Annotated in this window: 56 protein-coding genes (1 of these 56 only partly in view); 27 read left to right on the top strand and 29 right to left on the bottom strand. The window is 38.5% G+C overall.

All coding sequences use genetic code 11. The annotated features are described in order from the left end of the window. The first annotated feature begins 84 nt into the window (after positions 1 to 84). The 4 genes from lnt to ACTJKC_RS10825 all read left to right on the top strand — a co-directional run bounded on the left by lnt (position 85) and on the right by ACTJKC_RS10825 (position 3,747). A complete protein-coding gene (gene lnt, locus ACTJKC_RS10840; protein WP_440791808.1) occupies positions 85 to 1,701 on the top strand; it encodes an apolipoprotein N-acyltransferase in 1,617 nt (538 codons plus the stop codon). 34 nt (positions 1,702 to 1,735) lie between these two features. Then, positions 1,736 to 2,269: a signal peptidase II gene (lspA, locus tag ACTJKC_RS10835; RefSeq protein ID WP_440791806.1), complete on the top strand. Its 534-nt coding sequence runs from the start codon at positions 1,736 to 1,738 to the stop codon at positions 2,267 to 2,269. A 108-nt stretch (positions 2,270 to 2,377) separates the two neighbouring features. Continuing rightward, entirely contained in the window at positions 2,378 to 3,127 is a 750-nt protein-coding gene (locus tag ACTJKC_RS10830) for a M57 family metalloprotease (RefSeq protein WP_440791804.1), read from the top strand. 203 nt (positions 3,128 to 3,330) lie between these two features. Further along, a complete protein-coding gene (locus ACTJKC_RS10825) occupies positions 3,331 to 3,747 on the top strand; it encodes an OsmC family protein (RefSeq protein WP_344853139.1) in 417 nt (138 codons plus the stop codon). Between the two features lie 529 nt (positions 3,748 to 4,276). Here ACTJKC_RS10825 and ACTJKC_RS10820 read toward each other — a convergent pair. Further along, entirely contained in the window at positions 4,277 to 5,917 is a 1,641-nt protein-coding gene (locus ACTJKC_RS10820; protein WP_440791802.1) for an NAD+ synthase, read from the bottom strand. 62 nt (positions 5,918 to 5,979) lie between these two features. Next, complete coding sequence (locus ACTJKC_RS10815) at positions 5,980 to 6,648, bottom strand: porin family protein (RefSeq protein ID WP_344853137.1); 669 nt, start codon at positions 6,646 to 6,648, stop codon at positions 5,980 to 5,982. A gap of 30 nt (positions 6,649 to 6,678) precedes the next feature. On the opposite strand from ACTJKC_RS10815, the gene gldB reads away from it, so the two are divergent. The 4 genes from gldB to ACTJKC_RS10795 all read left to right on the top strand — a co-directional run bounded on the left by gldB (position 6,679) and on the right by ACTJKC_RS10795 (position 10,642). Continuing rightward, entirely contained in the window at positions 6,679 to 7,713 is a 1,035-nt protein-coding gene (gldB, locus tag ACTJKC_RS10810) for a gliding motility lipoprotein GldB (protein WP_440791799.1), read from the top strand. A gap of 59 nt (positions 7,714 to 7,772) precedes the next feature. After that, entirely contained in the window at positions 7,773 to 8,546 is a 774-nt protein-coding gene (locus ACTJKC_RS10805; protein ID WP_344853135.1) for a patatin-like phospholipase family protein, read from the top strand. Between the two features lie 312 nt (positions 8,547 to 8,858). Continuing rightward, positions 8,859 to 9,653, top strand: coding sequence for a M12 family metallopeptidase (locus ACTJKC_RS10800; RefSeq protein ID WP_344853134.1), 795 nt, complete (start codon positions 8,859 to 8,861; stop codon positions 9,651 to 9,653). Between the two features lie 71 nt (positions 9,654 to 9,724). After that, complete coding sequence (locus ACTJKC_RS10795) at positions 9,725 to 10,642, top strand: hypothetical protein (RefSeq protein ID WP_440791797.1); 918 nt, start codon at positions 9,725 to 9,727, stop codon at positions 10,640 to 10,642. A gap of 20 nt (positions 10,643 to 10,662) precedes the next feature. On the opposite strand, the gene ACTJKC_RS10790 is transcribed toward ACTJKC_RS10795, so the two are convergent. The 4 genes from ACTJKC_RS10790 to ACTJKC_RS10775 form a co-directional block, all read right to left on the bottom strand. Next, complete coding sequence (locus ACTJKC_RS10790; RefSeq protein WP_440791795.1) at positions 10,663 to 11,379, bottom strand: 2-phosphosulfolactate phosphatase; 717 nt, start codon at positions 11,377 to 11,379, stop codon at positions 10,663 to 10,665. 83 nt (positions 11,380 to 11,462) lie between these two features. Next, the gene (gene gcvT / locus ACTJKC_RS10785; RefSeq protein WP_440791793.1) at positions 11,463 to 12,542 is read right to left on the bottom strand and encodes a glycine cleavage system aminomethyltransferase GcvT; all 1,080 of its coding nucleotides are present in this window, start codon (positions 12,540 to 12,542) and stop codon (positions 11,463 to 11,465) included. Positions 12,543 to 12,850: 308 nt separating this feature from the next. After that, positions 12,851 to 14,053 (bottom strand): glycosyltransferase, encoded by a 1,203-nt coding sequence (locus ACTJKC_RS10780; RefSeq protein WP_440791791.1) that lies wholly within the window; start codon positions 14,051 to 14,053, stop codon positions 12,851 to 12,853. A 22-nt stretch (positions 14,054 to 14,075) separates the two neighbouring features. Further along, the gene (locus ACTJKC_RS10775) at positions 14,076 to 14,684 is read right to left on the bottom strand and encodes a ribonuclease HII (RefSeq protein WP_344853128.1); all 609 of its coding nucleotides are present in this window, start codon (positions 14,682 to 14,684) and stop codon (positions 14,076 to 14,078) included. A 291-nt stretch (positions 14,685 to 14,975) separates the two neighbouring features. Between ACTJKC_RS10775 and ACTJKC_RS10770 the strand changes: the two genes are divergently transcribed. The 3 genes from ACTJKC_RS10770 (at position 14,976) to ACTJKC_RS10760 (ending at position 16,628) form a co-directional block, all read left to right on the top strand. After that, positions 14,976 to 15,314: a TfoX/Sxy family protein gene (locus ACTJKC_RS10770; protein ID WP_440791788.1), complete on the top strand. Its 339-nt coding sequence runs from the start codon at positions 14,976 to 14,978 to the stop codon at positions 15,312 to 15,314. A gap of 259 nt (positions 15,315 to 15,573) precedes the next feature. Continuing rightward, positions 15,574 to 15,999, top strand: a complete 426-nt coding sequence (locus tag ACTJKC_RS10765) for a hypothetical protein (RefSeq protein WP_440791786.1) — start codon at positions 15,574 to 15,576, stop codon at positions 15,997 to 15,999. A 98-nt stretch (positions 16,000 to 16,097) separates the two neighbouring features. Beyond that, positions 16,098 to 16,628, top strand: coding sequence for a DUF4251 domain-containing protein (locus tag ACTJKC_RS10760; protein WP_344853125.1), 531 nt, complete (start codon positions 16,098 to 16,100; stop codon positions 16,626 to 16,628). Positions 16,629 to 16,761: 133 nt separating this feature from the next. Here ACTJKC_RS10760 and ACTJKC_RS10755 read toward each other — a convergent pair whose 3' ends face one another. The 13 genes from ACTJKC_RS10755 to ACTJKC_RS10695 form a co-directional block, all read right to left on the bottom strand. Further along, the gene (locus ACTJKC_RS10755; RefSeq protein ID WP_440791784.1) at positions 16,762 to 17,805 is read right to left on the bottom strand and encodes a glutaminyl-peptide cyclotransferase; all 1,044 of its coding nucleotides are present in this window, start codon (positions 17,803 to 17,805) and stop codon (positions 16,762 to 16,764) included. A gap of 16 nt (positions 17,806 to 17,821) precedes the next feature. Then, positions 17,822 to 18,187, bottom strand: coding sequence for a YraN family protein (locus tag ACTJKC_RS10750; protein WP_344853123.1), 366 nt, complete (start codon positions 18,185 to 18,187; stop codon positions 17,822 to 17,824). Between the two features lie 351 nt (positions 18,188 to 18,538). Continuing rightward, positions 18,539 to 20,521, bottom strand: a complete 1,983-nt coding sequence (gene dnaG, locus ACTJKC_RS10745; protein ID WP_440792241.1) for a DNA primase — start codon at positions 20,519 to 20,521, stop codon at positions 18,539 to 18,541. Positions 20,522 to 21,113: 592 nt separating this feature from the next. Further along, positions 21,114 to 21,713, bottom strand: a complete 600-nt coding sequence (locus ACTJKC_RS10740) for an SGNH/GDSL hydrolase family protein (RefSeq protein WP_440791781.1) — start codon at positions 21,711 to 21,713, stop codon at positions 21,114 to 21,116. Positions 21,714 to 21,790: 77 nt separating this feature from the next. Further along, positions 21,791 to 23,359: a serine hydrolase gene (locus ACTJKC_RS10735; protein WP_440791779.1), complete on the bottom strand. Its 1,569-nt coding sequence runs from the start codon at positions 23,357 to 23,359 to the stop codon at positions 21,791 to 21,793. Positions 23,360 to 23,490: 131 nt separating this feature from the next. Further along, entirely contained in the window at positions 23,491 to 24,432 is a 942-nt protein-coding gene (locus ACTJKC_RS10730; protein ID WP_344852081.1) for a hypothetical protein, read from the bottom strand. A gap of 107 nt (positions 24,433 to 24,539) precedes the next feature. Further along, the gene (locus tag ACTJKC_RS10725) at positions 24,540 to 25,724 is read right to left on the bottom strand and encodes a M20 metallopeptidase family protein (RefSeq protein ID WP_440791777.1); all 1,185 of its coding nucleotides are present in this window, start codon (positions 25,722 to 25,724) and stop codon (positions 24,540 to 24,542) included. Continuing rightward, the gene (locus ACTJKC_RS10720; protein WP_440791775.1) at positions 25,711 to 26,154 is read right to left on the bottom strand and encodes an SPOR domain-containing protein; all 444 of its coding nucleotides are present in this window, start codon (positions 26,152 to 26,154) and stop codon (positions 25,711 to 25,713) included. The genes ACTJKC_RS10725 and ACTJKC_RS10720 overlap by 14 nt, the downstream gene beginning before the upstream one ends. 132 nt (positions 26,155 to 26,286) lie before the next feature. Then, complete coding sequence (locus ACTJKC_RS10715) at positions 26,287 to 26,679, bottom strand: type II toxin-antitoxin system VapC family toxin (RefSeq protein WP_344852084.1); 393 nt, start codon at positions 26,677 to 26,679, stop codon at positions 26,287 to 26,289. Continuing rightward, complete coding sequence (locus ACTJKC_RS10710; protein WP_344852085.1) at positions 26,670 to 26,882, bottom strand: hypothetical protein; 213 nt, start codon at positions 26,880 to 26,882, stop codon at positions 26,670 to 26,672. The genes ACTJKC_RS10715 and ACTJKC_RS10710 overlap by 10 nt, the downstream gene beginning before the upstream one ends. A gap of 218 nt (positions 26,883 to 27,100) precedes the next feature. Continuing rightward, positions 27,101 to 27,478: a PEGA domain-containing protein gene (locus tag ACTJKC_RS10705; RefSeq protein ID WP_344852086.1), complete on the bottom strand. Its 378-nt coding sequence runs from the start codon at positions 27,476 to 27,478 to the stop codon at positions 27,101 to 27,103. Positions 27,479 to 27,749: 271 nt separating this feature from the next. Then, on the bottom strand, positions 27,750 to 31,226 hold the full coding sequence (locus ACTJKC_RS10700; RefSeq protein WP_440791772.1) for a preprotein translocase subunit SecA: 3,477 nt from the start codon (positions 31,224 to 31,226) through the stop codon (positions 27,750 to 27,752). Between the two features lie 139 nt (positions 31,227 to 31,365). Continuing rightward, a complete protein-coding gene (locus ACTJKC_RS10695) occupies positions 31,366 to 31,665 on the bottom strand; it encodes a hypothetical protein (RefSeq protein WP_440791770.1) in 300 nt (99 codons plus the stop codon). A 455-nt stretch (positions 31,666 to 32,120) separates the two neighbouring features. On the opposite strand from ACTJKC_RS10695, the gene ACTJKC_RS10690 reads away from it, so the two are divergent. The 3 genes from ACTJKC_RS10690 (at position 32,121) to ACTJKC_RS10680 (ending at position 34,125) form a co-directional block, all read left to right on the top strand. Beyond that, the gene (locus tag ACTJKC_RS10690) at positions 32,121 to 32,852 is read left to right on the top strand and encodes a dioxygenase family protein (RefSeq protein WP_440791768.1); all 732 of its coding nucleotides are present in this window, start codon (positions 32,121 to 32,123) and stop codon (positions 32,850 to 32,852) included. Between the two features lie 70 nt (positions 32,853 to 32,922). Then, positions 32,923 to 33,429, top strand: coding sequence for a hypothetical protein (locus tag ACTJKC_RS10685; protein WP_440791766.1), 507 nt, complete (start codon positions 32,923 to 32,925; stop codon positions 33,427 to 33,429). A gap of 3 nt (positions 33,430 to 33,432) precedes the next feature. Beyond that, the gene (locus tag ACTJKC_RS10680; RefSeq protein ID WP_440791764.1) at positions 33,433 to 34,125 is read left to right on the top strand and encodes a hypothetical protein; all 693 of its coding nucleotides are present in this window, start codon (positions 33,433 to 33,435) and stop codon (positions 34,123 to 34,125) included. 386 nt (positions 34,126 to 34,511) lie between these two features. Here ACTJKC_RS10680 and ACTJKC_RS10675 read toward each other — a convergent pair whose 3' ends face one another. Both ACTJKC_RS10675 and rsgA read right to left on the bottom strand, forming a co-directional pair. Beyond that, positions 34,512 to 35,465: a Smr/MutS family protein gene (locus tag ACTJKC_RS10675; RefSeq protein WP_440791762.1), complete on the bottom strand. Its 954-nt coding sequence runs from the start codon at positions 35,463 to 35,465 to the stop codon at positions 34,512 to 34,514. 86 nt (positions 35,466 to 35,551) lie between these two features. Continuing rightward, positions 35,552 to 36,472, bottom strand: a complete 921-nt coding sequence (gene rsgA / locus ACTJKC_RS10670) for a ribosome small subunit-dependent GTPase A (RefSeq protein WP_440791760.1) — start codon at positions 36,470 to 36,472, stop codon at positions 35,552 to 35,554. Between the two features lie 264 nt (positions 36,473 to 36,736). On the opposite strand from rsgA, the gene fumC reads away from it, so the two are divergent. The 7 genes from fumC to ACTJKC_RS10635 all read left to right on the top strand — a co-directional run bounded on the left by fumC (position 36,737) and on the right by ACTJKC_RS10635 (position 41,771). Continuing rightward, a complete protein-coding gene (gene fumC, locus ACTJKC_RS10665; protein ID WP_344852094.1) occupies positions 36,737 to 38,134 on the top strand; it encodes a class II fumarate hydratase in 1,398 nt (465 codons plus the stop codon). 150 nt (positions 38,135 to 38,284) lie between these two features. After that, positions 38,285 to 38,635, top strand: coding sequence for a hypothetical protein (locus ACTJKC_RS10660; RefSeq protein ID WP_440791757.1), 351 nt, complete (start codon positions 38,285 to 38,287; stop codon positions 38,633 to 38,635). 7 nt (positions 38,636 to 38,642) lie between these two features. Beyond that, the gene (locus ACTJKC_RS10655) at positions 38,643 to 39,158 is read left to right on the top strand and encodes a fumarate hydratase (RefSeq protein WP_440791755.1); all 516 of its coding nucleotides are present in this window, start codon (positions 38,643 to 38,645) and stop codon (positions 39,156 to 39,158) included. Position 39,159: 1 nt separating this feature from the next. Next, complete coding sequence (locus ACTJKC_RS10650; protein ID WP_440791753.1) at positions 39,160 to 39,966, top strand: S1/P1 nuclease; 807 nt, start codon at positions 39,160 to 39,162, stop codon at positions 39,964 to 39,966. A 123-nt stretch (positions 39,967 to 40,089) separates the two neighbouring features. Then, on the top strand, positions 40,090 to 40,530 hold the full coding sequence (locus ACTJKC_RS10645; RefSeq protein ID WP_440791751.1) for a hypothetical protein: 441 nt from the start codon (positions 40,090 to 40,092) through the stop codon (positions 40,528 to 40,530). Positions 40,531 to 40,532: 2 nt separating this feature from the next. Beyond that, the gene (locus tag ACTJKC_RS10640) at positions 40,533 to 40,967 is read left to right on the top strand and encodes a low molecular weight protein-tyrosine-phosphatase (RefSeq protein WP_440791749.1); all 435 of its coding nucleotides are present in this window, start codon (positions 40,533 to 40,535) and stop codon (positions 40,965 to 40,967) included. 36 nt (positions 40,968 to 41,003) lie between these two features. Beyond that, a complete protein-coding gene (locus ACTJKC_RS10635; RefSeq protein ID WP_440791747.1) occupies positions 41,004 to 41,771 on the top strand; it encodes a ThuA domain-containing protein in 768 nt (255 codons plus the stop codon). A gap of 84 nt (positions 41,772 to 41,855) precedes the next feature. On the opposite strand, the gene ACTJKC_RS10630 is transcribed toward ACTJKC_RS10635, so the two are convergent. Together ACTJKC_RS10630 and ACTJKC_RS10625 are read right to left on the bottom strand one after the other, a co-directional pair. Beyond that, positions 41,856 to 42,260: a hypothetical protein gene (locus ACTJKC_RS10630; protein WP_440791745.1), complete on the bottom strand. Its 405-nt coding sequence runs from the start codon at positions 42,258 to 42,260 to the stop codon at positions 41,856 to 41,858. A 6-nt stretch (positions 42,261 to 42,266) separates the two neighbouring features. Beyond that, on the bottom strand, positions 42,267 to 42,941 hold the full coding sequence (locus ACTJKC_RS10625; RefSeq protein ID WP_440791743.1) for a hypothetical protein: 675 nt from the start codon (positions 42,939 to 42,941) through the stop codon (positions 42,267 to 42,269). 163 nt (positions 42,942 to 43,104) lie between these two features. Between ACTJKC_RS10625 and ACTJKC_RS10620 the strand changes: the two genes are divergently transcribed. Then, a complete protein-coding gene (locus ACTJKC_RS10620; protein ID WP_440791741.1) occupies positions 43,105 to 44,556 on the top strand; it encodes an alpha-L-fucosidase in 1,452 nt (483 codons plus the stop codon). A gap of 5 nt (positions 44,557 to 44,561) precedes the next feature. Here the strand turns inward: ACTJKC_RS10620 and ACTJKC_RS10615 are convergent, their stop codons facing one another. The 3 genes from ACTJKC_RS10615 to ACTJKC_RS10605 all read right to left on the bottom strand — a co-directional run bounded on the left by ACTJKC_RS10615 (position 44,562) and on the right by ACTJKC_RS10605 (position 50,279). After that, positions 44,562 to 46,082, bottom strand: coding sequence for a rhomboid family intramembrane serine protease (locus ACTJKC_RS10615; RefSeq protein WP_440791739.1), 1,521 nt, complete (start codon positions 46,080 to 46,082; stop codon positions 44,562 to 44,564). 6 nt (positions 46,083 to 46,088) lie between these two features. Then, entirely contained in the window at positions 46,089 to 46,838 is a 750-nt protein-coding gene (locus ACTJKC_RS10610) for a class I SAM-dependent methyltransferase (RefSeq protein WP_440791737.1), read from the bottom strand. Positions 46,839 to 47,081: 243 nt separating this feature from the next. Then, positions 47,082 to 50,279: a S41 family peptidase gene (locus ACTJKC_RS10605; protein ID WP_440791735.1), complete on the bottom strand. Its 3,198-nt coding sequence runs from the start codon at positions 50,277 to 50,279 to the stop codon at positions 47,082 to 47,084. An 83-nt stretch (positions 50,280 to 50,362) separates the two neighbouring features. Here ACTJKC_RS10605 and ACTJKC_RS10600 point away from each other — a divergent pair, with 83 nt between their 5' ends. From ACTJKC_RS10600 to ACTJKC_RS10580, 5 genes are all read left to right on the top strand, one after another. Further along, the gene (locus ACTJKC_RS10600) at positions 50,363 to 51,634 is read left to right on the top strand and encodes a glycosyltransferase family 4 protein (RefSeq protein WP_440791733.1); all 1,272 of its coding nucleotides are present in this window, start codon (positions 50,363 to 50,365) and stop codon (positions 51,632 to 51,634) included. Between the two features lie 111 nt (positions 51,635 to 51,745). Next, complete coding sequence (locus ACTJKC_RS10595) at positions 51,746 to 52,837, top strand: PDDEXK nuclease domain-containing protein (protein WP_440791731.1); 1,092 nt, start codon at positions 51,746 to 51,748, stop codon at positions 52,835 to 52,837. A 3-nt stretch (positions 52,838 to 52,840) separates the two neighbouring features. Then, complete coding sequence (locus ACTJKC_RS10590; RefSeq protein WP_440791729.1) at positions 52,841 to 53,587, top strand: glycosyltransferase family 2 protein; 747 nt, start codon at positions 52,841 to 52,843, stop codon at positions 53,585 to 53,587. A gap of 3 nt (positions 53,588 to 53,590) precedes the next feature. Beyond that, on the top strand, positions 53,591 to 54,283 hold the full coding sequence (locus ACTJKC_RS10585; RefSeq protein WP_440791727.1) for a hypothetical protein: 693 nt from the start codon (positions 53,591 to 53,593) through the stop codon (positions 54,281 to 54,283). A 70-nt stretch (positions 54,284 to 54,353) separates the two neighbouring features. After that, complete coding sequence (locus tag ACTJKC_RS10580; protein ID WP_440791725.1) at positions 54,354 to 54,914, top strand: type 1 glutamine amidotransferase domain-containing protein; 561 nt, start codon at positions 54,354 to 54,356, stop codon at positions 54,912 to 54,914. Positions 54,915 to 55,047: 133 nt separating this feature from the next. Here the strand turns inward: ACTJKC_RS10580 and ACTJKC_RS10575 are convergent, their stop codons facing one another. The 3 genes from ACTJKC_RS10575 to ACTJKC_RS10565 form a co-directional block, all read right to left on the bottom strand. Then, positions 55,048 to 56,091, bottom strand: a complete 1,044-nt coding sequence (locus tag ACTJKC_RS10575) for a hypothetical protein (RefSeq protein ID WP_344852110.1) — start codon at positions 56,089 to 56,091, stop codon at positions 55,048 to 55,050. Positions 56,092 to 56,283: 192 nt separating this feature from the next. Next, the gene (locus tag ACTJKC_RS10570) at positions 56,284 to 57,474 is read right to left on the bottom strand and encodes a serine hydrolase domain-containing protein (RefSeq protein WP_440791723.1); all 1,191 of its coding nucleotides are present in this window, start codon (positions 57,472 to 57,474) and stop codon (positions 56,284 to 56,286) included. A gap of 39 nt (positions 57,475 to 57,513) precedes the next feature. After that, positions 57,514 to 57,671: the 3' end of a lysophospholipid acyltransferase family protein gene (locus ACTJKC_RS10565; RefSeq protein WP_440791721.1), read on the bottom strand. The gene runs 757 nt beyond the window's last position; 158 of the gene's 915 nt are visible here — the last part of the coding sequence; its start codon lies beyond the right edge, outside the window; its stop codon occupies positions 57,514 to 57,516.

The raw sequence follows: 57,671 nt of genomic DNA, 5'->3' as shown, positions 1-57,671 counted from the left end.
GCACTGTACTTACAATAACAAAAACAAGGTCAGTTCTTTGTCGCTTAGAGATTCTTCCTGCGTCAGAATGACAAGTAATTTTATATGAAATCTAAACAAACCTATCTCCTTGCCTTAGCCAGCGCATTTTTACTTTGGCTGGCCTGGCCGCCGATGCCTTTTACCACTCCGCTACTATTAATTGGCCTGGTTCCGCTTTTTGTTGCAATTGAAGCCATCGCCAGTGATACAGCTAAGAAACAGGGCAAAAGGATTTTTTTAACTGCAGGTTTAACCTTTTTGGTTTGGAATACGGCGTCAACTTATTGGGTATATAATGCCATAAGTGCATATAATGGATGGATGGTAGCTTTACCGGTTTCATTAATTCCTTATGGCTTAGGTGCGTTATTAATAACTTTTGCCTTTTGGTTATATTACCGCCTTGGTAAATATGTAAACAAAAAAATTGCTTACCTGGGTTTAATCGCCTTTTATATTGCATTAGAATATTTACAACAAACCTGGGATTTAGCTTTCCCCTGGATGACTTTAGGCAATGGTTTGGCCGGCATGCACCAATTGGCACAATGGTATGATCATACCGGAATTTATGGTGGTTCATTATGGATTTTAGTCAGTAATATTTTAGCGTTCGAAGCCTATAAAAAACTGAAATTGCAAACTGGTTATTTAAGGTTCAGAACTTTGGGCATTTGGGTTTTGGTGGTGATTATTCCCATTGGTATCTCATTAACAAAATATTTTAACGCTGAGCAAAAAGGAACACCAAGCAATGTAGTGGTGGTTCAGCCTAATATCGATCCTTATCAAAAACTGGAGAATATTCCAGCAGCCGAGCAGATCAGAATTTTAACACACCTATCCGATTCAATCGGACAACCGAATACTGAATATTTTATCTGGCCGGAAACGGCAATCCCTAATCATGCAGATGAAGATAGAATCAGAAGCAATAATGATTTCATTAACCTGCAAAGCTTTTTATCAAAATATAAAAACGGAACATTGATTACCGGTATTGAGAGCATTAAAACTTATCAGGATAAAAAAACCATCACTGCAAAATTTGATAATCAGAGCGGTATTTATTTTGATAATTTTAATACGGCCATGCAGGTGGAGAATTCTGCAAATGTTCAGTTCTACCATAAATCGAAATTGGTGCCTGGGGTAGAAAAAATGCCCTTCCCAAAAGTATTTTCATTTTTAGATGGTGTTTTTGCACAGTTAGGCGGAACTGTGGGCGGATGGGGCTGGCAGGATAAACCCAGCGTACTTTATGCCCAAAGTGGTATTGGAGTTGCTCCGGTGGTTTGTTATGAAAGTTTATGGGGCGATTGGATCGGCGAACAGGTTAAAGATGGCGCACAGTTTATTGCCATTATTACAAATGATGGCTGGTGGGGAAATACGTCCGGAAAAGACCAGCACATGATGTACGCAAAACTCAGGGCCATTGAAAGCCACCGCGATGTAGCCCGTTCGGCCAATACCGGAATTTCCTGCTTCATTAACCAACGTGGTGATGTAATACAAAGCACTAAATGGTGGACCAGAACTGCCCTGAAAGCAAATATTAACTTAAACGATGAGATTACTTTTTATGTAAAAAGCGGAGACATTATTGCCAAAATATTCAGTGTTTTAGCGGTAATTTTAGCTTTGATTATTCCTTACAGAAAATGGGTAAAAAAGTAAAATTAATCCCGTAGTTATCTTCAATTTTAAATCCATGCAACAAATAAAAAATATTAGATGGTCTTTCCTGTTATTGATGTTAACCCTAAATTTTGGTTGCGATCAGATTTCAAAAAAAATTGTCCGTACCGAAATCAGCGATTACGAACACATCAGCATTATTAAAGATCGTTTCACCTTACTTAAAGTAGAAAATACGGGCGCTTTTTTAAGTTTAGGCGATCAGATGCCTTATATTTTCAGACTGATTATTTTAACAGGCTTACCACTCTTATTTTTGTGCTACGGACTATATTATCTATTTGCTAAAAAGAATCTCCCGGTTATGATGCAAGTTGCCCTGTGTTTCTTAATCGGCGGAGGCATCGGCAACCTGTACGATAGAATTATCTACGGGTCTGTTACCGATTTTATGCACATGGATTTTTATATCTTCCAAACAGGTGTTTTTAATTTTGCCGATATCTCAATCATGATCGGAATCGGAATATTGCTTTTTCAATCCATCAGAAGTAGTACCACAAAACAACAGGCGGAGCAGGAACAATTAGAACGCAATACTGATTAAAAATACAAAATTTACGTATTAAACATACGTTTATGTATTTTTTTCAGTATATTTAGTGCTGTGATACTCAATTACAGCACATTACGATCTAACTAAAAAACCTAAACTATGAAAAACCTGTTAAAAAAATTTGCTGTGATGGCTTTGCTCTCAGCAGTAATGATCTCATGCTCTAAGAAAAATGACGTCTCAACCGATCCGGAAACCGAAATTACACAAAATCAAAAAGTTCTTGCCTACATCAAAAATCTTGGATTTACAGATGCACAGATTGTAGATAGCGGGGATAATTATGTGGTTGACGGCGATATTGTTTTCAATAAAAAAATGGAAGTTCCGGCAGATTATGGAAAAGCGATAACAGAGCAATATTACAATGGTTATATTGTAACCAATAGCAATAATATCCGTGTAAAAATCGATCCTTCGATAACCAGCATGACCAGCGAAATCAATTCTGCAATTAACCAGTGGAATACAGTGCCCAATTCTAAAATCAAATTTGTAATTACAACAGGCACCGTTTATGATATTCTGATCAAGGTGGATAATACAATCGGAGGCTCTACTTGCGGACAAGCCTATCTGTCGACCTCTAACGGCAAAGCTGGTAACACCGTCTGGATTAATCAGGCTTTGATCCAGAACAATTCTTTTGCACAGCGTACAAGAACCATTACACATGAATTTGGCCATACCATTTCATTTAAGCACACCAACCAATCTACAACAACCAATGTTCCGGGAGTTGGCGGAACCGATGCACAATCATTAATGAACGGCGGGCAATGTGGAAGTGGCGCTACTGTTTTATCGGCCAAGGATAAACAAGCTACTGCAGTATTGTATCCTTTATAATTAAAAATCAGATAAATAACCTAACAAGATCGTAATGAAAGAGAAGCTGTTTCTTTGAGGCAGCTTCTTTTTTTTAAAGCTTTACAGGAAGCTAAAAATAATTTGCATAAGAATTTCTTAACAAAGAATTCCACCATTTAAACAAACATATATTTATCTTTAGGTGTTAAACAATCTAAAACAACCAAAAATTAAATTCCATCATGAAAAGAAATGCAACGGCCGTATGGCAAGGTTCTATTAAAGAAGGTAACGGTAACATCACTACACAAAGTACTACTTTAAACAATACTCAATACTCATTTAATTCGCGCTTTGCTGAAGGTGTAGGCACAAACCCTGAAGAGTTAATTGCTGCTGCACATGCAGGCTGTTTCACCATGAAATTATCTGCCAATTTAGCCGAAGCTGGTTTTACGGCTACCAAGCTGGAAACCAAATGCGAAATTAACCTGGATCCATCAAAAGGTGAAATTGTAGAATCGCACTTAACTTTAACAGCTTCTGTACCTGATTTAACACAAGAAAAGTTTGATGAACTGGTAGCAGATGCGGAAAAAAACTGCCCGATTTCTAAATTATTAAATACAACCATTACAGTTGATGCTACTTTAGCATAAGTTGTAATAACCCAGAGTTCGTCATTTCGGGCGGAGTGAAACGAAGTTGAGAAATCTAACAAGATAGATCTCTCCGCTACGGTCGAGATGACGTTCTTTTATGGTATAATTACAAAAACTAAAAATTAAGATTTATCATAACTTAGCTTAATCATCTTAGTTAACAATTCCCTAAAACAATCAAACCAACAAATAGACAGTTTTCAATTGGCAATTTGCAGTACACAATTTAAACACTTAATTGTTTAACCAGTTAACTAACAAGTAAGCAGTTTTCAATTGGCAATTTGCACTACACAATTTGAACAATTAACCGTTTAACCAGTTAACCAACAAGCAAGCAGTTTTCAATTGGCAATTTGCAGTGCACAACTTAAACTATTAACCGTTTAACCAGTTAACCAACAAGTAGACAGTTTTCAATTGGCAATTTGCAGTACACAATTTGAACAATTAACCGTTTAACCAGTTAACCAACTAATAAACAACAATTGAACAATCAAATTCAAACCTTCTAACATTTCAACCGCTACACCATATACTTCCCTACAATCGGCATTCTTCTACCCATACCGAATGCTTTAGGCGATACCCTTAAAATTGGTGGCGTTTGATAACGTTTAAATTCGGCAATATTTACCATTTTCAATATGCGCTGTACCAAGGCCTCATCGAATCCCTGGGCGATGATGGCTTTTGAGCCTTGTTTCTTTTCGATATGCTGGTACAATATTTTATCGAGAATTTCATATTCAGGTAGCGAATCAGAATCTTTTTGATCAGGCCTTAATTCTGCCGATGGCGGTTTAACTATCGTATTGACCGGAATAATTTCCCTTTCCTTATTGATGTATTTTGCCAGCTCGAAAACCTGCATTTTATAAACATCACCAATAACTCCTATGGCACCACACATATCTCCATATAAAGTACCATAACCTACTGCGCATTCGCTTTTATTTGAGGTATTGAGTAAAATATAACCAAACTTGTTGCTCATGGCCATATTTATAATTCCGCGGATGCGGGCCTGAATATTCTCTTCGGTAAGATTAAAAGGCAAGCCTTTAAAAGCCGGCGCTAAAATATGATCAAAAGCTTCGGCAACTTCTTTAATCGGCACAATTTCGTGCATACAGCCAATATTGTTTACCAGATCCAAGGCATCCTGAACGGAGTGATCGGATGAAAATTTTGAAGGCATTAAAACCGCCATTACATTTTCTGCTCCTAAAGCACGACAAGCCAAAGCGCAAACCACAGCAGAGTCAATTCCACCGGATAAACCTAAAACCGCTTTACTAAAACCTGATTTCCTGAAATAATCCTTGATACCTAAAACCAGTGCATCATGAATCTGCTCAATATCCGTCAGTCTTTCCGATTTCGGGTATTTATTACGCACGCTTTCAACCTCGTCTAAATCAAAAACCTGCAGATCTTCCTCAAAATATTTCATTTCTGCTTTCATTTCGCCATCAGCATCAAATACCAGCGAACCACCATCAAAAATAATTTCGGTCTGTGCGCCAACCTGATTTACATAAAATACCGGAAGTTTATATTTTTTCGCATTATCGGCCAATATCTGTATCCGCTCATCATCATGTGTATAAGAAAACGGCGAAGCAGCAATATTGATCATCACATCCGGCTGTTCTTTAATCAGCTCATCCATCGGATTCGACACGTACAATGGATTATCATTGATGTTCCAGAGGTCTTCACAAATGGTTAAGGCAATTTTTTTTCCTTGAAATTCGATACAGCTAAATTGCGTTGCAGGCTCAAAATAACGGTACTCATCAAATACATCGTAAGTTGGCAAAAGCGCTTTTTTTACCACCGCTTTAACTTTTCCAGCTTCTATAAAATAAGCTGCATTAAATAAATCTTTTCCCTGTAATACCTCGTTTTTAATCGGTAAACCAACAATACAGGCTATATCCGTACAATATTTGGCTATTTCCTGAACGGCATTTTCACAAAGCACGATAAATTCATCAAATTCCAAAAAATCCCTCGGCGGATACCCGCAAATGGCCAGTTCGGCAAATACAACGAGATCAGCACCTTTAGCTTTCGCCAGCTGGATATGTTCGGTTATTTTTTGGGTGTTGGCCTCAAAGTTTCCGATATGGTAATTAAGTTGTGCTAGCGCTATTTTCATGTTTGTAGTAGGTTTTAGGAGTATCGGGTACTAGATAATATGTATCAAGAAAATATTTAAGACTAAAAAAACACGCCAAAGTTGAGTGCCAAATAATGGTTTTTAACATTTCTGCCTTTATCGGTTACAATATTGGTAAAACCGTTGTTAAAAGTTAAACCGGCTACGATACTGGTATTTCCGGAAACATCAAACTCTCCACCGCCACCAATGATTAATCCGGCACGGTAAAGTTTAATATTATCAGATACATTCAAGTTATCGCCTGCAACCGCTCCATCGGTCACAGCATCCTGTTTGGCACTGATGTTAAATGAATTAGACAATCCAAACTGGCCATACCAGCGTTTTCCATCAGCCTTTACGGTCTTTAATTTAACCGTTAGTGGCAGGTCTACATATTGCAGCTTATATTTTAAATCATAAGCTTTTGGAATAGAGCCACCTGCATAATATGGCTGCGCATTTACTTCTGTACTTTTTCCATTTATAGATGTAATGGTTAACGCGGTAGAAAAACTATAATTAGGTGCAAAATTGAAATCGCCGATCAATCCATAAGAAAACCCCAAAGTTATTCCATCTGTTTTTCCCTGCTCGGGTTTAATCCAGCCAAAAGTTGGTGTAGCGGTTAAACCTAACCTGAAGCCGTAATTGGTTAAAGATGAATTTTGCGCCCATGCGCCGAAACTTAAAAGAGATAAAATTAAAATGGCCGATATTCTTTTCATGCTATAGCTGTTTATATATATTTGTTCTACATGACATATAACGTAAAACAATGGCAAATTTATCTAATTTTTCTTTTTGCCATGGCATTTATTTCCTGCAAGCAAAGTAAGCGGCCTGATGTAAGTAAAATACAGGTAGATATTAAGATTGAAAGGTTTGATAACGAGCTATTTACAGGGAAAAACAAAAACATTACTGAAGTAGATCAACAGCTTCGCTCCAGGTATGGCGTATTTTATGATGATTTTATTCACCGGATATTAGACAGTAAATATTCCAATACCGAGTCGCTGGCCAATTTATACCACGACCAGGCTTACACCGATTTAACCAAAGAAGTGGATAGCGTTTTTCCAAATCTAAAGCCTCAGGAAGAGGGATTAAGCGAAACTTTCAAATACATCAAATACTATTACCCGAAAGCAAAAATCCCAAGATTTATTTCTTTTGCATCGGGTTTTGCCTACCAGATGCCTGTTGGCGACAATTACCTTGGCATTGGTTTGGATATGTTTTTGGGCAAAGACAGTAAATTTTACAAAGCCATTGTACAAAGTGTTCCATTATACCTCTCCAGGAGATTCGCCCCTGAATATATTGTACCACGCGTGGCAGAAACCTATGCCCATGAAGAACTTTTTACCGAACCCGACGAAAACAGAACACTTTTATCTAAAATGATTTTCCAGGGGAAAATATTGTATTTTCTTGATCAGGTTTTACCTGAAAATGTAAGCGATTCGACTAAAATAGGCTATACCAAACAGCAATTGGATTGGGCACAAAATTTTGAAGGCGACATTTGGGCATATTTTTTGGAGAACAACTTTTTGTATGAAACCGATTATCAAAAGATCCAGGTATTTTTATCTGAAGGACCTTTTACTCCGGGTTTAGGCGAAAACAGAGATTCGGCACCAAAATTGGGTGTATGGATGGGTTGGCAAATTGTAAGAAAATACATGGCAGCACATCCTGAGGTTACTTTACAAAAATTAATGGCAGATAACGATGCACAGAAAATATTAAATCAATCGAAATACAAACCGAAACAACAGAAATAGTTTTCAGCTGGTAGTTTACAGTTAAAGGATTAACCAGTTCAAACAATTAACCCAAAAAAATGAGAGTTGGCATAGTATTATCAGGCGGAGGCATCAGGGGAATAGCACATTTAGGCGTTTTGAAAGCCTTTAGCAATTTGGGCATTACGTTTAGCCACATCAGCGGAACGAGTGCGGGCGCTATAGCCGGGGCTTTTTTTGCGGCTGGCATTGATCCGGAGGAGGGTTTGAATATTTTCCTTAAAACCAAACTCTGGCGCTTCGTCCGCCCGGCAGTAGGTTCTCTGGGGCTGATTAATATTGAGAATACCGCGCTAATTTTAAAAGAATATTTCCCCGAAGATACCATTGAGAAACTAAAAATACCTTTAACCATTGCTGCCGTGAATTTTAGTGAAGGCCGCCTGGTTTATTTCACCAAAGGACCGCTAATCAGAGCGGTACATGCTTCGAGCTGCATCCCCGGAATTTTTAAACCCATTATGATCGACGGACAAATGTATGTGGATGGTGGCATTTTAAATAATTTCCCTGTAGAACCTTTGATGGAAGATTGCGATTTCATTATCGGTTCATCCTGCAATCACCTTAAACCTGTAGATAAAATTACCGGCATTACCAATTTAATGGGTAGGGCTGGTATTATGTCGATCAACCATGATATGGAAAGAAAGGCAAAATTCTGTAATGTACTTATCGAGCCAAAAGGTTTAGGTGCCATTAGTACTTTTGATATGAAACGTGCCGAAGATATTTATTGGCTGGCACACGAAGAGGCATTAATTACCATAAAAAACAGCCCAACCATTTCTGAGCTCATTACCAAACCCTAAGCTAATTATCGGGTTAGCTTACATAAAGCATTATTAATAATACAATATTGAATTAAAAAACAATCAAATAGATAGCGTGTAATAAATACACTTATGCAATAAAAATATTACATTTATTTTGGTATTTATGTAATATTATTTTACTTTAGGATTATACTTCGCAAATGCAGAGTATATTAACCTAAACGTCTGTCTATGTTTTTTAGTCTGTTCATTCTTTTTCAGATGAGAAGAATTCCGGTTTTTACGATCTTCTAACTTGATTTCCGTCAAAATAACAGATCATTAATTTTTACCTAAAAAACCTAAAACATGAAATTCTTAAAATTAAATAAAGCGCTGATTGCTGCGCTTGCATTAACTACTGTATTGTATTCTTGTAAAAAAGAAAAACCTACAGAAACTGCAGATCTTCAAAAGCCAGAAGCTATGTCTGTGAATAAGCTTAGCGAGATCAAGATTTGTACTGAAAGAACTTTTGATGACGGTACTACCCCAAGAGGTGCCGTTATAAAATCATCAAAGTGGACCAACGGCTCTACCATTAAAGTAAGCTTGAACGGCGGTACAGCTGTTGTAAGGGCGAAAGTAATTCAGTTTGCCAAACAGTGGGAACAATATGCAAACATAAAATTCAATTTCGTAACCAATGATAATACTGCAAAGATCAGGGTAACTTTTGATAGTGGAGGTTCATGGTCTTATATTGGAAAATCGACACCAGCCAGCGGCGCAACCATGAATTATGGCTGGTTAACCGATACCACAGACGATTCGGAATACAGCCGCGTGGTAATACACGAATTTGGTCATGCGCTGGGAATGATCCACGAGCATCAGCATCCTTTAGTTAGTATTCCATGGGATAAACCAGCTGTTTACGCTTATTATGCTGCTGCACCAAATTATTGGGATCAGGCCACTACTGATAATAATATTTTTGCAAAATACAGCACTACGCAAACCAACTATAGCGCTTATGATAAAAATTCGATCATGCACTATTCGGTTCCAAACGAATTAACCATCGGCGATTATGAAGTGGGATGGAACACTGTTTTATCGCCTACTGATAAAACGTTTATCGCTTCAGTATATCCATTTTAAATAAAATATGTGCACATAGTGGTTTAATTTGCCACTATGTGTATTTTGCTTTGTATAAACCTAAAACTAATATGCAGATCACCTTGCGGATTTTCTCTTTTAAATATTGCTTAACCTGTTTAATTCTGATTTTATTTTACAAAACTTCATCTGCACAGGATGCTCCGCATAAATGGGAAATAAAGCCTTATGTTGGCTTTCAGCAATCCAGATTTGATTGGTCCATTGCGGGTAATTCCTCAGGTACAAATCCAAATATACTATCAGAGCTGATCTGGAAAGACCTTAAAGGGCCTGGCTACGGTTTAGATATCAAGTACTATATTACCAGCAAACTAAGTGTAAAAATTGCTAATCAATACAGTAATATCACTAAAGGCGATGCTGAGGATACCGATTATGCAGATGATGACAGACAAGGCGCATTTTATTTTGATCTGCTCAATGCCAACAAAGGCTATTTGTATAATACTGATTTACAGATTGATTATCAACTTTTTAAAACAGGAAAATTCAACATTAATCCGGTTATTGGGGTTTCGTATAACCAGCAAAAATTTCACCTTTTGGAAAGTGCTAGTAACCCTGAAAGCAACGGCCTAAACTCTACTTATGAGGCCAGGTATAAAGGTTTCGATTTCGGAGGGACGTTTGTTTTTAAAACAGATGCATTTAGCATTGGTGCCACGGTTTTAGGAGGATTTTACACTTATTCTGCCAAGGCCAACTGGAATTTAATCCCCGATTTTGCCAAACCTGTAAGTTTTACGCACAAGGCCAACTCATTTGCATTAAGTGGCGGTGTTAACTTATCGGTACCGTTGACTAAAAATTTAAGGGTAGATGCTGATTATAAAATCAATAACATCAATACTTATTCAGGAGTAGATAAAGCTTATTTTAATAACCGTAATACTGAAGAAACCCAGTTTAATGGTGCAAATTTTAGAAAAAATGCAGTGTTTCTGGGGCTAAAGTTTAGCTTTTAAAAAGAGGATTATAGCGCTCTTTATTTTTTTAAAGCAACCAGACGTTCACCTTCTAAAACAGGAATAGCTTCGCAAACATTTAATTGTAGGCAAAAAACCACATCTTCTTCGATATTCAATTGAGCCAAACGGTGACTATGTGATGATTTGTGCAGGTATTTCCGCAGATCATCTTTAGCTAAAAGGTATAAATCTTCAGCAGCTACGCTGGAATCATCAAAATGTTCAAAATTCTGACGGAGTTTATTTACTACTGCTCCGGCAAATAAGGTATCTTCTAAATTGAACTGATCTTTCCAGCCGGCACACAATAAAAGCACATTTTTATCTTCGCTTTTCAAATAAGAACAAAGTGAGTCTAAATTAAGAAATGATCCGATAACTACCTGATAAGCCCTTTTTTGTGCTAAATGCAAAGCTTTGGTTCCGTTAGTAGTAGTAAGGACAACTGTTTTGCCGCCAACTTTTTCTTTAGTATAGGAGAAAGGCGAATTACCAAAGTCATATCCTGTTACCACCTCTCCGTTTCTTTCTGCTGCAAGCAAGAATCCGCTGTCGCGATAATTTAAACAATCTTCTACATTAGCTACCGGAATAATGGCTTCAGCACCATTATCTATCCCATAGGTAATAGATGATGTAGCTCGTAAAATATCGATCACCACCACAATGCTTTCTTCTATATCGTATAAACCGATCAATGCTGGCGTTAAACAAACTTCTATTTTTTTTGACATTTGAGGAGATTTGAGTATTGAGATATGAGATATGAGATTTGGCGACCTAACCGTCTCAAATCTCATATCTATTTTCTCAAATCCTATTTATAAAAAGGAAACTTAACCACTTTTGCTTTGATCGGCGTGTTACGGATGAGGATAAAAACTTCTGTACCTTCTTTAGTAAAATCTTTTGCGATGTAGCCCATACCGATTGCTTTTTGCAATGATGGAGCCTGTGTACCAGAAGTTACTTTACCGATAATATTGCCTTCAGCATCAGCAATCTGGTAATCGTGACGTGGAATACCACGATCGATCATTTCGAAACCAACCAGTTTTTTTTGGATACCAGCTTCTTTTTGCGCCAGTAATGCTTCAGAATTGGTAAAAGTTTTAGAAAACTTGGTAATCCAGCCTAAGCCTGCTTCAATTGGCGATGTGGTATCATCAATATCATTTCCGTATAAACAGAAACCCATTTCTAAACGTAAAGTATCACGCGCACCTAAACCAATTGGCTGAATGTTATAAGGCGCACCAGCTTCAAAAATGGCATCCCAGATCTGATCTGCATATTGATTTTCGAAATAAATCTCAAAACCGCCGGCTCCGGTATAACCTGTTGCAGAAATCACCACATTATCAATACCTGCAAAAGTACCTTTAACGAAAGTATAATATTCCATCGATGCCAGGTTAACATCAGTCAGGCTTTGCAATGCATCTGCGGCTTTTGGGCCCTGAATAGCCAACAAAGAAGTCTGATCAGAAATATTGTGCATTTCTACCTCTTCGGTATTAAACTTTTGGATCCAGTTCCAGTCTTTCTCAATATTTGATGCATTTACCACCAACATATAGGTTTTATCATCAATTTTATAAACCAAAAGATCATCTACAATTCCACCATCCTGATTTGGCAAACAAGAATACTGAACTTTTCCATCGTATAATTTAGAGGCATCATTACTGGTTACACGTTGGATTAAGTCTAGCGCATTTTCGCCTTTCAGGATAAATTCGCCCATGTGGCTCACATCAAAAACACCTACACCATTGCGAACAGTTGCATGTTCAGCATTAATACCCTCGTAAGTAACAGGCATATTATAACCTGCAAATGGAACCATTTTAGCGCCTAAAGCGATGTGTTTTTCTGTTAATGCGGTATTTTTCATCCGTGAATATTATTTTTTATGATAATAAAGCAGTTTTAATTTGTTTATGCACTTATTAAGCTGCAAATTATGAAGTATTTTGAGTTTATTCTTCTGCGGGGCAAAACTACTAAGAAAAAGGCGAAATTCTGGCTTAATTTTAATGAGTTTTCAATAGATTTTCACTTTATCCACAAGCAAAAAATCATCATTTCGGGCGGAATGCAACGCAGTCGAGAACCACGTAAGTGCTCAGCGAAGCTAATCTATCTTGAAATAGATCTCTCCGTTCCGCTGCGCTTCAGTCGAGATGACGATCGTGTTATTAGCTACGCGCTCACCAATTCCTCGTAAATCTTTAACATTTTACCGGAGATTAAATGAACGCCGTGATCATTCTCAACGGTTTTACGGGCATTCTCACCGATTTCCATCCAGCGTTTTGGGTTAATGATGCACTGCAAAATTGAACGGTAAAATTCATCCGCCGAATCGGCAATTAAAATATCATGTCCATGCCTGCAATTAATCCCTTCGGCAGCAGTAGTGGTGGCAATGATGCATTTTTTCATGGCCATGCCTTCAATAATTTTAACCCTCATACCTGTACCCGAAATTAAAGGTACAATCATAATGGCTTTCGAATTCATAAACTCTACCGCATCAAAAACCTCTCCTTCCACAATCAGATTTTCGGAATCATATTCGAAAAAATGTTTCTGCATGTTTTTTCCGGCAATATAAAAACGGAGGTCTTTATTCAGCTTTTCGATATCAGGCCAGATATCATCCAGAAACCATTCTAAACCCTCCTGATTGGGCCGCCAATCCATTGCTCCTAAATGAAAAAGTGTAGGGAAACTGGTTTTGGTTTTATCTACTTTATATTTCTCTAAATCAATAGCAACGGGAAAAACGGACATTGGTACTTCACAGCCGAAGCGCAATATACTTTGCCGGTCGGGCTCGCTAATGGCGAAAATCTGGTGGAAACGGTTAATCTGATCGGTTTCGTAAGCTTTAAGCCTTTGAGCTAAAAATGCGAGGTATTTACGGCGAACGAGAAATTTTTCTGAATGGGAAAGTCGTTCCCAAAGGGTAAATTCGATATTATGGGCCCTGTAAATTAACTTGGCATTGCTGTTTGCCTTCACCACATCCAGATATGGCACTACAAAAAGCCCTTCGAACTGGATAATATCAAAAGCATTTTCGCGCAACAGGTTTTCTAATTGCCGCGCAGCATCCTCACTGTAATAGCGTGATACATTATAAGATTCATTGGTAAAAATGTTAAAAAATGCCGACCATACATTTACTTCGGTATCTAAATCGTAGGTATGGTATTTAATCTGTTCAAAAATGGGGTCGTAAATGTCTTCAATATCGATCCTTCCTTTTGTGGGGTTAAGACTAAACAAAGTGATATCTGCACCAAGTTGCAGCAAACCTTTTATGGTATTGTAAACCACAATGGGATAACCGCTATTTGGCGGAAAGGGAATCCGCTTAGTAATTAACAGAATTTTCACAATGTTGTGAAATTACGAAATTTTAGGCGTTTTTTGAAAACAGTTCTAACTGCGGATCGCTAACATTAAAAGTTTTGCGGTGAAAAGGTGATAATCCGATCTCAATCACTGCTTTACGATGCGCAATGGTTGGATAGCCTTTGTTCTGTTGCCAGTTATAATGCGGATAATCGATATGCAGGTTGGTCATGTATTCATCGCGATGCGTTTTGGCCAGTATCGAAGCCGCAGCAATGTTTAAATATTTCCCATCGCCTTTAACAATACAGCTATGCGGAATCTGCGGATAGGTTTTAAAACGGTTTCCGTCAATAACGAGGTATTGAGGCTGGGTATGCAGCTTTTCGATTGCGCGGTGCATGGCTAAAAAGGAAGCATTTAATATGTTGATGCGGTCTATTTCTTCATGATCGCAGGAGGCTACGGCCCAGGCTAAAGCTTCCTGTTCGATAATTGGCCTTAATAAAGCCCTTTGATCGTGTGATAACTGTTTGGAATCGTTTAATCCTTCAAGCACGAAACCCTTTGGCAAAATTACCGCAGCTGCAAAAACAGGCCCGGCAAGGCAACCTCTTCCAGCTTCATCACATCCGGCCTCTAATAATTCTTCCTGATAGCAGTTTAACAACATATTGCAAATTTACTGAAATAGAGCTACTAAGGAAATTATTTTGTTCAACATCTTTTAAACATTAATTTTAGGATAAATTGCCTGGAGTTATAATGAGAATGGTTGTAGAAGCGCCTGGTCCAGATCGAATCGTCATACTGTCCCGATTTTCACATCGGGATCAGCATCTTTTTAGCGTGAAAGACCCTGAAATAAATTCAGGGTGACGACCGCCTCAATGAAAAAAACTGTTGCAAACTGTCTATATGAAATATTAATTATCCAATTCATGTTAAACAAGAATTTAAAACCATGAAATACAACGAAACCCTTGCCCTCAGGGTAGCCGAACGTTTAATGCACATAAAAGATGTAGAGGAAAAAGAAATGTTTAGTGGCCTCGTTTTTATGGTGAACGGCAAAATGTGTATTGGTGTATCTAAAGACGGCATGATGTTGCGACTGGATCCAAATGAACTGGAAAATTTATCAGATAAGGATGGCTGGGAACAGATGGTAATGGGCAGCAGACCAATGAAGGGTTATATTTCGGTTTCGGAGGATGTACTAAGCCGTAATGACGAACTCGATTTTTGGGTTAAGCTTGCCCTGGCCTTTAATCCTTTTGCAAAAGCATCAAAAAAGAAATAAAACCCTCTGGCAAGGTAAAAAAACTGGCAGGAGCCATATTTTTTGACTAATTTTAAACTTCTAATCAAATTTTATGAAAAAAAAGGCTGTTATAGCAGCATTTCTGCTATTTACTTCTTTTATTGTTCTGGCTCAGGTTAAAACTACCACATTAACAGAAACTCAACAATTAGCTATACAATCAAAAACTAAAACGTCTGATGGGCACTACTGCAATTATTGCAAATTGAATTATCCTGAATCTCATTTTCCCTGCATTATGAAATCGATTAAGGGTAAACTGGATGCAGCAACCGGAGATATTAATTTTACAGCCGGACAAGCAATTAGCGGCATTGTGGTTAAAGGCAGCAAAAATACAGGAGATTTAATTACTTTTATTACTAACGAAAATGGTGAAATAGAATTTAACAACATGGCTACAGGAAATTATAAATTTGTGGTTTCTGTTCCATCTACCAATCCAAATTCGAGGGTGGCAGGTTCGCCAATTGCTGGTGTAATACTTAAGGGAGGGAAAAAACAGGGCGGAAATCCAATTATACTGATAACGAATGAAAACGGCGAAATAGAACTCCAAAATATACCCGCCGGAAATTATAAGTTTACGGCTACAGGAGCTTCTGAAGATGAAAAAAGCAACACTTTGTATAAATCAGTTTATTCGGAAAAAGTAAATCCATAATATATCATTAAATTTACGCTACATTCCATTTTTGGCACTATTATGGAATCTTTCAAATCTGTGCATCTTTAAATTGTTACACATTTAAAACACACATTATGAAACGTTTAAATTTAATATTGAGCTTTGCCTTTCTTTCGATCGGGGTTCAATCTTTTGCCCAAACCAATAAAGAAACTACAGTAAAAATTGTAGCAGACAAGAATTATACTTTTGTTGCCAATACCGCCATGCCTATGGCCAATAATGATATTAGCCGGGTGTTAAATATGATGCCTGGAGGACAAGGCGGTTCTACAATCAACCTCACAGGTTCTCAATACGACGTAAGGGTAACGAAAGATAGTGTAATAGCCTTTTTGCCTTATTATGGAAGATCGTATTCTGCACCTTTAGATCCAAGTGAGGGCGGAATTAAATTTACCTCGAAAGATTTTACTTATACGGAATCGAAGAATAAAAAAGGAGCTTATACCATCCAGATTAATACAAAGGATGTAAAAAGGGAAAACTACCGGTTTACCATCAATATCTCTACCAATGGCTATGCGCAGTTAACGGCCAGCAGTGTAAATAAACAACCAATAATTTTTAACGGTTATTTAAATGAACCGAAGAAAAAGGATTAATAGAACAATCCAGCTCCGAAACTCGTCATTGCGAGAAGGCTTTTTCAGCCGACGAAGCAATCTTTAAAATATGGATTATAGCGATCGTTTTAAGATTGCTTCGTCGTTCCTCCTCGCAATGACGATAATGTTGCTATTTCTTCACCAGCTCAATCTGGAAAATATGCGGCCACTTTTTGCCGGCAACAAAAAGCCTTTTGGTTGCTTTATCATAAGCAATTCCATTTAATACGTTATTGGCTTTTGCATCTTCTGTTTTGAAATAATCGGCAGGTAACAATCCGGATAAATCAACCTTGCCTTCTACAGCACCTGTTTCGGGGTTAATGATGAGGATATTATTTGTAGTGTACACATTTGCATAAATCTTACCATCAATCACTTCCAGCTCGTTTAGGTTTTGAATAGCTCCTTTGTTATCAAAAACATCAATTGATCCGGTTTTTTGGTAAGTATCCTTATTCAGGAAAAAGATGGTGTTGGATCCATCAGTATTCAATACTTTCTGTCCGTCAAAAGCAAGTCCCCAGCCCTCTCTGCCTGTAGTGTACGAAAACTCTGATAGCTTTTTAAAAGTGGCTTTGTCATATACAAAACCCACTTTTTCGCGATAGGTTAGCTGAATAATTTTGCTGCCAATTATGGTGATCCCTTCGCCAAAATATTGTTTATCCAGGTCTGCTTTCTGCAGGACTTTACCAGTTGCAGGATCTACTTTACGTAAGCTGGAATGGCCATAATCGCCTGCACTTTCGTAGAAAAAGCCATCGTGGTATTCTAAACCTTCTACATAAGAAGCGGTATCGTGAGGCAGAGTTTTAATTATTTTATAGGTATATTCTGCTGGTGCCTGAGCGGCCAGAATATTGATGTTTGAGGTTAAATCTTCTGATTTCCCTTCGCCGAATATTTTTGCTGTTAGCAGGTGATTGCCCAATTTTAAACCAGCAGTTCTAAGTTTTATTGCTGAGGTATCGGTTTTCGAAACCACTTTAACGGTATCGATCAGGTACACTACCGAATCTACTTTTTGCTCAGTTCCAAACTGTACTTTAACATCAAATTCGTTGCCCGATGGTACGTTAAGACCAATCATTGGTGAAACAAAGTTTCTATAGGTTGTCGTTGTAGTATCTTTACAAGCACTTATAAATGCAAGCGCAACTCCTATAAACATGAAATTTTTGATGGGGTTAATCTTCAGGCCAAAACGCATCTTCTATATGGTTTAAATTATAATTTTTATTTTTTGTAAATGTAATTGCAATAATATCAAAACGGATGTCATTTTGATGGTTCATGATGTCAATATAAGCATTAGCTGCCAATTCCATTTGGATTTGCTTTGCTTTGTGCACAAATTCTTCCGGTTCGCCAAAAGCAACTGAGCTGCGGGCTTTCACTTCCACGAAAACCATAATGCCGTCTTTGTAAACGATTAAATCGATCTCCGCCTTGCCATGGGTCCAGTTTTCATCCAAAACCTCATAACCCTGATCTTCGAGATATTGTTTGGCGATACTCTCGCCCTCTTTACCTAAATCGTTATGAAGCGCCATATTTAATTATTGAATGAGTGAGTTTTGAATGAGTGAATAAATAAATAATGATTGAGTTTTGAATGAGTGAATAATTAAATTTCGAAGGAGTAAGTTTTGAATGAGTGGATTGGTATCCAAATATATTATTTTCAGTCAGCCATTTCAACATTCAATCAATCAATCAATCATTCTCTAATCTCTAATTCAATCATTACTTAACATAATGAATGATTGAGTTTTGAATGAGTGAATAAATAAATTTCGAAGGAGTAAGTTTTGAATGAGTGGATGGGTATCAAAATATATTATTTTCAGTCAGCCATTTCACCATTCAATCAATCAATCATTCTCTAATCTCAAATTCAATCATTACTTAACTATAACAGAGCCCAGGAACTTTGAAATTTCCCTTTCTACACCTTTAATTACACCATAACGCTGCATTAAAATCATCTGGTTATCCTCGTTCTTTTCTTCTTTAATCTCTTTTAACAAGTTCAGCAATATTTTTTCGACTTTACGTTTTTTCAGGTGAAAAATACCGCCCAAAATGGTGGCTTTTAAATTCATCGATTCATCTTTAACATAAATCAGGTGTTTGTTTAGCCAATTTTCACTTAAAGCATACTCTGAGGTGGAAAGTGTGATGGCCAGATCAGCAATTGTCCTATCCTCGTGTTTAACAAAATGGTTCGATGTGGGTAAACGTCCGTTATCGATTTCCGATTTATAATAATCGATAATCCTTTTACAAAGCGGATCATCAAATTCAACATCGGCAAGGTTCTGCAAAATAAACGGACCGATATACATGTCGTCAATCTTGTCCCAGTTTACAAATTCATGTCCGTAAGCTAATAACAACCGGATAATCTCTTTCTCCTGAAATTCCTCTTCTTCTACCGGTTCGGGCTCGTAGCCCCCAGGACCAGCGCTATCATCCCATAAATCATCTGGCGGACCAAGTGGCTCCGGCGCACCAGAGGAATAAGGTTTAGGACTCGATGATGGATTTGCACGTTGATGGTTATCGAAGCTTTTCTTAACCTTTGCTGAGCGCATTTTATTGAGCTCACCTAACAAAATATGCTCATCAATTTCGAGTAAGCTGCTGCACTCGCGGATAAAAACGGAAGCCTTGATCTGATCGGGAATCTTTGCAATACTTTCTACAATATCGCGGATAATGCCTGCACGTTTGATGGGATCGTTGCCGGCATCTTTAAGCAGCACATTGGCTTTGTATAATATAAAATCTTTTCTGTTCTGCTCGAGGTAAGTTTTAAAGGCCCCGGCACCAACGTGGTGCATGTAAGAATCGGGGTCGTGACCATCGGGGAAGGAAACAATTTTTACGTTCAATCCTTCTTCCAGAATCATATCTAAACCACGAAGCGAAGCTTTGATACCCGCAGCATCGCCATCAAATAAAATGGTAATATTCTGGGTAAAACGCCCGATTAGTTTGATCTGCTCTACAGTTAAGGAAGTACCCGAAGAGGCCACTACATTTTCTATTCCGGCCTGGTGTACCGAAAGAACATCGGCATAGCCTTCGGCCAGGTAACAGTTATCAAGATCGCGGATGGCTTTTTTGGCATGAAATAAACCATAAAGCACATTCGATTTATGGTAAATTTCACTTTCGGGCGAGTTTACGTACTTGGGAACGTTTTTATCGGTTTTTAGTGTTCTGCCACCAAAACCAATAATCCTCCCCGTAAAGTTATGGATAGGAAACATTACACGACCGCGAAAACGATCGTAAATTTTGCCATTATCGTTTTTAATCGATAATCCGGTAGCTTCTAAAAACTCTAATTTATGACCTGCATTTGTAGCGCTTTGTGTTAACGCATCCCAAACATCAGGCGAATAACCCACTTCGAACTTTTTAAGGATATCTTCCCGAAAGCCACGTTCTTTAAAGTAACTTAGGCCAATACCCCTGCCCTCGTCGGTTTCCCAAAGCTGTTTTACAAAAAAAGCACTTGCGTACTGCGAAACAATATAGAGGCTTTCTTTAGCACTTTGTGCTTCGGCATCCTGCGGACTAAGTTCGGTTTCTTCAACTTCTATATTGTATTTATTGGCTAAAAATTTAAGCGCTTCGGGATATGAATATTTTTCATGATCCATAATAAAGCGCACCGAATCGCCTCCTTTACCACAGCCAAAGCATTTGTAAATGCCTTTGGTTACGGATACGTGAAAGGAAGGTGTTTTTTCGCCATGGAAAGGGCAATTACCAATTAAACTGGTTCCGCGTTTTTTTAAGTGCACAAAATCCCCAACTACCTCCTCAATACGGGCGGTATCCATTATCTTATCTATTGTTTCGCGGTTTATCATACTCATTATTGTCCGTCATTGCGAGGAGGTACGACGAAGCAATCTATTTTTCTATTTTATTTTTAAACTATTAATGCCGTGCAGGAAAGATTGCTTCACTCCACCACACAATCCTTTGCTTCAGTTCGCAATGACGCAGCAAAGATCGTCATTTCGAGGAGGCTTTTTCTGCCGACAGCTTGTCCCGAATTTTGGAAGCACCTTTAATGCTTTTATTATTTTTTCAATCTATATTCCAAAACTGGAAAGATTGCTCCACCACACAATCCCCCTTCTTCAGTTCGACTGCCCAAAGTCGTCATTGCGAGGAGGCACGACGAAGCAATCTTTTTTGCTATTTTTATTTTAATCTGTTGTTACCTGCAGGAAGATTGCTTCACTCCATCGTACATTCCTCTTCTTCAGTTCGCAATGACGTCGCAAAGATCGTCATTGCGAGGAGGCTTTTTCAGTCGACAGCTTGTCCCGAATTTTCGGGGAAGTAATCTTTTTGCTTTTATTTATTTTGATCTATTATCGCCTTGCATGAAAGATTGCTTCACTCCACCACACATCCCTAGCCTCAGTTCGCAATGACGACAGAGAAATTCTATTACTTTACCAAAGGCAACAACTGGTCGGCGACCAATTTATTGCCGGTTTCGTTCAGGTGTACTCTATCAACGGTTAAAACACCTTTTTCTTTATCTTCTGGATTATTTTTTGCTTCATAGTCGGCAAAAATCTTTCTTAAATCGCATACAGGAAGGTTGTTTTTTGCAGCCAATGTTCTGATACCTTCAGCATATTTATTCAGGTCGGCATCTAACTCATTCGTACCGTCTTTTTTCTCGCCCACCACAGATGGGGTTACCAATACCACTTTGCTGCCCACACCTTGAATTTTATTGATCAAAGCCTGATAGAACTTTAAATATTTATCATAATCGGTTCCGGTGTGTGATGATTGTTTGTGCCAAACATCGTTAATTCCCACATAAATCACCACTAAATCGGGTTTCTTGTTTAAAACGTCATCTTCTAAACGCAGGTAAAGATCGTACACTTTGTTCCCACCAATACCTGCACCTATTACATCGTATTTGGTAGAATCGAGCGATTTTTTAATCAGGGTTACATAGCCGTTTTTAGAAACGCCCTGCTGGGTAATCGAATCGCCGAAAAAGATAATTCTTTTTGGTTTAAATGTCATTGAGGTTAACACAATTAAGCAAAAGCTTAGTAAAATACTTGTTTTTAATAGGGTTTTCATCGTTTATAATGGTTAGGTTATTTTTTATCGGTCTTTTTAAAATCAAGGTCCTGAAAATCGAAACTAAAATCGGTTAATGGCGAAATGGCTTCAATTTTAAAACCATCGGCCGAAGCATTGTTATCTAAACTAAAATTTACGAAAGCGTCGGCATCCAAACTTCTGTCGTACCATTTTACAATAAAGGTATTGCCTTTATAATAGGTCATATCACCTTTCAGTTTTGGCGCATTTTTAGCCTGAAAATGCATTTTGCCATTTACTTCGCTAATGGTTACTTCTCCAAACCACGAATCGCGGAAAGTGCCGTAGTAATTTTTAGCATCAGGTTTTGTGGTCGATAATTTTTGCTGAGCAGCAATATCGTTCCAAACTTTCGCAACCATTTCATCGGCCTGTTTTTCGTTCCGCAGCCTGTTATCGTTATAGGCTTTAATTCTATCCTGACCTTTGATTCCCAGGTAGCCATCTTTGATCGAGTTGGTAATGGCATTAAAAGCAGCACCCGATTGCTGATTGGTTAATACGATGATACCGAGTTTTAGCTCTGGTAAAATGGTAACCTGCGTAACAATTCCAGATAAGCCACCGGTATGGGTCGCCTGAAAATTACCATTCACGTTACTCAGAAACCAGCCTAAACCATAGCTGCTGAAAGCTGCCGGATTACCACCTGCAATAAGGGTCTGCGGGGTCCAAAGTTCTCTTGCCACGGCAGGACTGAACAGTTTTTTATCCAGGGTTTCTCCATATTTGCCACCATTGATCATAGCTGTTACCCATTTGCTCATATCGGTAACATTAGAATAAATTCCACCGGCTGCATTGGCAATTTCGCCAAAGCTTAAACCTACAGGAAGTAATTTACCTTCGTAAGGTGCATGACCATCAATTACATTCGATTTATCTTTTAAGCGGTACCAGGAAGCAGCAGTTTTAGTCATGCCCAATGGTTTAATGATCCTGGTCTCAATAAAATCTTCATAGGTAATGCCTGAAACTCTTGCCACCACTTCGCCGGCAACAATATACATCAGGTTGTCGTAATCATATTTGGTACGGAAAGACGAAACCGGTTTTAAATAACGGAGGTTATGGATTAACTGTTTTTTATCAACGGTTGATGAATCGGGCCAGATCATTAAGTCGCCGGCACCCAAACCTAAACCACTGCGGTGTGTAAGCAGATCGCGGATGGTAAACTCGCTGGTTACATAGGCATCGTACATTTTAAATTCAGGAATAACATCGGTTACTTTGGTGTCCCAGGTGATTTTCTTTTCATCAACGAGCATACCTAAAGAAGCCGCAGTAAAAGCCTTTGTATTGGATGCCACGCCAAAAAGGGTATTTTCATCAACCTTTTTATTGGTTTTGATGGAACTTACGCCGTAACCTTTTAAATGAATAACCTTACCATCTTTAATTACAGAAACGGCGATTCCGGGAACATTAAAAGTGGTTAATGTTTTTTCGACTACACTATCAATCTGTTTTGAAGTGAGTACCTGTGCATGCACCTGGATACCCAAAAACAGCAATATAGTAATGGATATTTTAAATTTTAACGAAGAAAAGAGTTGCATATTTATGGGTTTAAATAATCGTTTAAAGATAATACCTGAATTCGATTAATATTTATTCAGAAGGATAAAATTTCCTTTACCAAACCAACCCTGAAATAAATTCAGGGTGACGATAAGCATTAGTTTAAATGTTACTTGCCTTTTTCGAGTTTGTAATCTTTATGCACAATTAAAAAACTTGCCCGTTCTTCTTTTTTGAAAGGATAATCCCAGTTGCCCTGATAGGTAATTTTGGTTGGTAATTTATCTTCACCAAAATAACCCATTTCGATATTCATCTGTACATCAAAATCGAAAAGCATATTGCTGTATTTCATGTCGACATATCGACCGAGGATATTAAAATTACGTTTATCAAAAATGGTTACCAGCTCTTTAATCATGATGCCATCTTTTGTCCAGCTGCTGAGATCGGGTTTTACCGAAACTTTAAAACGGTACACGGGAATAGAATCTAAATAAGTGCCACTGGTGAAACCATAATCGTAATACTGGCGCATATTGGCCGAAAATATCTCGGTTTTACTTCCAATAAACGGAACCTTTACAGGTCGGCCGGGATTAAAAATCAATGTTTTCAGTTTATCTTTATAACTTTCGTTTGTTCCGCCTTTTCCATCTGGTTTGGGTGCATTTGGCACGAAATCGGTATTGTAGGCATTCATAAAAATGTAATCGAACATTTCTACAGTGTACAATTGGTATTTACCGTTCTTTTTATAAATTTTCCCGGTATCCTGTTTTACCAGGTATTCCATTTTGTAGGGGCCACTATTGTTATGCCTTATTTTACGATATATTTTGCCATCAACCTTGTTCTTTTTATCGTAACTGTAAATCCTGTTCTCGGCAATAAAAGTATAACGTTTCATATCCCTGAACGACTGATAAAAGGAAGTATCGTACATGATCTTCCTGATAAAAGTTTCCACATTCAGTTTTTCAGCCTTAATATTTACGGTAGAATCGAGCGTAATGGTTTTGATCGTATCCGGGTTGAAACGCTTGATTTCCTGAGTAAAACCCTGTTGAAAGAATGGGATTAACAGTAAATACAGAAATAATTTTTTCATGGAAGAAATAGTAAAATGGAAGATGGAAAATGGATGATGTGAGATGGAAAATGGACGATGTAACTTAAACCTTCCATTTTCCATCTTACCTTTCAACATCTTCCATCCTAATTACCTAGTTGTTTTAAAGCGATGTAGGCCATCAATCCGGTCGAGATTTTCAAGGCATCTTCATCCACATCAAATCGTGGCGTATGTACGGAATATTGTGTGTCTTTAGCGGCATTTCCGGTGCCTAAACGATAAAAGCAGGCGTCTGTTATCTGCGAGTAGAAAGAAAAATCTTCAGCCGCCATCCAGATATCTAAATCGACTACATTTTCTTTACCTAAAAAATCTTCGGCAAAGACCCTTGCGTTTGCGGTTAACTTTTCTTCGTTAATCAAAAACGGATATCCACTGTGAATATCAAAATCGCAGCTTCCGCCCATACTTTCGGCAATGCCTTCGGCCATTTTTTTCATGCGTTTATGCGCTTCATCTCTCCATTCTTCATCTAAAGTCCTGAATGTTCCTTCAATCTTTACTTCGTTCGGGATAATGTTGGTTGCACCGTTTGCAATTACTTTACCAAAAGATAAAACTGAGGGGATTCGTGGATCGGCGTTGCGGCTTACAATTTGCTGCAAGGCAATAATGATGTGCGAAGCGATTACAACAGGATCGATATTCTGGTGAGGCTGTGCACCATGACCACCTTTTCCGGTTACGGTAACATATAATTCATCGGTAGAAGCCATATAAATGCCTGAACGGAAACCTACTTTACCGGCATCGATCATCGGCATCACATGCTGACCAACAATATAATGTGGTTTTGGATTTTCGAGCACACCTTCTTTGATCATGATGCTTGCTCCACCCGGTAACAATTCTTCAGCAGGCTGGAAAATCAGTTTAATGGTTCCGCCGAAATCATCTTTCATTTGATTTAGGATATAAGCAGTTCCTAAAAGAGAAGAAGTATGCACATCATGTCCGCAGGCATGCATTACCCCATGATTTTTAGAACGGTAAGGTTTATCGTTTGCTTCGTGGATAGGTAAAGCATCCATATCGGCACGCAAGGCAATAACATTATCAGATGGTAAATTTCCTTTAATTAAACCCACTACGCCCGTATTGGCGCAATCGGTATATTCGATGCCCCATTTTTTTAATTTATCCTTGATGAATAAAGAGGTTTCGAATTCTTTAAAAGATAATTCCGGGTTGGCGTGGATATGTTGACGATAGCCTACTACATCGTTAAAAATGTTGGCGGCAAGTTCCTGTATTTTATTTTTGATCATTGGTTGTTGTGGTATCTAAACTTGGTGCATTAATTTTTTCCCTGAAAATAAACAATGTTGGGAAAGATGGTCTGAGTTCGTTAATAAGGCGTTGTGCCTCCAAGCGGCTTCTAAAATCGCCCACCCGAACGTAGTAATTAGGTTCTTTATAAGTGAGGTAGGTATTTAACTGCGGGTATAGTCCTTTAAAACGGGCCTGCTGGTTAAAAACTTCGCGCCGGTCTGATCCGTAAAAAATCTGCACCCGGTAACCATATGCAGAAACAATGGGTTTACCGGGTTTTACCTCACCTGAAGTTTTATAAACTTCGAGCCGTTTGGCAATTAAACTATCGATTAAAGGATCTTTTATAACGGTTACTTCACCTTTTTGTGCAAAAGCAGTTATGGCAAGAAACAAACAGAATATAAAAGTAATTGTGGTTTTCATCAGCAAAATAATTGGCATTTGGAGAGCAGATCAACCTGCTCACTTCTTCTTAACAACAAGAATGCCGAAATCGTTGCAAAAATCGGCATTCTTTATGGGTTAAGCAAATCGTTATTATTTGGGAAGAAAATCTTAAAGGGAATAAGGATTAGAAACCTTTATTTGCGGTATCTTTTCAAAGTCTTTAGCATTTCTTGTAATGAGCGTAAGTTCATTCACAATAGCTGTTGCAGCAATTATTGCATCTGGTAATTTTAGGCTGTAAGATTTGCGAACCTCTACAGTTTGATTCTTAATTTCCTGGTTTAATTCATACACATAAGAATCTTTAATAAAGCTTCTTAATATGAGTAAATCGTTTTCAGCGGCAGTTTTCCAGCAAAGAAGTTCAATTTCAGTGATCGCAGAAATGGCAGGCTGATTGGTTGATACAATATTATCAATAAACTTTTCAGCTGTTGGTGTAAATTGCCTTTGAAGGAAATAGATTACAGTGTTCGTATCCCAAAGATAATTTATTCCCACTCGTTCCGTATATTATTTAATTGTTCGTCAACTTCAGAAATTGGCTGTTTTTGCATCGCCCCTTTGTATTTTGAGATTAGATCATTACCAAATACATCTTGCACATCAGAATCTCTTCTCAAACGAATAACTTTAAGTAATTCTAAATCTTTTAAAAGATCTAATGCTTTATCGTTTAAAATATCAAGTGTTACAGTTCTCATACTCAAAAATACTAAAAATATAACTTGATATCAACAATATACGTTTTGTTGCTTCACCTTACTTTTATCAAAACAAAATAATATACTTCATTAGATCTCTCCGCTCCACTGCGTTCCGGTCGAGAGGACGACTCTGCTTCATTAGATCTTTTTGATCAAAAAAAAGCCAGATTCCTTTCGAAACCTGGCTTTTGAATCATTTCCACTAAAAAAATTAATTAATTCGCTTTCTTTGGTTCTAATGTAAATTCGTACACTTTCGGATCGTATTTCATCATTGCGCCTGTAGCAGCATCAACTGCAAATCCAAGAACAAATAATACATTTACCACAGATACAGCATTAAAAGTGGTTTGGGGCTGGAATGTTTTGGTTTCGTAACCATCGAGTTTTAAGCTGATGGTTTGCCCGGTAAATCCTTTTCTCAAGGGCACAGCCATAGGTGTAACACCAGCCTTAACCCCATCTACTTCGATAGTAGCGGCCGGAGGATTGGAATTGATTTGAACGTTTTGTTTTGTACCGGTAAAAATAGTGGCGCAGCTCGAAAGCAGCAATGTCGCTGAAACAGCAGCAACGTTAAAAATTCTTTTCATTTGTGTGTGTGTTTGTGTGTGTTCTTACTCTTATGGCTTTTCAGTTACGCCCCGTTTTTATGGTTTCCAGACTCCATTTTATTTATCACCAGGAAACTGCCTGCCAGTTTCGAATTGACCCAACCGGATATTAAACAGTGTATCTTTTAACCACTACGGTATGTAAAATCTACGTCATTAAATATAGGAGTTAATTTGAGAATTAAAAATTTAGTTACAAAAAAAGCCCCGACAAAAAATGTCGGGGCTTAGTATGCTACGATGGACTAATTTATAAATTAGCGCCGTGGCAGTTTTTGTATTTTTTGCCGCTACCACATGGGCAAGGCTCATTTCTGCCAATGGTTGCTTCTTTACGGATCGGCTGTTGTGGAACGGCTTCGCGTGTATCACCAAACTCGATACCCGGCTCTTCCCTGCCAAATTCCTGTTTAGTGGTTTGCAACTTTGGCTGTTTAACCGGAGCTGGTGCTTCTCTAACCTGATCGGGTTCTTGCTGAACCGGAATACCGCCTTTATATAAGAAACTTACTACTTCTTTATTTACCGCATTAAGCATGTTTTTAAATAAGTTGAACGCTTCCATTTTATAAATCACCAGGGGATCTTTTTGCTCGTAAACGGCGTTTTGTACTGATTGTTTCAAATCGTCCATTTCGCGTAAATGCTCTTTCCAGCTATCATCAATTAAGGCCAGAACGATGGTTTTCTCGAATGAACGAACCACCTCTTTTCCTTTATTATCAATGGCTTTCTTTAAATCAACAGCTACCTGGATGCCACGGATACCATCGGTAAACGGCACTACAATCTGCTCGATATGAGATCCACGCTCTTCGTACACCTGAGTTAAAACAGGTAATGATTGTTGAATGATCGCTTCTGATTTACGTGCATAAAATGCTTCAGCTTCTTCAAATAACTTTTCAGTTAACTGAGGGATGCTGGTTGAGGTAAATTCTTTTTCGGTGATGGCCGTATCTAAAGAGAAGTTTTTAATCACCTCCAATTTGAAACCATCGTAATTACCTTCCTGTTTATATTCGCTAACAATATCTTCGGCAACATCAAAAACCATGTTGTTCATATCCACATCCAAACGTTCGCCAAATAGCGCGTTTTTACGTTTAGCGTAAATTACAGTACGTTGTGAGTTCATCACATCATCGTACTCTAATAAACGTTTACGGATACCAAAGTTATTTTCTTCTACTTTTTTCTGTGCACGTTCGATTGATTTGGTAATCATAGAATGCTGGATCACTTCACCATCTTCGATACCCATACGCACCATGATACCAGAAATACGCTCTGAACCAAATAAACGCATTAAATTATCTTCTAATGAAACGAAGAACTGAGATGAACCCGGATCGCCCTGACGACCAGCACGACCACGCAACTGCCTGTCTACACGACGAGACTCGTGACGCTCGGTACCTACAATGGCTAAACCACCTGCTTCTTTAACACCTGCGCCTAATTTAATATCGGTACCACGACCGGCCATGTTGGTTGCAATGGTTACAGTACCTGCCTGACCAGCTTCGGCAACAATATCTGCCTCTTTCTGGTGCATTTTAGCGTTCAATACGTTGTGTTTGATGCCACGCAGTTTAAGCATACGGCTTAATAACTCGGAAATCTCTACAGAAGTGGTACCCACCAATACCGGACGACCGGCTTTTGGCTCCAGTTGTCCTGTTTGAGGATTAACTGCAGGAATTAAACCACCTTTAGCATCCAATTTAGGTACGGCCCTGCCTATCTGATCGTATTTAATAACCGGCTTACCATCTTTTTGCTTCACGTTACCTTCTTTATCCAATTCATATTCTGTTTCGTAATGAGAATATGGGAAAACAAGGTATTGTATCTCTTCGGCAACGGCATTATATTTTTCTCTAACGGTACGATAAACATAATCCTGCTCGTCATTTCTGGAGATATTTCTGTTGGTTGGAATTTCGACCACATCTAATTTATAGATTGACCAAAACTCGCCGGCTTCTGTGGTTGCAGTACCCGTCATACCGCAAAGTTTGTGGTACATACGGAAGTAATTTTGCAGGGTTACGGTTGCATAAGTTTGTGTGGCATCCTCAACCTTTACATTTTCTTTTGCCTCAATGGCCTGGTGTAAACCATCTGAGTAACGGCGGCCATCCATAATACGGCCGGTTTGCTCATCAACAATTTTGATTTTTCCTTCGTCGATGATGTATTCTACATCAATTTCGAACAAAGTGTAAGCTTTTAATAACTGGTTTACGGAGTGGATACGCTCTGCCTTAACAGAATAATCGCGCATTAAAGCATCTTTTTGGATTACTTTTTCTTCTAAAGGAAGATCAGATTTTTCTAATTCGGCAACTTCAGTACCAACATCAGGCAATACGAAGAAATGTGGATCTTCTCCTGACTGGGTAATTAGTTCGATACCTTTTTCGGTTAATTCAACCTGGTTGTTTTTCTCATCAATATAGAAATACAGTTCAGAATCTACCTTAGGCATATTCTTAGACTGATCTGCCATGTAGTGGTTTTCTGTTTTCAATAACAAACCACGAACACCACTTTCGCTCAAAAACTTAATTAACGCTTTATTTTTTGGTAAACCACGGTAAGCACGTAATAAGGCTAAACCACCTTCACCCTCTTCGGTACCACTGTTACCTGCATTGATTAGTTTTTTAGCTTCGTTTAAAGCTTGTGTAACATAAGCTTTTTGCGCATTAACCAAACGCTCAATACGTGGTTTTAACTCATAAAATTCGTGTTCATCTCCACGTGGAATCGGACCAGAAATAATTAAAGGGGTACGGGCATCATCAATCAAAACTGAATCGACCTCATCCACCATGGCAAAGTGCAGTTTGCGCTGTACCAACTGATCTGGTGTTTGCGACATATTGTCACGCAGGTAATCGAACCCGAACTCATTATTGGTTCCGTAGGTAATATCTGCAGCATAAGCTTTTCTTCTTTCTTCAGAGTTTGGCTCATGTTTATCGATACAATCAACCGTTAAACCGTGGAATTCGAATAACGGACCATTCCACTCACTATCCCTGCGTGCAAGGTAATCATTCACCGTAACGATGTGTACACCTTGTCCGGCTAATGCATTTAAATAAGCTGGCAAGGTACTCACCAGTGTTTTACCCTCACCGGTAGCCATTTCGGCAATTTTACCGCTGTGCAATACAATACCACCAATTAACTGTACATCGTAATGCACCATGTTCCAGGCTACTTCCGTTCCGGCAGCATCCCATTTATTGGCCCACTGTGCTTTATCGCCAATTATTTTTACGTTATTTCTACGCGCTGCATATTCCCTGTCGAACTCGGTTGCAGTAACCTCTAAATAGTCGTTTTCGCTTAAACGGCGTGAAGTTTCTTTTACAACGGCAAAAGCTTCCGGAAGGATTTCCAAAAGTACTTTTTCCAATTCTGCATCGCGGTCTTTACCTAATGCATCAACCTGATCGTAAATAGCCGTTTTTTCGTGAAGATCTAAACTATCACTTTCTGCATCAGCTTTTAAAGCTGCAATTTTCCCATCAATCTCGCTTAGGAAAGCAGAAATTTTCTCTTTAAATTCTATTGTTTTACCACGTAACTCATCATTGCTTAACGCAGACAGTTTACTGTAGTGTTCGTTAATTTTAACAACCAATGGCTGAATAGCCTTTATATCTCTTTCTGATTTACTTCCGAAAACCTTCGCTAAAAATCCTAACATTATAATATTTTAAATCGTATTTATTATTAAAAAATGGAGTGTTACAACAACTAAGCCATTGTCTTTATTAAGTCAGTTTGGCAGCTGTTAGTATAAATGGGGGGCAATCTTATAAAGATTTATTTCTGAAAAAAGATAACTAGGGACTGTTATTCTTCGGTTTTTTCCTGATTGTTAAATCAGAAATTACCTGATTTACACTCACGTATTTTGCAACTTTTAATTGAGCCTGAGTCCCGATTAAAGCTAACCTGGTGTAAGATAACAGATAAGGATTCCGGTCTTCATTAAGTTGAACAAAGGCTTTACCAGTAGCATTAATACTGATATTGTGCTCGTTACAATATTCGTTTAATATCCTTAGCCCTTCAACACGCTCGGCTTTTGCCAGATGTGTTAAGCTAAAAAATACAAGCGATATGGTAACAAAGTGTTTCATTAATAGCGGCAAAGCTAGTTTTAATCTTTTATAAAAAGAAATTACAGCTTAGCAAAAAGTGTACCCCGATTTTTTCAGTCACTTATTCGTTCTAAAATATATTATTGCCATCGTGTTTTATATTGTTGCATCTGCATTTTATATTATCACTTGTTCATTCTATATTATTGCATGTGCTTTTTATTTTATTGCATACGCATTTTATATTATCACTTGTTCATTCTATTTTATTGCATGTGCTTTTTATTTTATTGCGTACGCATTTTATATTATTGCATTCTTGTTTTATGTTTTGGCACCTGTAATATACATGCTGCTTAACGGATTCTCCGCTATAGTTGAAATGACGACTTTTCGAGGCCTTTAACGTTTCAACCCAAGCGTTTGTCGACACATTTGTTACAATCAATTCTATTTCATGCAATTTTAATCCAACGAAACAAAACGCATTGACTATGGAAAGAAAAAATTTCATCAGAAGCTTAATGATCGGGGCCATCTCAACCCCGGTAATTATTGAGGCCTGCAAAAAAAGCAGCATCACCGATGGATCAAACACATCGGGTTCGGGTACGGCCGGAACAACAGCCAGCACCAATGGTACCTGTACGGTAGCCCCAACTGAAACCGAAGGCCCTTTTCCTACAAAAGTACCTGCATCATATGTGCGGAGCGATATTACCGATGGACGAACAGGCTATAAATTGACTGCAAAAATCACCATCGGTAACCTGAACAACAGTTGTGCGGGTTTAGCCGGAGCAATAGTAGATATCTGGCATTGCGATGCAGAAGGCAATTATTCTGAATATGGAGGCAGCGGGATGCAGAGCACAAATTATCAATCGGTACATTTTTTACGCGGACGCCAAACCACTGATGCGAACGGACTGGTTACTTTTACTTCCATTTTTCCGGGCTGGTACAGTGGCCGGGCAACACATATCCACGTGCATGTTTATAATGCTGCCGGCACATCGCTAATGGTAACACAGATTGCTTTCCCGGAAGGTACAGGAACATCTCTGGCTCTGGTAAATGGCTACAGCAAGGGCATGACGGGATATACTTACAATAATGCCGACAATGTTTTTAGTGATGATAAAACGGGGGTAGAAATTGCAACGGTTACAGGATCACTGGCAGCCGGGTTCGATCTTACCTTTAAAGTAAATGTTAAAGCATAGTATATCCTTATAATTGTTTTATTTTTATGAAGGCGCTAGGATTTCTTAGCGTCTTTTTTAATTTTATGCCATGTCGAAAAAAGTGATTACGCTGTGTTACCGAAAAATAATTGATTTTACCAATACCAGTCCATGGGATAAGTTTGTACATGAAGATAGTTTTGCAGAGTTTAAAATGCAGGCCCAGTTTTATAATCAGGAAAAACAGTGTACTACTTTTGCCGAAATGCTGGTGAATGTTCCTGATGCTGAAAAACTACATTTCCTGGTTAGTGCATCCATTACGGGATATTTACGGCAGTTAAACGGGATTATACCTGATGTACTGGATAACCTTGGCCGGCGCTTTTTAACTTTTGAAAATTTTAAGTTCGAAATCATTAATTCGGACATTAACGAACCCGAAAAACACAAAGTGGCGATCAATTTCTTCTCAAAACCATTGGTTTGGCACGATACAATTGACAATCTGCTATTGGTATCGCAGTTTAAAGCAACAGATGAAGAGGAAGTTCTCACCAATCTTTTTCAAGTGCAGCCGTTTGTAAGTATCCACGCCATAAAAAACATTAATTAAAAGATGGAACTCAACCCGGGAAAAATATTTTTGGCCGATCAGCGCGGATTAACTGAAACGTCGGTACTAAGAAGATACAGCACCTTTAATTTCGAGAAGTATTACAATGAGCATAAAGAACCTTTTGGCCATTTATTTTTATGTAATGACGAATCGGTTGCAGGTGGAAAAATTATTTTTTTTCTTTGTAAAGAGGATTCGCTCCAGATATTTATGCCCATTACCGGCGGGATTGATATTGTTGCCAACGGGAAAGAATTTGCTCTCGAAACCGGACAAATACAGGTTTTGAATATGGGCAAAGGCGAGGTATTGGAAATCAGCAATCCTTATCAGCATGATGTGATCAACTACTTGCAGTTCGGGATTAAAACCGATATGTTTTTAATGCGGGCGAGTGAAATGCTTTTCAATTTCGATTTTGAGCAGAATAAAAATCAGCTCATCGAAGTGATTTCCAGCCCTAAATTACCCTTTAAATTAAGCGCAGGTATTTTTGCCGGCCGGGAAGAAGTGGTTTACAAGATGCAAAGTCCTAACCACCAGTTTTATACTTTTATTATAGATGGCGCTTTCGAAATTGAAGGACGGTTAATGCACGCAAGAGATGGTTTGGCACTTTGGGATATTGAACAGGTAGAACTTGAAGCACTGAGCAATAACGCAATTGTGGTGGTTTTGGAGTTTGGGTTTTAGGTTTTGCAAACAAGTGGTTCGTGGGGACATGAAGCATGGCGGGAGACTTATATGCGATTGCTTCATTTTTTTTGGAAAGCAGGTTCCGGTTCTTTTCGGTTAAGGTAGCCCTGCCATCCGCTTTACCTCACTGCGTTCGCTGCCCGCTCCTGTCAGGTTTAGAAAACAACGTACTGTGCAAGAACGGGTTTGAGCTTATTTCACTCCTATACCTTAAATGGTTCAAAACTGAAAAAATTTATATTAAATTTCTCGACTGCGTTGCACTCCGCTCGAAATGACTACAACCGGAGGGATTTTTAAGCCAAAAAGAGAAATCGATCGAAACGAAAACTCCTCCATCATCCATCTCACCTCTTCCCTTTTGCATCCTCCAACCTCTTACATCATTTAAAAACCACTTCTGTAGCACCATAGCCAAATTTTTCTTTCCGCGCATCCATGTACGTTTTTACATGCGGGTTTTTACTGATCAGCTTATGGATTTTGTCTCTTAAAGTGCCATTGCCTGAACCATGGATAAAAACAATTTTATCGAAATGATGCACCACCGCAGCATCCATCGCAGTTTGAAAATGATTAATCTGGATCTGCAACATTTCATCCGCTTCGAGGAAATGATGATCATCCCTCAGTTTTTCAATGTGCAGGTCTATTTCTTTTTGGGGCGCTGCAACTGTTCTTTTTTCTTCGGTTGATTTGAAGAAACTTTCTTTTAATTTTTGCGGATCGATGGTTACCGGAACCAGGTCATCCAAACGGATCAGCCAGCCCTTATTTTTTAATTGTGGTAATTCTTTCTGTTCGGTACTAAAATCTTTTGCCCTGAATTTCTTACGGATAACCAAAGGATCAATCGGTTTAACATCGGCTTTGCTAAACACCAAAACCTGAAAGTTAAATTCTGGCCAAAGGTCTAAATCTGCAAGCGAAGCAGAATAGACTAAAGTAGATGCATAAGCTTCGATTACGCCATGATAGGCACCGGCATATTTTTCTTTACGTCCGGTTGTAAGGCTTACCAATAAAATATTGGGCGAGTGGTTTTGCAAATGAAAATGCACCACATTACCAGCCTTATCATCGGTAGCAACGGCAACGTAAATACCGTTTTCTATTTTACTAATGCTTGGAATATTCACCTGAATGGGTTTTGGCGCATCAAGTTCTTCGGCAACCACACCATGGCCGTGTACCGATGTTAAATTACTCACCGCAACAGGAATTTCAAAACCATCCTCATCGGTAACGCCCAAAGTTTGCGTATCGATAATTTTAGTTACATAACCTTCACGTTTTTCGTCAACAAAACGCACAAAATCTCCCAGTTTAAACTTCATAGCCCCTAATCCCCTAAAGGGGAATCTCCATATTATTTAATTATTAATTTATTCAATTTTTCAGCTCCCCTTCAGGGGCTGGGGGCTTAATGACGCGTATCGTTTCCATGATAAATGCTCAGATAGCTTTCATACCTCGAAACGGCAATTTCACCTTCATTTACGGCTTCAATAACCGCGCAGCCCGGTTCGTTAACGTGCCTGCAATTGTTAAAACGGCAATTGTGCGAGGTTTTAAAAATTTCCCTAAAAAAATGCCCCAGTTCTTCCTTTTCGATGTCGATCACACCTAATTCCCTGATCCCCGGAGAATCTACAATGAATCCGCCCTGTGGCAGTTCAAACATTTCGGCAAAAGTGGTGGTATGTTGTCCTTTATCGCTCCAGTCTGACACTTCTCCTGTTCTTAAATCGCGATCGGGCATTAAAGCATTAATCAAACTCGATTTCCCTACACCCGAATGTCCGGAGATTAAAGTAATCTTATCCGTAATCAATTCCTGGATAATTGGAATGTTAATTCCCTTTAAAGCCGAAACTTCGTAACAGGCATAGCCGATATTTTCGTAGATATCTTTAAATTCCTGTAGAATTTCCAAACCCTCTTTACTAAACAGATCGAGTTTATTAAATACCAATACAGCAGGAACATCGTAAGCTTCGGCGGTAACCAAAAAACGGTCGATGAAACCCAAAGAGGTACGCGGCGAGGCCAGGGTAACCACCAGCATGGCCATATCTAAATTGGCGGCCAGTATCTGTGCCTGTTTACTCAGGTTGATGGATTTGCGGATGATGTAGTTTTTACGCGGCAGCATTTCGTTAATTAAACCCTGGTTGCTATCCTTTTCCAGATCAAATTTCACCCTGTCGCCAACCGCAATCGGGTTGGTGGTTTTAAGTCCTTTAATCCTGAATTTTCCTACAATCCGGCAATCGTAGCGTTCGCCGTTATCGGCCAAAACACTGTACCAGCTCCCTGTAGATTTAATAACTAATCCCTGCATATTTGCGGTAAAGGTATGAATATGATTTCATTGGTAGAAACGGCTCTGGTGGCAATATCATTAATTTAGGCCATTAAACAGATAAATATAATTAACCACAGATAAAAAGGATGTACACAGATATAAATCCGTGTTTATCTGTGTGCATCTGTGGTTAAAAACGCTGAACTTAAAGATATTTTGTTATCTACCAAATATCTTACATAAATACAACGCTTTAAAAGGCAAAAAACCTAAATTTGCGACAACAAAAATCAAAATATAATGAGTTTCAGAATAGAACACGATACCATGGGCGAGGTGCAGGTACCAGCCGACAAATACTGGGGTGCACAAACCGAACGCTCACGCAATAACTTTAAAATCGGTCCGGAAGGCTCGATGCCAAAAGAAATTATCCACGCTTTTGGATACCTGAAAAAAGCAGCAGCTCTTGCGAATACTGAATTAGGCGTATTATCTGCAGAAAAAGCCGAATTAATCGCTAAAGCCTGCGATGAAATTGTTGCTGGTCAGTTAGACGATCAGTTTCCATTGGTTATCTGGCAAACCGGTTCAGGTACACAAAGTAACATGAATGGTAACGAGGTTATCGCAAACCGTGCCCATGTAATTAATGGTGGTGCGCTGGCTGATGATAAAAAAGTGCTTCACCCTAACGATGATGTGAATAAATCGCAGTCATCAAACGATACTTTCCCAACTGCAATGCACATTGCAGCTTATAAGCTTACGGTAGAAACGACCATTCCGGGTTTAGAGAAACTAAGAAATACCTTAGCTAAAAAAGTGGAAGAATTCAGTTCGATTGTAAAAACCGGACGTACACACTTTATGGATGCTACGCCACTTACTTTAGGACAGGAATTTTCGGGTTATGTACAACAGATTGACAACAGCATCAGAGCCATTAAAAATGCGCTGGTAATGGTTGCTGAACTGGCTTTAGGTGGTACTGCAGTAGGTACAGGCTTAAATACACCAAAAGGATATGATGTTTTGGTGGCAAAGAAAATTGCTGATTTAACCGGATTACCTTTTGTTACTGCTCCAAATAAATTCGAGGCTTTGGCTGCACACGATGCCATGGTAGAACTTTCTGGCGCATTAAAACGTACAGCTGTTGCTTTAATGAAAGTAGCGAATGACGTGAGGATGTTAAGTTCTGGTCCGCGTTGTGGCATTGGCGAAATCGTGATTCCTGATAACGAACCAGGATCTTCTATCATGCCGGGTAAGGTAAACCCAACACAACCAGAGGCTTTAACCATGGTTTGTGCACAGGTAATCGGTAACGATGTGGCGGTTTCAGTTGGGGGCATGAGTGGTCATTTCGAGCTTAATGTATTTAAACCGGTAATTGCGGCCAATGTATTACAATCGGCACGTTTAATTGGCGATGCCTGCGTTTCTTTCACAGATAAATGCGCAGAAGGAATTACAGCCAATTTGCCTGAAATTGAGAAACACCTGCAAAACTCATTAATGTTGGTTACGGCTTTAAATCCACATGTGGGTTACGAAAACGCAGCTAAAATTGCAAAGAAAGCACATAAAGAAAATAAAACTTTAAAAGCAGCGGCTGTAGAGTTGGGATTATTAACCAACGAGCAGTTTGATGAGTGGGTACGCCCGGAAGATATGGTTGGCAGCTTGAAATAAGCTACATAAATAAAGTTTTGTCATCCTGAGCTTGTCGAAGTACCTTACTTAAATTAATAGTAAAACGTTTCGACAGGCTCAACGTGACAAATCTACAGCGAAAGAATAGAATAGTATCAAATCAAAACGGTTAATTAAAATACAGGCAATATGAATTCAATACTTTCTACCCTCCTAAGCTTGGTTTCTATCATTTCGCCATGCATTGTATTTGGAACCTGTTGCTTTTTGTTAGCAAAAAAGCAAGCGGTTGAAGCTATTTTAATGACCATTGGCTCGGGGATTGGCTTATTGGTTACTTTATTCTACAGTGTTTTAATGCCTTTATTGATCTCAAGTCAGCATTTGGCTTACACAGAAGTTTCACGATATTACAGTGTGATAGGTATCATCAGCTTTATAGCTAGTATGTGTTTTGCCTCAGGTTTTTTCATCCTGGTTTACAATACCGTTAAAAAGAATAAGATCATCTACGATCAGTTCCCTAAAAGCAACGATTAACAATATAATGAACAAACTGCATCCTGGCTTAAGGGTTTTCTACATCATCCTTTTTACATTATCCATTTTACATATTGCTTGTAGTCCGAGGCCAAACATCCAGGGCAAAGGCGAAGATTTTTTGCAGGGCGTATGGAACGAAGATTCGGTTGCTTTTAGCAATAAATTAAGCAATTATACGCAGCATCACTTTAAATTTACCTGCGATTCGGTTTACATTGATATGGTTACCCATAGCAAGGTGAACCTGTACGATGATTCATGCTACAATAATGGTATCTGGAAAGAATATGCCAAAGGGGTTTACGTAGTAAAAGGCGATACCTTATTTGTTGGTGCTACTTTTACACACGCCAATTACAAACAAAAAATATCAGGTTGTTACCGTATTGGCCGGTATGAGAAGAATTTCCTGATCAAAAAACATTCGGCAGATACCTTATCTTTAGAAAGCTTAAGCGATCAGCGCGAAATTAAATTAATCCTCAAACAAAAAATCACCTGCGTACAAAAAGAATTATAAAATGATTTTAACATCAATTAAAAAGAAATTAACCACTGTCCTTGCGGTTGGTTTATTCGCGTATCTCCCTATTCAGGCCAATGCCTGGGGTACCATTGGTCATCGTGTAGTTGGCGAAATTGCTGATAGTTATTTAAAAGCGAAAACGCGCAAAGCCATTCAGGATATTTTAGGTTACGAAACTTTGGCCATGAGCGCCAACTGGGGCGATTTTATTAAATCAGACTCTACCTACAATTACATGTATAACTGGCATTTTGTTAACCTTCCGGCAGGATTAAATAAAGATGGCGTGTATAATTTTTTGGAAACAGAAAAATCGCCAAGTCTTTATACCAAAATCCCCGATTTAATTGCCGTTTTAAAGAAAACAAGCAGCACCCCAGCCGAAAAAAAACTGGCTTTGCGCATGTTGGTGCACCTGGCGGGCGATTTATGCCAACCAATGCACGTGGCACGTAAAGAAGATTTAGGGGGTAACCGCGTTTCAGTATTATGGTTTAACGAAAAATCGAATATCCACAGGGTTTGGGATGAGCAACTGATCGAGTACCAACAGTTAAGCTATACCGAATATGCAAAAGCCATTAACCATGCTTCGGCTATACAACTTTATAATTGGCAGAACACAAGCCTGAAAGATTGCATTTACGAATCGTACACCATTTGCAACAAAATTTACGATACCACCAAACCAGATGCTAAATTAAGCTACCGCTACAATTTTGACTGGGTTGAAACCCTCAACGACCAGTTATTAAAAGGTGGCGTACGTTTAGCTAAAATGCTGAATGACATTTACGGATAAACATTTCTCAATTAAAATATTAATACCCCAACGCAAAGCTTGGGGTATTTTTTTTAAAATACTGTAGCAATTCAGCTACGATATCCGTTTTATCAGTTACAAACGAAAACCAATTATAAACTGATGAAAAAATTACTACTTCTTTTAATTATTTGCCTGGCATTTGCCTGTAAAAAGAAAGATAATGTTACCATTGACGACATTACAAGGTATAACTGGCCTTTGCAATCGGCAACTGTTAATCCTGCTTTAACTGCAGATGGTAAATCAAGCACTAATTTCATGACATTTTCCGGCCCTGGTGCATGCTTAAACAATAATTATGCATTAAATTTTTCAGCAAATGGATCTTACGCTTTCACCTCTACAGGTTCATTATGCGACATGATTTCCTTTCAAAATGCAAAATGGACGAAAAACGGAAATGAAATCACCTTAAATGCCGGGTTTGGAAACCCAGAAATTGTAACTTTAAATGGCAGCTATATTACCCAAAAATATACTTTTGATAAGGAGGGAAAAACTTACACTGTTACTTATATCTTTATAGCAAAATCTAAATAATATTGAAAATTTTAATGGTTTGCCTCGGTAACATCTGCCGTTCGCCTCTGGCAGAAGGCATAATGCGCCACCTGGCAGATAAAGCGCATTTAAACTGGGAAATCGCTTCGGCAGGAACAGGTAACTGGCATATCGGTAAAGCACCCGACCACAGGAGTATTGCTGCTGCTAAAGCAATGGGCTACGATATCAGCAAACAGCGGGCGCAGCAGTTTAACCACGCGATGTTTGCCCGGTACGACCTGATTTTAGTAATGGACAGGAACAATTTAGCGGATGTAAAAAATCTGGCTAAAACCGATGAAGAGCGGAAAAAAGTTAAACTTTTTCTTGATAACGACGAAGTTACAGACCCATATTGGGATAATGCCCTGTTTAGCCCTGTTTGCAAACAGGTTGAAGAAAGATGTATGGAAATTATCAAACAACTTTCTTAAATTTAAGCTCATTATCACCACTAACCAAGTCAAAAAATGAAAAAGTACATCTCCCTGTGTTTATTAATCGCATCTGTTTTTTTATTTCAGAGTTATACCGCAGCCAGAAAATCGGCAAAGGTTTTAGTTTTTTCCAAAACTAAGGGCTTCAGGCACAATTCTATCGAAACCGGAAAAGAAGTGATCCAGAAATTAGGAACCGAGCATCATTTTGAAGTAGATACCACTGAAAATGCTGACCTTTTTACCGAAGATAATCTTAAAAAATACGCTGCTGTTATTTTCTTAAATACAACAGGCGATGTACTCGACAACAAACAACAGGTTGCTTTCGAAAGGTATATCCAGGCAGGCGGCGGCTATGTAGGCATCCACGCGGCAACCGATACCGAATACGACTGGCCATGGTATGGAAAACTGGCCGGTGCTTATTTTATTAGTCACCCAGCGGTACAGGAAGCTAAATTTATCATTAAAGACAAAAAACACCTTTCCACCAAATTCTTCACCGATTCGGTTTGGATGAGAAAAGATGAGCTTTACAACTTTAAAGACATTAACCCTGATATTAAAGTGCTGATTACTTTAGACGAAAAATCATATACAGGTGGTAAAAACGGCGATTTCCATCCTTTTAGCTGGTACCACAACTTTGACGGCGGAAGGGCTTTTTATACCTGCATGGGCCATACCAAAGAAGGCTGGACAGAAGATAAATTCCAGAACCATTTATGGGGAGGCATTGAATACGCTATAGGCAACCAAAAGAAATTAGATTACAGCAAAGCGCATTCAAAATTCTAAATATTAATTGAGCTTGTTGAATATCCATCGGCAAGCTCAATGTTTATATTATTTATCTAAACAAAAAATCAGAACCGCTGATTATCAGTAAACCACAAAGATATTCCACCATATATTATTATCTTTATTTAATGGTTTCATTCCCCAAAAGCATTCAATTTGATCTTCATCAAGGATCTTTTCTAAATTCTGAGAGAAGTCAAAAAGATTATTGTTAGACCTGCCCCGCCACTCTTCTGGCTCTATTTTAAAGGGAATAAGCCTGTTCCTTTCAACAAGATATTTAGTTACTTCCGCTGTTACAAAGGGTCGTTGTTTATCACTTAGTTTAAGCTCTTTATCCATTTCTGCCATCATTTTATAAACAAGCATTGTATCCATTTTTGGAATTTCTATTTCGTTTCGGCGCTCCTTTGATTGAACCTGTTGGGCATTAGAAACACCTAAAAAACAATTGCTGAAAAATAAAAAAACCAGTAGTTTTCTCATATCTTGTTATTTCTGTATCTTCTTAAAGTTAACTAAATAAATATAGTTAAGCATACAGAAAGAAGCCACCGCTCCGAAAGTATGCCATAAAAAGTGTGTACCGATGCTCAATATATCCCATTTATCGGCTATGCGGAAAGTAAGGGCAAAGATGAAAGCAATTAATGCAAAGCCCACCCATTTACCGTTCTTCCATTCGGTTTTAATCAGGTAGCCAAATACAGGAAACAAAACCAGCGCAGCCATAAAAGCATAATTGATATTAATAAAGATTTGAAAATCGCCGTTGCTAAAAAGCCGCCTTACATAAAATTGAAAGAATGCATAAACGGCTACAATTAGTACTGCGAAATACCACTTTGTAAGTTTCGCCAGAAAATAAACACCAGCCGAAAGACACAGGAGCATAATCGGCATCCAGTCCATCATGATAAAAATGGGCCAGCGCCTTAACCCGTGATAAGTGGTGCCGCCAATCCCTCCAATGTAAAGCAACACCAGTGCAATACTTAAAAAAGTATGCTGTTTAAAATTACCCCGAAGTTTAATCGTCCAGTACACTGCAATAGCCAAAAAAAAGCAACTTGTTATGGTATTAAATGGCTCCGGAAAAAGCTGACTAAGATTGGTTTCGGTGTACATTGTACCACCGTCTGGAGGGTTTTGGATAAAAGCGCTCATGAATAAATAACGTAAGGAAAAATTAAATGTTTCATCAATCCGTGTAACGATCAAGATGGAAAAATAATTTTACTTTTACCTATTCTACAGGTTAAATATTGATTAACTCTTTTCATTTGGACTGCATTTTTTGTACTTTAGGTACATCTAAGCTATAATGATAATGAAACCTATACTAATTCTTTTTCTTTTCTTAACAACGGCAATTTATGCCCAAAGGCCACCTAAACCTTATGGTGCAGTACCATCAAAAAGGCAATTGGCCTGGCACGATATTGAAGTTTACGGTTTAATTCACTTTACGCCAACCACCTTCGAGAATAAAGAATGGGGCTTTGGTGATGCTGACCCGAAAACATTTAATCCGACAGATTTCAATGCCGATCAGATTATTAAAGCGGCTAAGGCAGGTGGATTAAAAGGCATCATCCTGGTTGCAAAACATCATGATGGTTTCGCCTTGTGGCCTACCAAAACAACTGGTTACAACATTAGCAAAAGTTCTTTCAGAGGAGGAAAAGGAAATTTAGTTAAAGAGGTAGAGCAGGCCGTACGTAAAAATGGTTTAAAATTTGGGGTGTACTGCTCGCCATGGGACAGAAATAATGCCCTTTATGGCACCGATAAATACCTGGCCATTTACCAGGCTCAGTTAAAAGAACTTTACAGCAATTTCGGTGAACTTTTTATGAGCTGGCACGATGGTGCAAATGGTGGCGATGGCTATTATGGCGGTGCGAAAGAAAAACGCTCGATTGACAATACCACTTATTACGATTGGAAGAATACCTGGGCAATTACCCGTAAAATGCAGCCCATGGCCAATATTTTTAGTGATATTGGTCTGGATATCCGCTGGGTAGGTAATGAAGATGGCCATGCAGCAGAAACCTCATGGGCTACTTTTACACCAATGGCACCTGATGGGAAAAACGAAGCTGTTCCCGGCCAGGCTAATTATCCGCAAAGTCCTGAAGGGATTAGAAATGGCAAATTCTGGATGCCGGCCGAATGCGATGTGCCTTTAAGAAAAGGATGGTTTTATCATGCTAATGAAAAACCCAAAACACCAGAAAAACTATTCGACCTTTATTTAAAAAGTGTAGGCCGTGGCGCAGGTTTAGACCTTGGTTTAGCCCCTGATACCCGCGGACAATTGCATGAAGATGATGTAGCCGCCCTCAAAACCTTTGGCGATATGGTGAAGCATACTTTCGAAAACAACCTGGCTAAAAATGCCCAAATTAAAGTGAGCAACAGCCGTGGCAAAAAGTATAATGCTGCCACGCTGATCGATCACAACAGAGAAACTTATTGGGCTACAGCGGATGATATACATACTGCAAGCCTCGAACTGGATTTAAAAGCATCAAAAACATTCAATATCATCAGTTTACAGGAATACATTCCCTTAGGTCAGCGGATAGAAGCTTATACTGTAGAAGTATTTGAAAACAATGCCTGGAGAAAAATCTATGATGGCACAAGCATAGGCGCGAAACGTTTGATTAAACTGGATCGTCCTGTTACCACGAATAAAGTAAAAATAAATATCACTAAATCTCCGGTTTGCATTACTTTGAGCGAGATTGGCTTATATAAAAAGGTAGGATAATAATATTACTGGTAAATAATTTCAAATACCCTGGCCAATGCGTTAGAAGTTTCTTTGCTGTAGCGATAAGTACTGTCAGCCTTAATGTCTCTGTACATTAACATTACGGCCCGGTGCGATACCTTACTCAGTTTTATCTTTTCATCTCGTTCTTTAGCATCTTCGGGCCTTAAATTTAAGGCCTGCATTTGTTTAATTACTACCAGATTCCGCTCCATCGGGATAATACCATCTTCTTTAATAGAAGCCAGTTTAACATCTTTAGGCAAAGAAATTTTTAAATTCATAATGCCATTAAGTGAGCCCAGATTCCCGTTAAAAGTATCTCTTAATTTGCGGTACTCTTCCGTTCCATATTTGGGGCTAAAATGAAGCACTCCGCTAAAAAATAGCAGGAATAAAAGGATCGAAACGGCATACCTTGCCCAGGTTTTAACTTCGAATGTTTTATCCCACTTATAATTAAGGATATAAGTGAAAATAAATCCCGATATAAATCCGCCAATATGTGCCGCATTATCAACCCTCTTGCCAAAGGCACCGTTTACCAGCACCAATAATGATACAATAAGAGTACTTGCCAATAAGGCTTTAGTTGCCCTTGGCTCAAAAGATTTAGTAATCAATAGCGCAATAAAAGCGCCATATAAGCCCATAATGGCTCCGGACGCCCCCATCATCACGCCTTCCTGATGAAAAATCAGACTCACCAAACCACCACAAATACCGCTCACCAAATAAATAAAGAGGTATTTTTTCCAGCCCAGTTTATTCTCAATCATTAAACCGAGGTAAACCAGCGCATACATATTGAAAAACAGATGCGATTTAGATCCGTGGATAAACTGATAGGTAATTAACCGCCAATAGTCGCCACCCAGCACGAGGTTACGCTGGTTAACACCAAAATTTAACGCTACCTTTTTGAGTTCTTCAATAAATTCGGGATCATAACTGCTGCCGTTTCTTACAAACTGATACCGCAGCCAAACAATCGAGAAAATAACAAACGCGATATAATAGAAAATATTGAGAAGCACCAAAATCGGCGTTACGGTATAGCCTTTTTGAGGAAAAAACAGAAACAGTACATTTTTGATCTTATTTTTAGTCGCTAAAGGCGCTTTTTCAAAATAATGATCATCCTGAGTGGCAATAAACTGGTGAAAATTTTGCAAACTTTCTTCCCAGACATCTTTGAGGTGAAATTCTACATATTCAAATTCATGAAAAAATTTTTCGAGGTTTAAGTCATTCTTGCCGTAATCGTTAAACAGCATCTGAATACCCACACACTCACTTTTTACAACAGCAAAATTTCCATGGATGCGGATTGATATTTCCTCGCTGTACGATTGAAAAGATATTGGCGTATAGGCAATTAAACCCGTTTCAGAAACATGGCTCAGGCTCCAGCCCAGATTTTCGATCGCCTGCCTGGCAATAATTAAATATTGATCTGCCGGAAATTCGGCCAGTGGAATATATTTTTCAATTTTAGGCGAGTACCCCCAACTGATTGACATAGCGTTTTAGATTTTTTTCGCTACTAAGATAATATATGGTGATAGATTTTTGCTCTCGAATGGGATAATCTTTGTAAATATTTTGCCTGTAAGCCAAACTGCTTTCTTAAATAACCGAACGCCAGCTGATTTCTGGCTTTCATTTTCCAGCCAAACACTAAAACGGCCAAAATAGCCAGATTTTACTTCTTTAAGTCCCGCCTGCTCGCAGATTGATTTCAAAAGCGCCGGATCCATGCTATCAATATTGTGTTTATCGTAGTTCTCCTTATCGAAATTCTTTTGAAACCAGCCATTAACTGCCTTAAAATTTGGCAGGGTGATAAACAAAGTTCCACCCGGTTTTACAAAGGCAATGTGGCGGTTAATAATATCGACAGTATCATTAAAATGTTCAATTAAACCGCAGCTTAATACCAAATCGTACTGTTTTTCAGGTGTGTAATTAAAAAGATCGGTTTCGATGATGTGGATATCTTTTTCAGTTAAATCGTTCTTTTCCAAAAGTTCTTTTACCACTGGCGGATGAACAAAATAATCCAGAAGGGTAACATCCAGTTTGAAATACTTTTTCAGGAACACAGCATAATAACCAGGAAAACCACCCAGCTCTATGGCAGTTTTAATACCATTTTTCTGGATTACAGCTGCCAGCTGGGCATGAAATAAATAATTTGAAGGTAACTGAACCGCTAGTCCTTTTTTACTTTCCCAATAATTTACCCAAAAAGCCCTGTCCGTTAATAAATTTGCCATGTTTTAAATAATTCCAATCCCAAAGAAACGGAAAAATTTGCTGGATTGTTGAATTGTTTGATTGTTTAATTGCTAAATTGTTCAGCGATTAGCTAGGAAATGAAATTGTTTTATGTTCTGTGCCAGCAATATAACAATCCGACCATAAACAATCTCTCTGCTCCGTAATTGTAACAATCCAACAATTAAACAATCTTTCTGCACCATGCCCAATTAACCGATTAACCATCCTTTCGATTAACCTTACTTTAAATCCTTCAAAATTTCTGCTACTGCTTTTTCCAGTTGAGGATCTTTATCGGCCAGGCGGTCTTCGAAAGTGTTTTTCACAAAAATATCAGGTTTTACACCTTCTTTTTCGATGTTTTTACCATCCATGGTATAACATCCCCATGATGGTAAACGATAAGAAGAACCATCAACCAAACCTTTGGCCGAGGTAAAAATAATCCAGCGGTAGGTTTCCGTACCGATAATTTTTCCCAGTTTCAATTGCTTAAAGCCTGCAGCCGTCATTTCGGCATCACTTAACGATTGTTCATTGATAAGCAATACAATCGGTTTCGCCGCAGGACCAAAATTACTTTGAGGTGCCAGCTTACCACCACGATATTTCCATTGTAAATAAGGCCGTTGCGAAAGAAACTTCAATACATCATCATGCACATTTCCACCGGTATTGTAACGCAGATCGAGGATAATCGCGTCTTTGTTTTCTTCCTGTGCAACCATATCCAGTAAAAAACTTTCCAGTTCGCCGGTACTCATATTTTTCATGTAAGAGTAAGCAATTCTGTTGTTGCTCCATTTATCTACATTCTGGTGGTTCTTGGTAATCCATTCGTCGTAAAGGTTTCCTCGCAGAGTTCCCGAACTTTCGGGATGTACATTTACATAAACATCTTTCCCGTTCCGTTTAAATGTTAAGGTCATTTCGCGATCCAGAGATGGCTTACTGAAATAGTAATCGCGGTCTATTTTTTCATCAACTTTTACACCGTTCACTTCAGTTAAAATATCTCCGGCTAAAATATTTGTTCCGGTACGGGCGGCATTACTTTTTGCCGCAATTCGTTCAACCTTTAAAGGGTTTTCGTTATCGAAGATGATTCCTGTTTCATTGGTAATGTAGTTTAAGTTTTTACGCTCCTCTGCCCCTGCACTGTTAAAGCCCATGTGCGATGAATTGAGTTCGCCAAGCATATCGTTCAATAAAATCCTCAAATCGCTACGGTTGTTCACATAAGGCAGATAAGCCGCATAACGCGTTCTCATTTTGTCCCAATCTACGCCATGGAATTTTTCATCGTAGAAATTTTCATCCAAACCAACCCAGGTTTCGTAAAACATCTGGTTAAATTCGGCATTTAAGTTTCTTGTAAATTTGTAGCCGTGATCTACACGGTCAAGCCTGTTACCTTCCAATGTATATTTATTGATGGTTCCCCGCGATAAAACAAAAAATCTATCCCCTGATGAAATAATCGAATAATCGCCGCCATCGGCAACTTTTTCGGTTTTATTGGCTTCAAAAGGTTCAATTGTGGTACGGTAAAGTCCGGGTGCACCACCTTCATGGTTTGATGAATAGAACACATAAGTTTTATCTCCTTTGGCATAAACATCTGTCCCGTACTGACCGCCAAAAGAAGGTCCCACCAACTCTACCCTATCCAAAATATCCTGGGTGTTAATGGTAATTACCTCTGCAGGTTTCGGAGTAGGTTTAACGTCGGTTTTCTTTTTAGCGGTATCAGTTTTTGATTTTTTATCATTTTTAGGCGCTGTTACCGCTGGCTTAACATCCGTTGGTGCAGGTTTGCTTTCTTTAAACAGATCGTCGAACTTATCAGAGCGGTAAGGCTCGTCGTAATTATTCAAAGCCATGCGGTAAATGTGCGCATTCTGCATGCCCGTTGGGTACGATGGTTTGGTACGGGCACTGGTAAAGTAGATATACTTTCCATCCGGCGACCATGCCGGTCCCGTTTCGGTAACGCCGGTATTGGTTAAATTAATGGTTTTATTGCCTTTAATGCTATGTACCATAATATCCTTTTCAAAATTGCGGTACACGGAAAAAAGCACGTATTCATCATTGGGCGAAAAACTTGGGGCCGAACTCTGTATGGCCCAAAATTCGTCGGTTACCAAAGTTTTGGCATCAAAAGTTTTAAGGTCCATCAGTTTAAGTTCGTTCCTGCCACTTAAATACACCGCCATCGTTTTGGTTTTATTCAAAGTGATATCGCGCACATTCGCTTTATCTTTGGTAAGTTGTTTTACCGATCCCTTTCCATCGCCGGTAATGGTAAACCAGTTCTGGTATCCGTTAGCCGTTTGACTGAACAAAATCGTTTTGTTATCGGCCAGCCATTTACACTCCAAGGCACGTTCGCCGCTATTGGTAATTTTGCGGATAAACTTTCCATCGGCATCACTTACAAATACCTCACCACGAGAGATAAAAGCCATCTTTTTCCCGTCTGTAGAAACATCAAATGCCGAAATGTTGCCACGCACATCGTATTCCTGCTCTTTACTCAATACCTGGTTGCGCGAGGTACTGATATTGATTTTTTCTGTTTTTTTAGAAGCTACATCATAAGTATATAACTGATAATCTTTTTCGAATACTACTGTGGTTCCATTGGCCGAAACAAACGGACGTTTTATGGAAGTATCAAAATTGGTTAAACCTGTTTTTTTGCCATTGATAAAAGTGTAGAGGTTATATTCGTCGTTACCTTCATCCGAAACAAAAAAGATATTTCCTTTCTGATCAACACTCGTCCAGAAATCTTTTCCGATATAATCTGTATAACGTTTATAACTTTTGGTTTTTGGGTTGTACGATTGGATATCGGGATTATATGCGCCTTTGTAGTGTTTGCGGTTGGTAAAACGGTAACTTTCCCAGGTATCGTTAAAAAAAAGTTCGCCCGTTCGCGATTCGGCAATATGGTGCGTGGTATTGAAATAGTTATCAAATAAACGAACAGCTGTACCCCCGTTTACACTCACTTTATAACTCGAAAAAGAATTGTAGCGGCCAGAGGTAAAATAGATTGTTTTCGAATCCCAGCTCCAGTTATCCACTTCATCGGCAGCATCATTAAAAGTTAATTGTTTAATATCACCGCCTGCCAAAGGCATAATATATACATCATAATTGCCAAACTGGTTAGAAGAAAAGGCCATCCACTTCCCGTCAGGAGATATTTTCGGATTAATTTCTTCGCCCTGCATGGCAGTGATCCTGGATGCCACGCCGCCCTTAACCGGAACTTTCCAGATATCGCCGTCGTAACTGAATACTATTGTTTGCGCATCAGGCGTTAAAGCAGGGTATGCTGCAAAGTAGGTTTGGGCTTTTACAATTGAATGAAAAGGCAATAAAAACGCGAGTGTCGCAAGCGATTTTAATAAGAATTTGATCATGATTTATTTTGTTTGGCTTATGATGCCTCAAAATACACAACAGATTTTATATTCGTAAACAATAAAATGTATTTTTGATTGATTTGAAAGTAGTACACCTAAATACCTACGATGGAAATGGCGGAGCGGGACGAGCCTGTTTGCGTTTAAGTGATGCCTTAAGGGCAAGTGGAATCGATTCGAAAGTGTTGGTTTACTATAAATTTGGCCAAAACCCGAAGATAGATACCTTTAGCAAATCGCCCATTCAAAAAGCCCGTGCTGTTTACAATATCCTTTCAGAAAGATATTATGCCAAATGGTTAAGCAAATCGGTAAAAACGCCATTCAGCTTGCAATGGTTCGGCCGTTCGGTAATTAACCACCCTGATGTTAAAGGAGCAGATATTATCCATTTACATTGGGTAAACCATGGCTATCTTAATCCTAAATTTTTAGCGCAGCTTGATGAACTGGAAAAACCAATTGTGTGGACTTTTCATGATAGCAATGCTTTTACCGGCGGATGCCATGTTCGTTATGGCTGCGAAAATTTTCACCACCAATGCGGCAATTGTCCGATTTTGAAAATCAGTGGTAAAAATGATATTTCACATCAAACCTGGTTACGCAAACAAAAAGCTTATACCAAATTAAACTTCCATATTGTGGCGCCGAGCAAATGGATGGCCGCATCGGTGAAATTCAGCAGTTTGTTGGGTACCAGAAAAGCTGCCGTTATTCCAAATACCATTGAAACCAAGATCTTCAAACCTTATGTTAAATCGGAAGCGAAGAAAATCCTGAAGATTAACCCGGATAAATTTGTATTGATGAGCGGTTTTATGCCCTCTAAAAACGACAAACACAAAGGAACACCTTATTTGATTGAAGCTTTAGAAATCCTTTCGCGCCGTACCGGAATACAAAAGGAAAATATAGAACTGGTTATTTTCGGGAATAAGGAAAATGCAGAAATGCCTGAATTCCCTTTCAAAACTACATTTTTGGGTACGATTAATAAAGATGACCATTTGGCAAAATGTTATTCTGCTGCTGATGCTTTTATAACGCCATCATTAGAAGATAATCTACCCAATACGGTGATGGAAAGTCTTTCATGCGCTACACCCGTTGTTGCTTTTACTACAGGCGGGATACCCGATATGGTGAAACACATGCAGAACGGTTACCTGGCCGAATACCAGAATGCAGAAGATCTGGCAAACGGCATTGAATGGTTATACCACCGTCCAAATAAGGAGGAAATCCAGAAAGCAGCCAGGTTAAGCATTTTAACAGACTTTTCGGAAGAAGTTATTGCTGCAGAACATATCCATCTGTATGAAACACTGATTGATTTACAGCCGAAGTAAAATCAATTTTTAATCAAGGTTTTACAATTTAGTTGCCAAAGTCTCATTTTCTTGCCAGCAAATAAAAATTTGACCAATCTTTATTAAATTTATACCGGTTGAAACTGTTAAATGGAAAGCATCACTAATTATTCTGAAAGTATTAAGGCATTAAAATCGGCTATTTTATCGAGCCGGTATAAAGCTGCTGCTTTAGTGAATAAAGAACTTTTGCTACTCTATTTTACAGTGGGCAAATTTATTTCGGAAAAGGTAGAAAAAGAGAAATGGGGTGTTAAAGTAATAGATAACCTTTCCAATGATTTACAATTAGAATTACCAGGCTTACGCGGATTTTCGGGAACAAATATTAAACGGATGAGGTTCTTTTTTGAGTCGTGGCAAAAGCATGTGCTAATTAGTCCGTCACTGACGGACCAATTACAATTAATTGATATTCAGAACATTAAATTTAGTCCGTCAGTGACGGACCAATTGGAAAAAACATTTTTCAATATCAGTTTCACCCACCACATCGAAAGTTTACAAAACTCGCAATCGGCAGAGGAAAGGACGTATTATATCCAAAAGGCAGCTATCGAATTTTGGAGTGTTGGTACCCTAAAACATCAACTCAAAAACAAATCGTTCAGTAACTCTGGTAGTTTACCAAACAACTTTTTAAAAACCATCTCAAACGATGAGTTAAGAAACAAAGCACTCCAATCATTCAAGGATGAATACCTGTTGGATTTCATTAATTTAGAAGAGCCAGATGAAGAGGACGAACGCGTTTTAGAAAGTGGCATCGTGCAGAATATCAAAAAGTTCCTAATGTCGTTAGGAACCGATTTTGCATTTATCAGCAACCAGTACAGATTGATTGTTGAAGACGAAGAATATTTTTTAGACCTTTTATTCTTTAACCGCCGTTTAAAATGTTTGGTTGCTTTCGAACTCAAAACCGGAAAATTTAAACCTGAGTATTTAGGAAAAATGAACTTCTATTTATCGGCCCTGGATGAATATGTTAAACAGCCACATGAGCAACCATCAATAGGCATCATACTCTGTAAAGAAAAGAAAAACAAAATTGTAGAATTTTCATTCCGCGATTTTAATAAAGCGATGGGTGTTTCTACCTACACAACCAGTAAAATACTACCAAAAGCATTTAAAGGTTTAATTCCCGATGCAGAAACCTTTAAAAAATTAATGGACTAACCCATGCCCAAATTAACCATCATCACCATTGTATATAATAATGTTCGCGATATCGAACGTACCATCCAGTCTATCCTTAAACAGACCTATAAAAAAATCGAATATATTGTAATAGACGGCGCATCAACCGATGGCACGCTGCAGGTTGTTCAGCGTTATAAAGATCAGATTACCAAAATCGTATCCGAACCCGATAAAGGCATTTATGATGCCATGAATAAAGGCCTGGCATTGGCAACAGGCGATTATGTTTTATTTATGAATTCCGGCGATGAAATTTACGATGAAAATACGGTAGAAGATGTTTTTGCTTCAGCACCCGGTGCCGATATCTATTACGGAGAAACCGAAATGTACAATGATAACTGGGAAAATCTGGGCCGCAGAAGGCATGAGGCCCCTGAAGAATTTGACTGGACGAGTTTTAAATACGGCATGAGCATTAGTCACCAGGCTATTTACATCCGCCGCAGCATTGTTGCACCTTACGATTTAACCTATAAATATAGTTCTGATATCGACTGGATTATTAAAGCAGCAAAAAAAGCTTCGAATATTGTGAATGTTCACCGATATGTAGCCAAATACCTGGTTGGTGGCATGAGTAAGAAAAAACACCGCGAAAGCTTAAAAGAACGTTTTAAAATTTTTACCAAATATTATGGTTTATTGCCCAACATTTTTAATCATATCATTATTGCCGGTAATTTAGCCTTATATTTTGTGAAGCATCGCAGAACGAACGACTAGCTTATGAATGAAGAAATTAATGAACTACTCCATATTTATAAGCAGGAAAAGGAACTGATAGAATCTTTAATCAAAGAGGATCAGATTGATCATGATTATAAAGCTGTTTATCTTAACTCTAAAATCCTGAATAGGATCAAACAACAGATCAGGATAATCGAGTTGTTTGTTGATCCTCATTTACAGGAAAAGGAGCAGCTAAAAAGAAGATCCGATTTTTTTGCCGAAATGAGCAAGCATGGTTTAGCTAAGGATTATTATGTGCTTCAAATCGAACAGATTAATCAGAAACTTGAGCAGTTAAACAGCTTTACACCAGGTTATTTTAATGATGGGCAGGAATTTGATGATACGATATTCGATCTGGTTGACAATAAGTTCAGTGCTTTCATTTTTCATCTGCGGAAAGAAGAAAACCTTTACCTCAGGTTTTCAATCAAAAAGAACAAAATCATTATCCGGTTCACGCCATTTGCCGATATTTTGGGCAGGGATTATTTTACTAAAACGGCAAAGATTGTTCTTAAACAAATCGGATTTAAGAAAAATAAATCACGCACCTGTTTTCAGATTAAATATCCGTTAGATGGCTTTAAAGATGCCATTCCAATTAAAACAACCGTAAGCAGGGTGATTTACGAAGCCTTTTACAATTATCAGATAAACCAATTAACAACCTTGGAAATCATCTCCTAATCTAAAATTTCTGAAACAATAATTTTTCCCAACTGTCTTTAATACATCACCTATTAAAAATTTAAAGATTATGGGACAATTAAGTAACCGCACTATTGCTGTACTTTCAGAAAGCGGATTTGAAGAAGTAGAATTAACCGAACCAGTTAAAAGGTTAAAAGAAGAAGGAGCCACCGTTCACATTATCTCCTCAAAAAGCGGAAAAATAAAAGCATGGGATCAGGATCACTGGTCGATAGAAGTTGATGTAGATAAAACCATTGCGGAAGCAAATGCTGAAGATTATAACGGATTACTTTTACCGGGAGGTGTAATTAATCCTGATCAGTTACGGGTTAATGAAGATGCCCTGACTTTTGTAAAATCTTTCTTTGCCGATGGAAAACCAGTTGCTGCAATTTGCCATGGTCCGCAAACTTTAATTAATGCCGATGTAGTACAGGGCAGAAAATTAACCTCTGTAAAAAATATTTCGCAGGATCTGATTAATGCCGGTGCCATTTGGTCTGACGAAGAAGTAGTGGTAGACCAGGGTTTGGTTACCAGTCGTACACCAAAAGATTTACCTGCTTTTAACGATAAAATTGTAGAGGAATTTGCCGAAGGTGTTCATGAAGGGCAACACGCCTAAAAACTTTGGACGCTCTTTCTAGATTCACTCAAAAACGGTCGGCAATTTGTCGGCCGTTTTTCTTTTGTGCCGTCAGATGTTATCATCTGACGGATAATTTTCAGTGTCGGATGGTCACATACAACGCCACAACTTACAATTTCACCTGCCTGATAATATTTTTAATATTCAGTTCAATAATATCCGTCATGGTTTTACAACGCAGATAATTTGTATCCTTAAAATAATCACTCATCCCTTGCTTTAGCAAAGCGATATTTTCGGGCGTAGTCAGTTCTTCCTTGTTCGAAACATCTCGCAGATCTGTTAGCCGGTGCCGCTCGCTCCTCACCCGGTGTACAATAGACGATCGTTCTTCCTGCTGGTATTGCAGTACGGTTTTCTCCGTCAATTGCTCCATGCTCATTTTTACGTAAGGTAAATTCTCTTTAAAAAACTGGGGCAAGTAAACCTTTAAATTTCCTTCGTAAAACTGCTGGTCAAAATCTATTGCCCTGATACGGAACTGGATATCATCAAAATCAGGTGTAATCTGTACCACAAAATTGTAAGCACGCATATCGCCCAAAAGCATAATTAAACAGCGTTCGTTAAATTTAACAAACTCTTTTGCGATTCGGGTGGGGTTAAATTCTGGTGTATATAGCTGCCCCTTTGTAAAAATATCTCCCGGAATCCCTGCAATATGTTCTTCAACCAAAGTATCGCCATCAACCAGATAATTTACCTGATTGGGCGAAAGAATTTCTTCCATTTCCAATCCATAAATACGTGAGGCATCGGCTTTTTTAATATAGAAATAATCGTACACATCATTTAAACGGTTTACAATACGAATACGGAAGGGATGCGTATTTCCGAAAGTGCAATATTCAATTTTATCGATGTATTTATGTTCTACAATCCGCAGGTTACCCGATGCTTTTAAGTTGGCATAAATTTCCTTTAAACCTTCATGCAAAGGTTCAATTAAATCCTGTGCATAAATAGGCCCTTCCCAAAGCGAATCTTTGCCGAATTTATCCATTAAAGGAAAAGCTTCGTTAAACTGCATCAGATCGTTATAACCGATGGGCAATTTCGCTTCGCGCTGATAGGTACGCAAATATTTCTGCAAAGCAGGGGTAACCGGAAAAATCGGCTTCTTTTTTGAAATTTTTACATCGTTGTTTTCCATGCAGAGGCAATGTACTATTTTCTACAAAATATGTTTAAATTTTTACTACAAAGAATATCTGTTGTCAACCATAGGGCAAACAAAGAATAACGCAGCGTAAGAATTTTAACCACAGATAAAAAGGATAGACACAGATATACCACCCGTGTTTATCTGTGTACATCAGTGATTAAAAAAACATGTCCCCGGTGGCTAACCCTTAGGATAACTAAATGGTAAAGCACTTAAATACCTGCTGATTTTCCGGTAAGGATAATTACCTGCACCATGACCGGCAAATTGCACAATAATGGTATTCGTTTTGGGATCGACATATAATCTTTGCCCCAACATCCCTTCTGCAGCATAATCGCCCTTATCGCCTTCCTGCGGAATCCACCAAAGGTAATGATGTGCTGATTTTTGCCAGCCTTTTGCCGATGCTGGTTTTTCAGCACCAATATTAACCGATTGATCTACCCAATCTTCGGGAATAACCTGTTTTCCGTTAAACCTACCCTTATTTAAATATAACCGGCCAATTTTTGCAAAATCAATGGCAGTTACCTGGAAACGACTGGCGGTATTGGTTAAACCGTTTATTTGATCCAGCCCCCAGGTGGCGTTATATTGTGTACCGATCTTCTTCCAAACATTGGCTTCAAAATATTGCGCTACCGATTTACCGGTTGCCTTTTTTAAAACCCAGCCCAATAAAATCGGATCGATGCTTTTATACACCCAAACTGTACCGGGTTTATTTACCAGTTTAACTTTCATTAACTGGGCTTTCATATCATCAGTATAATAATATTTGGCTTCATCAGAAAAAAATGCCTTTACAATTCCGCCCAGGGCATCCTGAAATTCTAAACCAGATTTCATATCCAGGAGGTTTTTTAAAGTAACCTGTTCGAAAGCGGGGTTCGATTTTAATTCGGGAATATACTGTGTTACCTTATCATTTAAGCTTTTAATGCTGCGATCTGCCAATGCCTCACCAATTGCAATAGAAATCATGCTCTTAGCTCCCGAAAATATACTTATTAAGGTACTATCGCTATAACCCTTATCATATCGTTCATATAAAATACTATCATTCCTGATGACGATAAAAACATTTACCTGCCCGTTTTTTAAATAGGTTTTTAAAGGAATGGAATGATTATCTCCATCTAACACATGAAGCGTATCCAGATCATTCCGTTGTTTTACAGCGCTGATAAAATGAAAAGCTGAATCACTTTTATGAGAAATTTCCTGTGGAAAAATTTTATAGGTTTCGGCGTTGGGTGTTCTATATCTTAATACCCTTATTAAGTAGGGTTTCCAAAGGAATAGTAAAACCACAAACAAAAGAAGCGCATAAAATAAAATTACAAGTGTTTTTTTAAAGATTTTCATCAGAAGCGAATATGCCGTCAAATATAAAATATTTAAAATTTACGCCTGCTTTAACATTTCATTTGCTTTCATCGAAGCGCTTATCCGGGGTTTATATTTCCATCGTTTATGGCTCCATAACCAATATTCTGGTTGTTCTCTGATCATATTTTCCAAAAAGCGCGTATGCAGCTCTGTAATTTCAAATTCTGCGGTTT

It is taken from the genome of Pedobacter sp. 22226, assembly GCF_052045455.1.
Classification (GTDB): domain Bacteria; phylum Bacteroidota; class Bacteroidia; order Sphingobacteriales; family Sphingobacteriaceae; genus Pedobacter; species Pedobacter jeongneungensis.
Note: the sequence above shows the minus strand (reverse complement) of the source record. Positions and strands in the feature narration are given on the sequence as shown.

What these genes read in the sequence shown, in the direction of transcription:
- lnt (WP_440791808.1), top strand. Translation starts at nt 85, where the DNA reads ATGAAATCTAAACAAACCTATCTCCTTGCCTTAGCCAGCGCATTTTTA.
- lspA (WP_440791806.1), top strand. Translation starts at nt 1,736, where the DNA reads ATGCAACAAATAAAAAATATTAGATGGTCTTTCCTGTTATTGATGTTA.
- ACTJKC_RS10830 (WP_440791804.1), top strand. Translation starts at nt 2,378, where the DNA reads ATGAAAAACCTGTTAAAAAAATTTGCTGTGATGGCTTTGCTCTCAGCA.
- ACTJKC_RS10825 (WP_344853139.1), top strand. Translation starts at nt 3,331, where the DNA reads ATGAAAAGAAATGCAACGGCCGTATGGCAAGGTTCTATTAAAGAAGGT.
- ACTJKC_RS10820 (WP_440791802.1), bottom strand. Translation starts at nt 5,917, where the DNA reads ATGAAAATAGCGCTAGCACAACTTAATTACCATATCGGAAACTTTGAG.
- ACTJKC_RS10815 (WP_344853137.1), bottom strand. Translation starts at nt 6,648, where the DNA reads ATGAAAAGAATATCGGCCATTTTAATTTTATCTCTTTTAAGTTTCGGC.
- gldB (WP_440791799.1), top strand. Translation starts at nt 6,679, where the DNA reads ATGACATATAACGTAAAACAATGGCAAATTTATCTAATTTTTCTTTTT.
- ACTJKC_RS10805 (WP_344853135.1), top strand. Translation starts at nt 7,773, where the DNA reads ATGAGAGTTGGCATAGTATTATCAGGCGGAGGCATCAGGGGAATAGCA.
- ACTJKC_RS10800 (WP_344853134.1), top strand. Translation starts at nt 8,859, where the DNA reads ATGAAATTCTTAAAATTAAATAAAGCGCTGATTGCTGCGCTTGCATTA.
- ACTJKC_RS10795 (WP_440791797.1), top strand. Translation starts at nt 9,725, where the DNA reads ATGCAGATCACCTTGCGGATTTTCTCTTTTAAATATTGCTTAACCTGT.
- ACTJKC_RS10790 (WP_440791795.1), bottom strand. Translation starts at nt 11,379, where the DNA reads ATGTCAAAAAAAATAGAAGTTTGTTTAACGCCAGCATTGATCGGTTTA.
- gcvT (WP_440791793.1), bottom strand. Translation starts at nt 12,542, where the DNA reads ATGAAAAATACCGCATTAACAGAAAAACACATCGCTTTAGGCGCTAAA.
- ACTJKC_RS10775 (WP_344853128.1), bottom strand. Translation starts at nt 14,684, where the DNA reads ATGTTGTTAAACTGCTATCAGGAAGAATTATTAGAGGCCGGATGTGAT.
- ACTJKC_RS10770 (WP_440791788.1), top strand. Translation starts at nt 14,976, where the DNA reads ATGAAATACAACGAAACCCTTGCCCTCAGGGTAGCCGAACGTTTAATG.
- ACTJKC_RS10765 (WP_440791786.1), top strand. Translation starts at nt 15,574, where the DNA reads ATGAAATCGATTAAGGGTAAACTGGATGCAGCAACCGGAGATATTAAT.
- ACTJKC_RS10760 (WP_344853125.1), top strand. Translation starts at nt 16,098, where the DNA reads ATGAAACGTTTAAATTTAATATTGAGCTTTGCCTTTCTTTCGATCGGG.
- ACTJKC_RS10755 (WP_440791784.1), bottom strand. Translation starts at nt 17,805, where the DNA reads ATGTTTATAGGAGTTGCGCTTGCATTTATAAGTGCTTGTAAAGATACT.
- ACTJKC_RS10750 (WP_344853123.1), bottom strand. Translation starts at nt 18,187, where the DNA reads ATGGCGCTTCATAACGATTTAGGTAAAGAGGGCGAGAGTATCGCCAAA.
- dnaG (WP_440792241.1), bottom strand. Translation starts at nt 20,521, where the DNA reads ATGATAAACCGCGAAACAATAGATAAGATAATGGATACCGCCCGTATT.
- ACTJKC_RS10740 (WP_440791781.1), bottom strand. Translation starts at nt 21,713, where the DNA reads ATGACATTTAAACCAAAAAGAATTATCTTTTTCGGCGATTCGATTACC.
- ACTJKC_RS10735 (WP_440791779.1), bottom strand. Translation starts at nt 23,359, where the DNA reads ATGCAACTCTTTTCTTCGTTAAAATTTAAAATATCCATTACTATATTG.
- ACTJKC_RS10730 (WP_344852081.1), bottom strand. Translation starts at nt 24,432, where the DNA reads ATGAAAAAATTATTTCTGTATTTACTGTTAATCCCATTCTTTCAACAG.
- ACTJKC_RS10725 (WP_440791777.1), bottom strand. Translation starts at nt 25,724, where the DNA reads ATGATCAAAAATAAAATACAGGAACTTGCCGCCAACATTTTTAACGAT.
- ACTJKC_RS10720 (WP_440791775.1), bottom strand. Translation starts at nt 26,154, where the DNA reads ATGAAAACCACAATTACTTTTATATTCTGTTTGTTTCTTGCCATAACT.
- ACTJKC_RS10710 (WP_344852085.1), bottom strand. Translation starts at nt 26,882, where the DNA reads ATGAGAACTGTAACACTTGATATTTTAAACGATAAAGCATTAGATCTT.
- ACTJKC_RS10705 (WP_344852086.1), bottom strand. Translation starts at nt 27,478, where the DNA reads ATGAAAAGAATTTTTAACGTTGCTGCTGTTTCAGCGACATTGCTGCTT.
- ACTJKC_RS10700 (WP_440791772.1), bottom strand. Translation starts at nt 31,226, where the DNA reads ATGTTAGGATTTTTAGCGAAGGTTTTCGGAAGTAAATCAGAAAGAGAT.
- ACTJKC_RS10695 (WP_440791770.1), bottom strand. Translation starts at nt 31,665, where the DNA reads ATGAAACACTTTGTTACCATATCGCTTGTATTTTTTAGCTTAACACAT.
- ACTJKC_RS10690 (WP_440791768.1), top strand. Translation starts at nt 32,121, where the DNA reads ATGGAAAGAAAAAATTTCATCAGAAGCTTAATGATCGGGGCCATCTCA.
- ACTJKC_RS10685 (WP_440791766.1), top strand. Translation starts at nt 32,923, where the DNA reads ATGTCGAAAAAAGTGATTACGCTGTGTTACCGAAAAATAATTGATTTT.
- ACTJKC_RS10680 (WP_440791764.1), top strand. Translation starts at nt 33,433, where the DNA reads ATGGAACTCAACCCGGGAAAAATATTTTTGGCCGATCAGCGCGGATTA.
- ACTJKC_RS10675 (WP_440791762.1), bottom strand. Translation starts at nt 35,465, where the DNA reads ATGAAGTTTAAACTGGGAGATTTTGTGCGTTTTGTTGACGAAAAACGT.
- rsgA (WP_440791760.1), bottom strand. Translation starts at nt 36,472, where the DNA reads ATGCAGGGATTAGTTATTAAATCTACAGGGAGCTGGTACAGTGTTTTG.
- fumC (WP_344852094.1), top strand. Translation starts at nt 36,737, where the DNA reads ATGAGTTTCAGAATAGAACACGATACCATGGGCGAGGTGCAGGTACCA.
- ACTJKC_RS10660 (WP_440791757.1), top strand. Translation starts at nt 38,285, where the DNA reads ATGAATTCAATACTTTCTACCCTCCTAAGCTTGGTTTCTATCATTTCG.
- ACTJKC_RS10655 (WP_440791755.1), top strand. Translation starts at nt 38,643, where the DNA reads ATGAACAAACTGCATCCTGGCTTAAGGGTTTTCTACATCATCCTTTTT.
- ACTJKC_RS10650 (WP_440791753.1), top strand. Translation starts at nt 39,160, where the DNA reads ATGATTTTAACATCAATTAAAAAGAAATTAACCACTGTCCTTGCGGTT.
- ACTJKC_RS10645 (WP_440791751.1), top strand. Translation starts at nt 40,090, where the DNA reads ATGAAAAAATTACTACTTCTTTTAATTATTTGCCTGGCATTTGCCTGT.
- ACTJKC_RS10635 (WP_440791747.1), top strand. Translation starts at nt 41,004, where the DNA reads ATGAAAAAGTACATCTCCCTGTGTTTATTAATCGCATCTGTTTTTTTA.
- ACTJKC_RS10630 (WP_440791745.1), bottom strand. Translation starts at nt 42,260, where the DNA reads ATGAGAAAACTACTGGTTTTTTTATTTTTCAGCAATTGTTTTTTAGGT.
- ACTJKC_RS10625 (WP_440791743.1), bottom strand. Translation starts at nt 42,941, where the DNA reads ATGAGCGCTTTTATCCAAAACCCTCCAGACGGTGGTACAATGTACACC.
- ACTJKC_RS10620 (WP_440791741.1), top strand. Translation starts at nt 43,105, where the DNA reads ATGAAACCTATACTAATTCTTTTTCTTTTCTTAACAACGGCAATTTAT.
- ACTJKC_RS10615 (WP_440791739.1), bottom strand. Translation starts at nt 46,082, where the DNA reads ATGTCAATCAGTTGGGGGTACTCGCCTAAAATTGAAAAATATATTCCA.
- ACTJKC_RS10610 (WP_440791737.1), bottom strand. Translation starts at nt 46,838, where the DNA reads ATGGCAAATTTATTAACGGACAGGGCTTTTTGGGTAAATTATTGGGAA.
- ACTJKC_RS10605 (WP_440791735.1), bottom strand. Translation starts at nt 50,279, where the DNA reads ATGATCAAATTCTTATTAAAATCGCTTGCGACACTCGCGTTTTTATTG.
- ACTJKC_RS10595 (WP_440791731.1), top strand. Translation starts at nt 51,746, where the DNA reads ATGGAAAGCATCACTAATTATTCTGAAAGTATTAAGGCATTAAAATCG.
- ACTJKC_RS10590 (WP_440791729.1), top strand. Translation starts at nt 52,841, where the DNA reads ATGCCCAAATTAACCATCATCACCATTGTATATAATAATGTTCGCGAT.
- ACTJKC_RS10585 (WP_440791727.1), top strand. Translation starts at nt 53,591, where the DNA reads ATGAATGAAGAAATTAATGAACTACTCCATATTTATAAGCAGGAAAAG.
- ACTJKC_RS10580 (WP_440791725.1), top strand. Translation starts at nt 54,354, where the DNA reads ATGGGACAATTAAGTAACCGCACTATTGCTGTACTTTCAGAAAGCGGA.
- ACTJKC_RS10575 (WP_344852110.1), bottom strand. Translation starts at nt 56,091, where the DNA reads ATGGAAAACAACGATGTAAAAATTTCAAAAAAGAAGCCGATTTTTCCG.
- ACTJKC_RS10570 (WP_440791723.1), bottom strand. Translation starts at nt 57,474, where the DNA reads ATGAAAATCTTTAAAAAAACACTTGTAATTTTATTTTATGCGCTTCTT.